Source organism: Citrobacter sp. MGH110, from assembly GCF_001037515.1.
In the GTDB taxonomy this organism is placed as follows: Bacteria; Pseudomonadota; Gammaproteobacteria; order Enterobacterales; family Enterobacteriaceae; genus Citrobacter; species Citrobacter portucalensis.
This window is the reverse complement of record NZ_KQ089830.1, coordinates 539,363-597,033: the sequence shown is the minus strand read 5'-3', so window position 1 is coordinate 597,033 and position 57,671 is coordinate 539,363. Positions and strand designations below refer to the sequence as shown.

Annotated in this window: 49 protein-coding genes (2 of these 49 running past the window's edge); 6 read left to right on the top strand and 43 right to left on the bottom strand. The window is 47.4% G+C overall.

The window, feature by feature from the left end; genetic code table 11:
* Positions 1–751: the 3' portion of an NAD-dependent epimerase gene (locus tag SK38_RS02725; RefSeq protein WP_048235074.1), read on the top strand. It extends 254 nt beyond the left edge of the window; 751 of the gene's 1,005 nt are visible here — the last part of the coding sequence; its start codon lies off the left edge, out of view; its stop codon occupies positions 749–751.
* A 58-nt stretch (positions 752–809) separates the two neighbouring features.
* Here the strand turns inward: SK38_RS02725 and ugd are convergent, their stop codons facing one another.
* The 38 genes from ugd to SK38_RS02535 form a co-directional block, all read right to left on the bottom strand.
* On the bottom strand, positions 810–1,976 hold the full coding sequence (gene ugd / locus SK38_RS02720; protein ID WP_048235072.1) for a UDP-glucose 6-dehydrogenase: 1,167 nt from the start codon (positions 1,974–1,976) through the stop codon (positions 810–812).
* Positions 1,977–2,174: 198 nt separating this feature from the next.
* Positions 2,175–3,581 carry an NADP-dependent phosphogluconate dehydrogenase gene (gene gndA / locus SK38_RS02715; RefSeq protein WP_048224404.1) on the bottom strand — a complete coding sequence of 469 codons (1,407 nt, stop codon included), beginning with the start codon at positions 3,579–3,581 and terminating at the stop codon, positions 2,175–2,177.
* A gap of 115 nt (positions 3,582–3,696) precedes the next feature.
* The gene (locus SK38_RS02710) at positions 3,697–4,095 is read right to left on the bottom strand and encodes a WbuC family cupin fold metalloprotein (RefSeq protein ID WP_048235069.1); all 399 of its coding nucleotides are present in this window, start codon (positions 4,093–4,095) and stop codon (positions 3,697–3,699) included.
* Positions 4,082–5,293, bottom strand: coding sequence for a glycosyltransferase family 4 protein (locus SK38_RS02705; RefSeq protein WP_048235067.1), 1,212 nt, complete (start codon positions 5,291–5,293; stop codon positions 4,082–4,084). The genes SK38_RS02710 and SK38_RS02705 overlap by 14 nt, the downstream gene beginning before the upstream one ends.
* A complete protein-coding gene (gene wecB / locus SK38_RS02700; RefSeq protein ID WP_048235066.1) occupies positions 5,293–6,423 on the bottom strand; it encodes a non-hydrolyzing UDP-N-acetylglucosamine 2-epimerase in 1,131 nt (376 codons plus the stop codon). Before wecB ends, SK38_RS02705 begins: the two co-directional genes overlap by 1 nt.
* Positions 6,423–7,526 carry a UDP-2-acetamido-2,6-beta-L-arabino-hexul-4-ose reductase gene (wbjC, locus tag SK38_RS02695; protein ID WP_048235064.1) on the bottom strand — a complete coding sequence of 368 codons (1,104 nt, stop codon included), beginning with the start codon at positions 7,524–7,526 and terminating at the stop codon, positions 6,423–6,425. Before wbjC ends, wecB begins: the two co-directional genes overlap by 1 nt.
* 1 nt (position 7,527) lies before the next feature.
* Positions 7,528–8,562, bottom strand: coding sequence for a UDP-N-acetylglucosamine 4,6-dehydratase/5-epimerase (gene fnlA, locus SK38_RS02690; protein ID WP_048235062.1), 1,035 nt, complete (start codon positions 8,560–8,562; stop codon positions 7,528–7,530).
* Positions 8,563–8,574: 12 nt separating this feature from the next.
* On the bottom strand, positions 8,575–9,363 hold the full coding sequence (locus SK38_RS02685) for an AglZ/HisF2 family acetamidino modification protein (protein WP_048235061.1): 789 nt from the start codon (positions 9,361–9,363) through the stop codon (positions 8,575–8,577).
* Between the two features lie 4 nt (positions 9,364–9,367).
* Complete coding sequence (gene hisH / locus SK38_RS02680; protein ID WP_048235059.1) at positions 9,368–9,982, bottom strand: imidazole glycerol phosphate synthase subunit HisH; 615 nt, start codon at positions 9,980–9,982, stop codon at positions 9,368–9,370.
* The gene (locus SK38_RS02675) at positions 9,979–11,121 is read right to left on the bottom strand and encodes an N-acetyl sugar amidotransferase (RefSeq protein WP_048235057.1); all 1,143 of its coding nucleotides are present in this window, start codon (positions 11,119–11,121) and stop codon (positions 9,979–9,981) included. Before SK38_RS02675 ends, hisH begins: the two co-directional genes overlap by 4 nt.
* Positions 11,102–12,331, bottom strand: coding sequence for a hypothetical protein (locus tag SK38_RS02670; RefSeq protein ID WP_048235055.1), 1,230 nt, complete (start codon positions 12,329–12,331; stop codon positions 11,102–11,104). The genes SK38_RS02675 and SK38_RS02670 overlap by 20 nt, the downstream gene beginning before the upstream one ends.
* 106 nt (positions 12,332–12,437) lie before the next feature.
* Entirely contained in the window at positions 12,438–13,643 is a 1,206-nt protein-coding gene (locus SK38_RS02665; RefSeq protein WP_048235053.1) for a hypothetical protein, read from the bottom strand.
* 165 nt (positions 13,644–13,808) lie between these two features.
* Positions 13,809–15,050, bottom strand: coding sequence for an MATE family efflux transporter (locus SK38_RS02660; protein ID WP_048235051.1), 1,242 nt, complete (start codon positions 15,048–15,050; stop codon positions 13,809–13,811).
* Between the two features lie 80 nt (positions 15,051–15,130).
* On the bottom strand, positions 15,131–16,291 hold the full coding sequence (gene neuC / locus SK38_RS02655) for a UDP-N-acetylglucosamine 2-epimerase (protein ID WP_048235049.1): 1,161 nt from the start codon (positions 16,289–16,291) through the stop codon (positions 15,131–15,133).
* Positions 16,288–17,553 (bottom strand): cytidylyltransferase domain-containing protein, encoded by a 1,266-nt coding sequence (locus tag SK38_RS02650; protein WP_048235047.1) that lies wholly within the window; start codon positions 17,551–17,553, stop codon positions 16,288–16,290. Before SK38_RS02650 ends, neuC begins: the two co-directional genes overlap by 4 nt.
* A 3-nt stretch (positions 17,554–17,556) precedes the next feature.
* Positions 17,557–18,597, bottom strand: coding sequence for an N-acetylneuraminate synthase (gene neuB, locus SK38_RS02645; protein WP_048235046.1), 1,041 nt, complete (start codon positions 18,595–18,597; stop codon positions 17,557–17,559).
* A gap of 5 nt (positions 18,598–18,602) precedes the next feature.
* The gene (locus SK38_RS02640) at positions 18,603–19,223 is read right to left on the bottom strand and encodes a NeuD/PglB/VioB family sugar acetyltransferase (protein WP_048236400.1); all 621 of its coding nucleotides are present in this window, start codon (positions 19,221–19,223) and stop codon (positions 18,603–18,605) included.
* A gap of 391 nt (positions 19,224–19,614) precedes the next feature.
* Complete coding sequence (galF, locus tag SK38_RS02635) at positions 19,615–20,508, bottom strand: UTP--glucose-1-phosphate uridylyltransferase GalF (protein WP_048235044.1); 894 nt, start codon at positions 20,506–20,508, stop codon at positions 19,615–19,617.
* 165 nt (positions 20,509–20,673) lie between these two features.
* Positions 20,674–22,068 (bottom strand): colanic acid biosynthesis protein WcaM, encoded by a 1,395-nt coding sequence (gene wcaM, locus SK38_RS02630; RefSeq protein WP_048235043.1) that lies wholly within the window; start codon positions 22,066–22,068, stop codon positions 20,674–20,676.
* Between the two features lie 11 nt (positions 22,069–22,079).
* Positions 22,080–23,300: a colanic acid biosynthesis glycosyltransferase WcaL gene (gene wcaL / locus SK38_RS02625; protein ID WP_048235041.1), complete on the bottom strand. Its 1,221-nt coding sequence runs from the start codon at positions 23,298–23,300 to the stop codon at positions 22,080–22,082.
* Positions 23,297–24,577, bottom strand: coding sequence for a colanic acid biosynthesis pyruvyl transferase WcaK (gene wcaK / locus SK38_RS02620; RefSeq protein ID WP_048235040.1), 1,281 nt, complete (start codon positions 24,575–24,577; stop codon positions 23,297–23,299). The genes wcaL and wcaK overlap by 4 nt, the downstream gene beginning before the upstream one ends.
* 23 nt (positions 24,578–24,600) lie before the next feature.
* Positions 24,601–26,079: a colanic acid undecaprenyl disphosphate flippase WzxC gene (gene wzxC / locus SK38_RS02615; RefSeq protein ID WP_048235037.1), complete on the bottom strand. Its 1,479-nt coding sequence runs from the start codon at positions 26,077–26,079 to the stop codon at positions 24,601–24,603.
* 1 nt (position 26,080) lies between these two features.
* Complete coding sequence (wcaJ, locus tag SK38_RS02610) at positions 26,081–27,475, bottom strand: undecaprenyl-phosphate glucose phosphotransferase (protein WP_048235036.1); 1,395 nt, start codon at positions 27,473–27,475, stop codon at positions 26,081–26,083.
* Between the two features lie 54 nt (positions 27,476–27,529).
* Positions 27,530–28,900 carry a colanic acid biosynthesis phosphomannomutase CpsG gene (cpsG, locus tag SK38_RS02605; RefSeq protein WP_048235033.1) on the bottom strand — a complete coding sequence of 457 codons (1,371 nt, stop codon included), beginning with the start codon at positions 28,898–28,900 and terminating at the stop codon, positions 27,530–27,532.
* Between the two features lie 135 nt (positions 28,901–29,035).
* Positions 29,036–30,472: a mannose-1-phosphate guanyltransferase gene (gene cpsB / locus SK38_RS02600; protein WP_048236398.1), complete on the bottom strand. Its 1,437-nt coding sequence runs from the start codon at positions 30,470–30,472 to the stop codon at positions 29,036–29,038.
* The gene (wcaI, locus tag SK38_RS02595) at positions 30,472–31,698 is read right to left on the bottom strand and encodes a colanic acid biosynthesis fucosyltransferase WcaI (protein WP_048235031.1); all 1,227 of its coding nucleotides are present in this window, start codon (positions 31,696–31,698) and stop codon (positions 30,472–30,474) included. Before wcaI ends, cpsB begins: the two co-directional genes overlap by 1 nt.
* Entirely contained in the window at positions 31,695–32,174 is a 480-nt protein-coding gene (locus SK38_RS02590) for a GDP-mannose mannosyl hydrolase (protein ID WP_048235028.1), read from the bottom strand. The genes wcaI and SK38_RS02590 overlap by 4 nt, the downstream gene beginning before the upstream one ends.
* A 2-nt stretch (positions 32,175–32,176) precedes the next feature.
* Positions 32,177–33,142, bottom strand: a complete 966-nt coding sequence (fcl, locus tag SK38_RS02585; RefSeq protein WP_048235026.1) for a GDP-L-fucose synthase — start codon at positions 33,140–33,142, stop codon at positions 32,177–32,179.
* Between the two features lie 2 nt (positions 33,143–33,144).
* A complete protein-coding gene (gene gmd, locus SK38_RS02580; protein WP_048235024.1) occupies positions 33,145–34,266 on the bottom strand; it encodes a GDP-mannose 4,6-dehydratase in 1,122 nt (373 codons plus the stop codon).
* Positions 34,267–34,290: 24 nt separating this feature from the next.
* Positions 34,291–34,845 (bottom strand): colanic acid biosynthesis acetyltransferase WcaF, encoded by a 555-nt coding sequence (gene wcaF, locus SK38_RS02575; protein ID WP_048235022.1) that lies wholly within the window; start codon positions 34,843–34,845, stop codon positions 34,291–34,293.
* 9 nt (positions 34,846–34,854) lie between these two features.
* A complete protein-coding gene (gene wcaE / locus SK38_RS02570) occupies positions 34,855–35,601 on the bottom strand; it encodes a colanic acid biosynthesis glycosyltransferase WcaE (RefSeq protein WP_048235020.1) in 747 nt (248 codons plus the stop codon).
* Between the two features lie 5 nt (positions 35,602–35,606).
* On the bottom strand, positions 35,607–36,824 hold the full coding sequence (wcaD, locus tag SK38_RS02565; RefSeq protein ID WP_020996654.1) for a colanic acid polymerase WcaD: 1,218 nt from the start codon (positions 36,822–36,824) through the stop codon (positions 35,607–35,609).
* Positions 36,799–38,016, bottom strand: a complete 1,218-nt coding sequence (wcaC, locus tag SK38_RS02560) for a colanic acid biosynthesis glycosyltransferase WcaC (protein ID WP_048235018.1) — start codon at positions 38,014–38,016, stop codon at positions 36,799–36,801. The genes wcaD and wcaC overlap by 26 nt, the downstream gene beginning before the upstream one ends.
* Entirely contained in the window at positions 38,013–38,501 is a 489-nt protein-coding gene (gene wcaB / locus SK38_RS02555; RefSeq protein WP_048236396.1) for a colanic acid biosynthesis acetyltransferase WcaB, read from the bottom strand. Before wcaB ends, wcaC begins: the two co-directional genes overlap by 4 nt.
* Positions 38,502–38,512: 11 nt before the next feature.
* Positions 38,513–39,355, bottom strand: coding sequence for a colanic acid biosynthesis glycosyltransferase WcaA (gene wcaA, locus SK38_RS02550; RefSeq protein WP_000206145.1), 843 nt, complete (start codon positions 39,353–39,355; stop codon positions 38,513–38,515).
* 72 nt (positions 39,356–39,427) lie between these two features.
* Positions 39,428–41,590, bottom strand: coding sequence for a tyrosine-protein kinase Wzc (gene wzc / locus SK38_RS02545; protein WP_048235017.1), 2,163 nt, complete (start codon positions 41,588–41,590; stop codon positions 39,428–39,430).
* On the bottom strand, positions 41,587–42,036 hold the full coding sequence (gene wzb / locus SK38_RS02540; RefSeq protein ID WP_032949610.1) for a low molecular weight protein-tyrosine-phosphatase Wzb: 450 nt from the start codon (positions 42,034–42,036) through the stop codon (positions 41,587–41,589). Before wzb ends, wzc begins: the two co-directional genes overlap by 4 nt.
* Positions 42,037–42,041: 5 nt before the next feature.
* On the bottom strand, positions 42,042–43,181 hold the full coding sequence (locus SK38_RS02535) for a polysaccharide export protein (RefSeq protein ID WP_048235015.1): 1,140 nt from the start codon (positions 43,179–43,181) through the stop codon (positions 42,042–42,044).
* 655 nt (positions 43,182–43,836) lie between these two features.
* On the opposite strand from SK38_RS02535, the gene SK38_RS02530 reads away from it, so the two are divergent.
* Positions 43,837–45,420, top strand: coding sequence for a TerC family protein (locus SK38_RS02530; protein WP_032943936.1), 1,584 nt, complete (start codon positions 43,837–43,839; stop codon positions 45,418–45,420).
* Positions 45,421–45,464: 44 nt separating this feature from the next.
* On the opposite strand, the gene asmA is transcribed toward SK38_RS02530, so the two are convergent.
* The 3 genes from asmA to udk all read right to left on the bottom strand — a co-directional run bounded on the left by asmA (position 45,465) and on the right by udk (position 48,659).
* The gene (gene asmA, locus SK38_RS02525; protein WP_048235014.1) at positions 45,465–47,318 is read right to left on the bottom strand and encodes an outer membrane assembly protein AsmA; all 1,854 of its coding nucleotides are present in this window, start codon (positions 47,316–47,318) and stop codon (positions 45,465–45,467) included.
* A gap of 26 nt (positions 47,319–47,344) precedes the next feature.
* Positions 47,345–47,926, bottom strand: coding sequence for a dCTP deaminase (dcd, locus tag SK38_RS02520; RefSeq protein WP_003834269.1), 582 nt, complete (start codon positions 47,924–47,926; stop codon positions 47,345–47,347).
* 91 nt (positions 47,927–48,017) lie between these two features.
* The gene (udk, locus tag SK38_RS02515; RefSeq protein WP_003036776.1) at positions 48,018–48,659 is read right to left on the bottom strand and encodes a uridine kinase; all 642 of its coding nucleotides are present in this window, start codon (positions 48,657–48,659) and stop codon (positions 48,018–48,020) included.
* 315 nt (positions 48,660–48,974) lie between these two features.
* Here udk and SK38_RS02510 point away from each other — a divergent pair, with 315 nt between their 5' ends.
* A complete protein-coding gene (locus SK38_RS02510) occupies positions 48,975–52,304 on the top strand; it encodes a diguanylate cyclase (protein WP_048236395.1) in 3,330 nt (1,109 codons plus the stop codon).
* On the opposite strand, the gene alkA is transcribed toward SK38_RS02510, so the two are convergent.
* Positions 52,272–53,141, bottom strand: coding sequence for a DNA-3-methyladenine glycosylase 2 (alkA, locus tag SK38_RS02505; RefSeq protein ID WP_048235012.1), 870 nt, complete (start codon positions 53,139–53,141; stop codon positions 52,272–52,274). The two genes, SK38_RS02510 and alkA, sit on opposite strands and share 33 nt — an antisense overlap.
* A gap of 136 nt (positions 53,142–53,277) precedes the next feature.
* On the opposite strand from alkA, the gene yegD reads away from it, so the two are divergent.
* On the top strand, positions 53,278–54,630 hold the full coding sequence (gene yegD / locus SK38_RS02500; RefSeq protein WP_020996657.1) for a molecular chaperone: 1,353 nt from the start codon (positions 53,278–53,280) through the stop codon (positions 54,628–54,630).
* A gap of 99 nt (positions 54,631–54,729) precedes the next feature.
* Here the strand turns inward: yegD and SK38_RS24860 are convergent, their stop codons facing one another.
* Positions 54,730–54,789, bottom strand: a complete 60-nt coding sequence (locus SK38_RS24860; protein WP_100280300.1) for a type I toxin-antitoxin system Ibs family toxin — start codon at positions 54,787–54,789, stop codon at positions 54,730–54,732.
* 279 nt (positions 54,790–55,068) lie between these two features.
* Here SK38_RS24860 and SK38_RS02495 point away from each other — a divergent pair, with 279 nt between their 5' ends.
* Positions 55,069–56,316: an MdtA/MuxA family multidrug efflux RND transporter periplasmic adaptor subunit gene (locus SK38_RS02495; protein WP_048235011.1), complete on the top strand. Its 1,248-nt coding sequence runs from the start codon at positions 55,069–55,071 to the stop codon at positions 56,314–56,316.
* Positions 56,316–57,671: the 5' end (the start) of an MdtB/MuxB family multidrug efflux RND transporter permease subunit gene (locus SK38_RS02490; protein WP_008785211.1), read on the top strand. It continues 1,767 nt past the right edge of the window; the window shows 1,356 of its 3,123 coding nt (coding positions 1–1,356); it begins with the start codon at positions 56,316–56,318; its stop codon lies off the right edge, out of view. The genes SK38_RS02495 and SK38_RS02490 overlap by 1 nt, the downstream gene beginning before the upstream one ends.

Genomic DNA, 57,671 nt, shown 5'->3' with positions numbered 1-57,671 from the left:
GGCTGGCGTACGATATTCACTCGAAAACCCGCATGCCTACGCAGACTCAAATCTCACAGGATTTCTGAACATACTGGAAGGGTGTCGCCATCATAAAATTCAGCATTTACTCTATGCCTCATCCAGTTCAGTTTACGGCCTGAATCGCAAAATGCCTTTCTCAACGGATGATTCCGTTGATCACCCCGTATCTCTGTATGCGGCAACCAAAAAAGCCAACGAACTGATGGCCCATACTTATTCCCATTTGTACGGATTGCCCACAACCGGGTTGCGTTTCTTCACCGTGTACGGTCCTTGGGGTCGTCCTGATATGGCGCTGTTTAAGTTCACCAAAGCGATGCTGGAAGGGAAAAGTATTGACGTCTATAACTATGGCAAAATGAAGCGTGACTTTACCTATATTGATGATATCGCAGAAGCAATCATTCGCCTGCAGGATGTCATTCCACACGCAGACACACAATGGACCGTTGAAACAGGCACGCCAGCAGCCAGCATTGCGCCCTATCGCGTTTACAATATCGGCAATAGTTCACCGGTTGAGCTAATGGACTATATCCAGGCTCTGGAAGATGCACTGAGTATTGAAGCGAAGAAAAATATGCTACCGCTACAGCCAGGTGATGTGCTGGAAACCAGCGCGGACACTAAAGCACTGTATGAGGTAATTGGTTTTAAACCTGAAACCACGGTAAAAGATGGGGTGAAGAACTTTGTTGACTGGTATCGTGATTTCTACAAAGTTTGATTACTGGCCTGATTAAAATAAAAAAGGCCTTATATAAGGCCTTTTTATGGAGACGAGATTAATCACTACCAAACAAATCGCGGGTATACACTTTATCGGCAACATCAGCTAATTCTGACGTCATGCGGTTAGAAATAATAATATCTGCTTCATTTTTGAACGCATTAAGATCACGCACAACTCGGGAATGGAAAAATTCATCCTCTTCCATGACCGGTTCATAGATAATAACGGGCACGCCCTTTGCCTTAATGCGCTTCATGATGCCCTGAATCGATGATGCCCGGAAATTATCGGAACCACTTTTCATGATCAAACGGTACACGCCAACTACCTTAGGCTTACGCGCAAGAATAGAATCTGCGATGAAGTCCTTACGCGTACGGTTCGCATCAACGATCGCGCCAATAATGTTATTCGGCACAGACGCGTAGTTCGCCAGTAATTGCTTAGTATCTTTCGGCAGACAGTAGCCACCATAGCCGAATGACGGGTTGTTGTAGTGATTGCCGATACGCGGATCCAGGCACACACCTTCAATAATCTGCCGTGAGTTCAAGCCAAGACTTTCTGCATAGCTATCCAGCTCGTTAAAGTAAGCCACACGTAACGCCAGATAGGTGTTAGCAAATAACTTGATGGCTTCGGCTTCAGTCGAGTCAGTAAACAACGTCGGAATGTCTTTTTTAACCGCTCCTTCCTGCAGCAGCGCGGCAAAACGCTCGGCACGTTCGGAACGTTCACCAATAACGATACGGGACGGATGCAGGTTGTCGTACAGTGCACGACCTTCACGCAGGAATTCTGGCGAAAAGAAAATATTGTCGATATCCAACTGTTCTTTAATGGAGTTCGTAAAGCCAACCGGAATCGTTGATTTAATTACCATCACCGCATTTGGGTTGATTTCGACTACATCGCGGATCACTGACTCGACGCTCGAGGTGTTAAAGTAGTTTGTTTTCGGATCGTAATCAGTCGGTGTCGCGATGATAACGTAGTCCGCGTCGCGGTATGCATCATACTTATCGGTCGTTGCACGGAAATTCAGCTGTTTTGTCGCTAGATATTCTTCGATCTCTCTATCAACGATCGGCGATTTTTTCTGATTCAGCATCTCGACCTTCGTCGGAACGATATCCAGAGCGACCACTTCATGGTGCTGGGCAATCAGAATACCGTTCGACAAACCAACATAACCTGTTCCTGAGATAGTTATCTTCATTCGCTGTGTAACTTCTTCCGGTTAAACATTTGAGGGTGAACACGCTGCCAACAACGTCGCGCATCGGCTCTGCATTGCACCAGTATATCGTGCTTTGCTACAACACCGGATATCAGACCTGACTGAATCCCATTTTTTGGCAATAAAAAAGCCCGGAGGAGCGCTCCGGGCCTGCATTTACAGTTAGACTAAATCAGATTAATCCAGCCATTCGGTGTGGAACACACCTTCTTTATCAGTGCGTTTATACGTGTGCGCACCGAAGTAGTCGCGCTGGGCCTGGATCAGGTTAGCCGGCAGTACCGCAGAACGGTAGCTATCGTAATAGGCTACCGCTGCAGAGAAGGTCGGTACCGGGATACCATTCTGCACAGCATAAGCCACTACATCACGCAGCGCTTGCTGATATTCGTCAGCGATATTTTTGAAGTACGGGGCCAGCAGCAGGTTCGCGATGCCTTTGTTTTCAGCATACGCGTCAGTAATTTTCTGCAGAAACTGCGCACGAATGATGCAGCCTGCGCGGAAGATCTTCGCGATTTCACCGTAGTTCAGATCCCAGTTATATTCGTCAGACGCGGCGCGGAGTTGAGAGAAGCCCTGCGCGTAAGAGACGATTTTACCCAGGTACAGCGCGCGACGAACTTTCTCAACAAACTCTGCTTTATCACCAGCCAGTTTAGCCTGCGGGCCAGACAGCACTTTAGATGCCGCAACGCGCTGGTCTTTCAGAGAAGAGATGTAGCGCGCGAATACAGACTCGGTGATCAACGACAGCGGTTCGCCCAGATCCAGAGAACTCTGGCTGGTCCATTTACCGGTACCTTTGTTCGCCGCTTCGTCCAGGATCACATCAACAAGGTATTTACCGTCTTCATCTTTTTTAGTGAAGATGTCTTTAGTGATGTCGATCAGGTAACTGCTCAGCTCGCCTTCATTCCACTCGGTGAAGGTAGTTGCCAGTTCTTCGTTAGACAGGTTCAGACCGCCTTTCAGCAGAGAATAGGCTTCAGCAATCAGCTGCATGTCGCCGTATTCGATGCCGTTGTGAACCATCTTCACGTAATGGCCTGCGCCGTCAGCGCCAATATAGGTCACGCACGGCTCGCCATCTTCCGCAACGGCTGCGATTTTGGTCAGGATCGGCGCAACCAGTTCATAGGCTTCTTTCTGACCACCAGGCATGATGGAAGGGCCTTTCAGAGCCCCCTCTTCACCGCCGGATACGCCAGTACCGATGAAGTTAAAACCTTCAGCGGACAGTTCACGGTTACGACGGATAGTGTCCTGGAAGAAGGTGTTACCACCATCAATGATGATGTCGCCTTTATCCAGATACGGCTTCAGGGAATCGATGGCAGCATCGGTGCCAGCGCCCGCTTTCACCATTAACAGGATACGACGTGGGGTTTCAAGAGACTCGACGAATTCTTTCACCGTGTAATAAGGAACCAGTTTCTTACCCGGGTTCTCGGCAACAACTTCTTCAGTTTTCTCGCGGGAGCGGTTGAAGATGGAGACGGTATAACCACGGCTTTCGATGTTGAGCGCCAGGTTGCGCCCCATCACTGCCATACCGACGACGCCGATCTGTTGCTTGGACATTACATACTCCTGTCAGGTGTGGTCACCGCGCAGCATGTGCGCGGCTTAAAATGTGGTATAGATGTTAACTCATGTTTAGCTTGGGCAGATAGCGGAAGATGCGTTCAAACAGGCATCACACGAACGATTTTGCAAAAGAAGGGTCGAATGGTCCTTCTTTCACTTCCATCATAAGCGCACGCGGAGACAGGCATTCAACACTGTGTATATCTCCTGGAGAAAACTCCACAATACTAATTCCTGTATTCTCTCCTGCAACAAATTGCTTTATAACTTCGCCATTTTTACTATGCAAACAAACCTGCAGTTGCCCCTGCAAAACAATGAACATTTCCCACTGATGAGGTAGTTCGTGGTAATGCGGTTCCACATAGCTGCCCTTGACTAATGCAATGAGTAACCGCTGTACCTTTTCTTGATGCGATTCATGCATCAAAAGATGGGAGCGCAAACGTTCTGATTGCTCGGCTTGATCGTATAATTCGTCAATTTGGTTATTATCAACTAACCGCATTGTATGCCTCCAGTCTCATTTCTATCGTCTGCGCTGCAGACTCAACAGAGAATTCCGCTTTCAACAACATATTTGCGCCTAAACCAAGTTGGCGGCGAACATTAACATCATTCAGCATTAACAGCGCAGATTGGCATAGTTTATCATCCTCACCATTGACATGTATTAATCCAGCGTTATTTTGATTGACGATATCAAGCAAATCATTTCCAGCATTAACGCTACCTAAAATAGGCAGAGACTGAACCATATAACCCAGCAACTTACCGGGAAAATTATGGGAAGAGTGTTTAGCGGAAAGAGAAAATAATCCTATATCCACTTCTGATAAAATGAATTTAAATTCATCCTGATTAACCGAGGCCAAATAGGTAAAATTCGTCAATGCCCACTCAGTAGCCAAGGAATTAATTAATTCAACTTCATCACCCTGGCCAATAAAAAGGAAATGGGCCTGCGGATATGCCGCCATGTTTCTCACAAGGCGCATCAAGTTTGCCATATCCTGTGCATGACCGATGTTTCCACCATAGAAGAAAATGATTTTATCTTCAAGGCCAAGTCGCTTACGCAGTGGTATATAATCCTTGGGTAAGACCGTTGGTGTTAGGGATGCCCAATTACGAAGAACTTCGCACGGATAGCCCTTATTTGTCATCCGAAAAACCTCAAGATTCTTATCAGACATAAGTCCAATACGATTAGCCTGACGATAAGATATTCTTTCAAAAAGACGAAAATAGCGTTCTATGGGGGAACCTGCATTAAGCATCCCTGCATCAATTACCCATTGGGGAAACATATCTCTTAAAATAAGATAGGCTGGACATTGGCAACGGGACTTTATTTTTTTAACTAAATACCCCCAGAATATAGAAGGTGAGTAATAAACCACCCCATCAAAGGTCTCTTTATTTACCCGATTTTTGATGGCTTTCCACGCGCGATAAGACAAAAGTGTTTCATTGATAGCTCGTCGAATTTTACTTACATCCTTGAGCGGTCCACTTTTAAAACGCCATGTTTTGACCCCCTGAAAGGTATCAAAAGAAATATCTTCTTGCATGCCCGTATCAGGAGTAATTACCGTAACATCGTGCCCACGATGAATAAATTCTTGAGCCAGGTCATGGAACATTTTTGCACCAACACGAGTACTGTTGGGAAGGTAATCATCTATGATTAAAGCAAGTTTCATCAATATTCTTTCCAGACAACTCTCTTAACATAATCCGTGTAAGAGTGAACAATTCTAACAACTTTATCCGACACATTCGGCATGCTGTAATCACTAACCTGACGTAAAAGACGGACTTTGCCACGCGGTTGTGTTGCCAGAATGTCCAGCGCCTGTAGTACGCGCTCACACTCCAAGCCCACCATCATGACGGATGCTTCTTCAAAGCCCTCCGGACGCTCGTGCGCTTCCCGAATGTTTATCGCAGGGAAATTCATGATGGATGACTCTTCAGTGATAGTGCCGCTATCTGAAAGCACAGCACGTGAGTTTTTCTGCAAGTGGTTATAATCATGAAAACCCAGTGGTTTCAGTAGGTTTATATTTGGATGAAATTCAATTCCTTGTTCATTGATTCGGTTACGTGTCCGTGGATGTGTGGAAACAATTACTGGAAGATTATATTTTTCAGCAATAGTGTTTAGAATGTTCGCAAGTTTTACGAGCTGTTTAGGAGAATCAACATTCTCTTCACGATGTGCACTGACAACAAAGAATTCACCAGACCGTAGATTCAAACGCGAGAGTACATCTGAATCATCAATTTGGGGCATATAATATGAAAGTACCTCAAACATGGGGCTACCAGTTTTTATGATCCGATCAGCTGGGATACCTTCAGCTAAGAGATATTCACGAGCAATATCACTGTAGGTCATATTGATATCAGCCGTATGGTCAACAATACGCCTGTTGGTTTCTTCAGGCACGCGTTGATCGAAACAACGGTTACCTGCTTCCATGTGAAAAATAGGCACTTTACGACGTTTGGCCGGAATGGCAGAAATACATGAATTAGTATCTCCCAACACCAGCATTGCTTCAGGTTTTTCGATTTCTAATACTTCATCTACCTTAATAATAACCTGGCCAATAGTTTCCGCCGCATTTTTACCGGCTGCATTTAAAAAATAATCAGGTTTTCGAACACCCAAGTCATTAAAAAATACTTCATTTAATTCGTAATCATAATTTTGACCAGTATGGACAAGAATATGATCGCAGTGTTCATCAAGCTTAGCAAGAACTCTGGACAAACGGATAATCTCAGGGCGGGTCCCAACAACAGACATAACTTTTAATTTTTTCATTATAGAGGTCTCGCAATAGTATCAGGCTCATCACGGTTGAAAATTTCATTTGCCCAGAGCATGACTATTAATTCATCATTTCCAATATTTGTAATGTCATGTGTCCAACCAGGGACTGTTTCAACAATCTTAAACTCATCAGATGAAACTTTCAGTTCATATCGCTCACCGGTAATCACATGTTCAAATTTAAAGCATGCCTGACCTCGAATGACCAAGAATTTCTCATTTTTACTGTGATGGTAGTGTCCGCCACGCGTAATACCTGGGTGAGCAGTAAAAAATGAAAACTGCCCCGCTGTAGGCGTTTTCAGCATCTCACAAAAGACTCCGCGAGCATCCCCATAAGAAGGTACCTTGTACGCAAACTTCTCTGCTGGTAGATAACTCAGCCATGTAGAATACAATGCACGGGTAAATCCCGTCCCGACAGCTTCTGTGATAAGGGTGGAACGGCTATTTTTGAAGCTATAAATTAATTCTGCAACTTCACCAACTGTAGTTGAATAAATTGGCGCAACAACTTTATATCCGCGTTCAACCGTCCCAGAGAGAAGAGCTATCGCATCAGTACAAACATCATCAATATAAACCAGATTGACTGGCGCTGATGCATCATTGATAGTAATGTCAATATCATTGGCAATGTTATGGCAAAAAGTCGCTACAAAAGAATTATAGTTTGGCTGGCACCATTTACCAAAAACGTTTGGATATCTGAAAATATAATATGGAGTACCACTAATAGCGGCATACTTTTCGATATGTCTTTCAGCTATAGCTTTGCTTAATCCATAAGCATTATTAAGTTCAGCTTGTATCGAAGAACTTAGCATAATTGGTGTATTCTTTTCAATAGAAAGGAGATACTCAACTATGTACTTAGTTAAATCACTATTTCCAGAAATAAATTCATCATCAGTCTTAGGTCTATTGATACCAGCTAAGTGATAAATAAAATCAGCATCCTGTAAACCGCGTTCAAGATCTTGATTTGTTGAATCTCGATCAATTCTGATGAGATTCTTATAACCGAGTTCCTCAAGCCTCAAACATAAATTACGACCAATAAAACCATTTGCACCAGTAATCAATATTCTCATATCATGAGTCCAGGTCATATTGTTCACCAGCACGAAGCGCTCGAATGAAGGCCAATTTGAGCAAGAGAGCTTTCATGCCTTCAATGTCCAACCTTTGAGTATTATGAGAGTTATAATCTTCAACCTCAGATATGCGGCTATCACCTTGTTCAACATACTTTCCATAATTAAGGTCACGAAGATCTGGTGGGACGCGGTAATAATCTCCCATATCTACAGCAGCGATCATTTCCTCTCGACTAAGCAGAGCTTCAAATAATTTCTCACCATGACGTGTACCAATAATATTTACTGGATGATTCGCAACATTTAGTAAATCCTTTAAAGCAATTGCTAATGTTTCGATAGTTGCAGCAGGAGCTTTTTGTACAAAGATATCGCCATTATTACCATGTTCGAATGCATAAAGAACTAAATCTACTGCATCCTCAAGAGTCATCATAAAACGGGTCATATTAGGGTCAGTAATTGTAAGTGGCTTTCCGGCTTTAATAAGATCAACAAATAATGGAATCACTGAACCGCGAGATGCCATAACATTCCCATAACGGGTACCACATATTACTGTTTTGTTGCGATCAACATTACGGGATTTCGCAACCATAACCTTTTCCATCATAGCTTTTGAAATACCCATTGCGTTGATCGGGTATACAGCTTTATCAGTACTTAGGCATACAACCCTTTTCACTTCATTCGCTATGGCTGCTTCAAGAACATTTTCCGTACCAAGGACATTAGTTTTAACAGCCTCCATAGGATGAAATTCACATGATGGAACCTGCTTAAGTGCTGCTGCATGATATATAAAATCAACACCACGAGTCGCATTCAAAATACTACGGTAATCTCTGACATCACCAATATAAAACTTCAACTTTTGATTATTATATTTTTTCCGCATATCATCTTGTTTCTTTTCATCGCGAGAAAAAATCCGAATTTCTTTTATATCTGTGGAAAGAAAACGATTCAATACAGCATTACCAAAAGACCCGGTACCACCAGTAATCAATAGTATTTTATCTTTAAACATCGTAAACCCTTATTAATAATTTTTTATTAAACCATTACAAATCATATCTTTCTGTTCAGGTGTAGGATAGCTTATCAATACCGCTCTATACTTCCCTTTAAATACAAAAAGACTACCAGCCGCTGCCCCAACGATGCCACATTGGTCAATCAATTCGGAAAGATGTTCATAACTACCCGCCCCACCGAGAAATGTAACAGGAACGTTTATTTGAGATTTGATAATCGAGGAATATGTCACATCATATCCCCCCATAACACCATCATTATCTATAAAATTGATGACAATTTCACCCGCCCCCAAAGCAGCCATTTCTTGTGCAAACGAGATAGGATCGATTTTATGCGTCTTGGTGTTATTCCTAGTCGAAAGCTCATATCCTTTTGAGAAAAGACCTTTTCGTTTGATAACATCCAGCACGACAACAACACTTTGTTTACCAACTGCTTCTGCTAACTCTCTGACAAGATTTGGATTTTCAACGGCAGCTGCACTTATTGATACCTTTTCAACACCAAGAGAGATAATTTTTGCAGCCTGTGCTGCACTGGTTACCCCACCTCCATAGCACAAAGGCATACGACATTCCGCTGCGAGTTTTTTTATTAAATCATAATTAGGCTCTAACCCCATGGACGTCGCATCAATATCAAGGACCATCAATTCATCAGCTTCTTTCTCATTGAAAATTTTGACGGCGTTAATTGGATCACCTACATACTTTGGGGATTTAAAATTAACTGTTTTGACTAAGCCAGAATCGTGGATAAGTAAACAGGGTATGATTCTTGGTCTAAGCATGTTATTAGATCTCTGCGAAATTTTTTAATAGTTTACAACCTGACGAATGGCTTTTCTCTGGATGACATTGAATACCATATATGTTGTTCCTACCAATAATACAATGAAAATCATGGCCATATTCGGCAGTTGCTAATACATCACCTGCATCATCACATTCGTAATAGAATGAGTGTAAAAAATAAAAGGAAGGTTCTTTTTCAAAATCTTTCAGCAATGATGCATTTACTTTCTTAATTAGATTATTCCACCCCATGTGCGGCATAGGGAGGTTTTTTGACAAGATATTGCTGCTGAATGCTCGAACTGTACCTGGAATCCATCCTAAACCAGGCATGCTCCCCTCCTCACTGGAGGTCGCAAGCATCTGCATACCTACACAAATACCAATAATTGGAATCTTTTCCTCAAAAATACGCTTTTCAATACTATCTCGTAAACCTGAGTTATTAAAAAGAGTCATGGCCTGGTCAAAAGCGCCAACTCCAGGTAGTATTAAATGCGTAGCACTTTTAATATCATCGACGGAACGAGCAACATCTGCATTAATGCCTAGTCGCTTATATACATTTAGGAATGCTTGTATATTTCCAATACCATAATCAATAATTTTGATCATCTGAAATACCGTTTTTCCAATCCAAGTGTACGTAGGATATTTGCACCTAAACCAATCAACCAACGTTTATTTTTATAATCTTTGTAGGTTTTTTTTGGCATAGTAAATAGCTCTTGTAACTCTTCAACACTAATACCAAGTTTATGAGCAACATACTCAAACTCTTGCTCAAGAAAATGTTCATCCATTTCTGGCTTTGAAAGCCTCTCAAGAGCTTGTTCTCGAGTCATCTGGCCTGTCATAATTAAGCTTGAGAAATGAGCTCTCCGTTTCTCGTAACCAAATCTACGTGGCAGCCAATAATCTTCATAGAAGCGAGTGAAACGGGACTCATGATGCTTATGCTGGAAGGGTTGCCAGCCAAATTTTTCACTAAGTTCATTTTCAGCATCCTTCTTATTGAAAGGAACTAAATTCAATGGGTGATGCACTTTCATACCAAGAATTTTCTGGTAAAAGAGCTTATAGACCAATATATCCACCAAGGGGAATGTATTTAATGGCCGTGTTCCAAACTGTCTGTGGATATCATTAAATAATAGAGTATCAATACCTAAATACCCTCCCCATTCTTCTGGTTCACGACAACACTCAGTAGAGAAATTTGAACCAGTAATAACATGTTTAATTTTATGTTGTCGAGCAAACTTATATAAAGATGAAAAGAACGAAGCGTCCTGAACTAAATCTTGATCTGGAATTCCTGATTTCAGGAAAGATAGTTGAAGATCCTTCATTTCCTCCCAGTTTACCACCTCTGTATAAAGATCTAACCCAAGTCCTTCAATAAGTTTTTCAATATTACCAACTGCCTGATCTGTATTCCAGCCAGCATCAACATGGAATAATAACGGGCGAAGCCCCATCTTTTCTTTTGCAATATATGCAGCATATGAGCTATCTAGTCCCCCTGAAAGGCCTATAATACAATCAAAATCATTACCTTTAGCATCTTCCTTTATTTGTGCAGCAAGTTTCTTAAGGTCATCTCCATTGACTACCCCAAAATTCCAATTTGGCAATATGTTATTCTTGAAATTATTGCAATAATCGCACTCTCCTCTTTCATCAAAGACTATATTAGGATCAGATGTATCCATAATACAGCTGCTACAAATTTTATAATTTTGACTCTTCATATTTACCCCAATTTAAAATAACTTTCGCAACAATTTCATCAACTTCATCTGAGTGTACTACATGTAGCCCATGAAATAAAACCGGTATTCCCTTTTCTTCATATTGATAAGCAAGAGTTGATGGATATGAAATTACTATATCTACATCAGGAAAAAATCTATCATCTGTAATAAAATTGAAGTTAAAATTTCTGACTTCTAAGGAGGCTCTTGCCTTAGGATGTTCTTTATAATAAATAGTACAGTTATTAATTTTTCTATTTATTTGAGAACAAATCCTCAGTTGCTCTTTCTCACACAATGAGTGTCCAATGAAAAGCAATGTTAGCTGACTAGATGTCACCTGAGACAGAGATAATTCAGGTTTGCTATATTCCACTTCTATAATTTCGGTTAAACTTGGATCTAATATTTTGTCAGAAAAAAACTTATATTCTAGTTCATCGAATACTACTATTTTACCTACATGCTTCAATTTATATGGTATTTGAAAAGCCAAGTAGGCATTTGAATCAAGTGCTTTTAAAGAACCATGCTGCACAAGAGTATATCGGTTCTTTTTTTTGCCAGATATAACATCAATCAGTACCGCCCAGCGATCATAGTGTTCGCTACTTACAATCTCTCCTTGTATCTTATTCAGTGCTATTGCTACAAGAAACCATGATGGGGCAGTGTATATTTGAAGGACCCATTTAAGGTGATTGACAGACTTAAAAAAATATAAAAACGTAGATATACTAAGTAACATGCTTTTGAAAATTTCATAATATGAAACAACTTCATATAATGAAATGACTGTATCATTATGCTTACTTTTACAAGACAATGGCGCTATAATATTTAATTCATTTTCATTTAATCTATTTTTCTTGAAATAAGTAATGACTTGTTCCGTCTCTATTTCTGAGAATGAAAAGTAGTAGATGCCATTTTTGTTAGTTAGGTGGCGTTTTTTTGTTTTTATTTTCCCACATACTGCGATTATAAATTTTAATATTGGATAAAGTATAAAACCACCCAATATAAAAAAAATCATAAGTAAAATATACACCGCCCACAACTTATAGATGGAATATACCCACTTGCTGATACGAGGCATCGCTGGCATTCTATTTTTCATGCCAGCAATTAATAGTTCATCAATGGAGATTTCATTTTCAGTTGCCAACATATAGCAGTGTAGATATTCTTTATAAGAAATATTCATTAAGACATGCCCATTGTTTATGGTAAAAATTACATTCTAATAAAAACTTTTATTACTTAGTTTTATACATGCTTGCAATCAATTTAAGAAACTAAGACGTAATATTTTAATTCGTCAATTTCTTTTTATCTCTATTTTCCTTGGCTAAATAGATCACTGATATAAATATCAACATTGCTGATGGAGTGAAATAACCTGAGCCTCTTAACAAAAAGTACATTATGCTCATTATTAAAACTGAACTAAAAAACTTTGTTTTTTTGTCATTATTTTTAAACCATATGCAGGCTAAGAAAATAGTATAAATAAAGAAAGCACACCCTAAAAATCCAAATTCGACAACTAATTTAGATATAAATAATCCGCCATCATATAAGTTTGAATCTGTATTACCACCTCTTAACTGTCCAATTATTGAAGCAAACATACCTCTTTCATTGGAATAGCCCATTTGTTGCAACCCATACCCAAGTCCATAACTATCTCGTAAAGCTAAATATGCCTGTTCATATCCAGATAATAAAGTTAATGTTGAGGTATTTGTTGATTCTTGACTGACATCTAGACGTTGTGAATAATAACTTAGTTCATCATTATTTAATAATCCAATGATAGATACGTATACCAAAGCTATGGCAACTGTTATGGCAAATAATGATTTTGCTCTCATGAAGTTTATAGCTATCGCAATAATAACCCCTACAATCAATGTTAGATTCTGGATAACTAGTGCAGTGAATAAAAGAGGAATCCCATAGAGTATGTTTGATTTTTTTTGAGAAATTTTATAACAATAAAAAATTGTAACTATAAGAGCATAATGAGAGGGCTCAGTAAAAAATAACATTTTCTTGCTAGTACCACTACTTGATAATATGAAAACGGAACAAGCCAGTCCCAAAATTATCAGCAACATAAATAGATGTGATACTATTTTTTCAAATTCCTGCTGAGTGATATTAGCAATTGCTATACTTGAAAAATAACATGCAGATAATATGTAGATTATAGATATTAATGACATGATACTTTTTAGATATGTATTATCACTATTCTGGAAAAGAATAGTACAGATCACCAAATGAAGTAATAGCACCAAGAACAATGTGACACTGAAGATTAAAAATGAGCGATCTATTTTAAATTTATTAAAGCCTGTTAGAAATACTAATAATAGTAGTATAGTTGATATCAATAAAACACCAATAAAGTTTGAGTCAACTCCATCGAACAACACCATTAATAGACCTGGAATCAGTACCATTCCATTCAAAAATAATGTAGCCAGTACTCTATTGGTATTCAATTGCATTGTGTGGTTCAACCTTTTCGTATCTATTGAATTTAATGAAGATCCATTGAGAGCAAGAATACTCATTCAAAACAATAAAATTTCAATCATACTTCATTATGCCTATCAAAACGAAGTAATAAATTAATAGCTAATATAATATTATAAAAACTGTTAGCACGTGTATTATCTGATTCTAGCCAAAAGTTTCATAAACATAGCTAGCTTTAAAAAAAGTAAAACTGTAAACGAAATAATCATTCCATAAGCAATATAATTAATGTCAGCAGCTTTTAGTGTTACATAAAGGGACGCCAAAAATAATAAAAATGTCAGACACTGACTCCATACTATCATCTTATCTTTTCGTAAAGCATAAAGACCTAAATGAGGGATAAGGCTTAAGCAATAGATGAACGTTGCTATAATTAATAACAGAAATAATGGAAGCAACTCAAAATACTCTTTCTTACCAATCCAATTAATAAGGATATAACCAGTAAAGAAGCAGCAAATACATAATAAAAATGACACAGCTATTAATTTTATTGCAAATAACTTCATCCCAATAATAAATTCAGCATATTCCTTTCGGTAACATAGTTTTGCTAACTTGGGAAAAGAAAAGGATATAAGGATAGTATCAAGGAAAGATTGTATTGCTGCAGTCATACTAATAAATAAAGTGTATGCACCAAGAGTCTTAAGTCCAGAGATGTGTTCAACGGTAAATCTATCAAATGTAAAAAATCCTCTAAGCGCTAAAGCCGCTATTAGCATCGGTGCGGAAAGGATAATGCCTTTCTTTATCCAGTGCCAGCTAATTGTTGATGAATGATAATTTTTATGTTTTATTAATATATAAGCAACACCAGTAACACTTGCGCAAAACGTTCCAAATAGCCATAGAGTGAAAACGGTAAGCAAAGTTCTTTGTGAAGGGAAAAATAGCATAATAGCTATCACTATCCAGCACCAAAGTCCTTGTCGGATAAACAAAACAAGACTAGCAAAAGCTTGACTTTCGAGAGTGATCAATATTCTATTAATTTCTTGAGCCACATGTTCAAAGAAGAGAATAGCAATGAACCAGTACTCACTTCCTTCTGGAAGGAGAGAATAGTATTTGATAATAAAAAAAATAGGAATGTAAAATATATATGATAAGACATAGAAAAATGATTGATTCTTCAAAATAAAAAAAAGATCATCAATTTTCGAATTTATTATTTCACGTGTACTATAAGTATAGAATTCAAACCCAATAGCAAAAATTGCGTAACCAACTGCAGCGCTAATAAGCCCATAAACCCCCAAATCAGATGATTGCAGCAGTTTAGCTAATAAAATTATAAACGCGAATTTACTCAGTAACGTAAAGCCCCGTATACCTATACTAGAGTAATATACAAAATGAGATTTTTTCATTTAACAATTCAAAATACTTAAACAGTATAGTTGATACAACATTAAAATTAGAGTTTTCTAAATAGATAGCTCCTTCGAATTTACAAATCATAAAATTCTTTGAAGCCTAACTTAGCAAGATCATTTGATATAAATTCTTTTATTATTTTTATAATTCTATCTTTAACGTTTTCCATAAAATATGGGTTTTTAGAATTTTCCAAGTTACTAATAAAACTATTTTCGGTTACCTTTAAAATTGCTTCACGGATATCTTCTCTTTGACAAAGAGTATCGACAACACTTTCTCCACGAATACGCCCTTTCTGACGATCGCCAATATTTATTGTTGGAACTTTAAGGCTAGGTATTTCAATTAAACCCGATGAGGAATTTCCAATTAAACCTATGGAATATTTATTTAGTGCAAGATATTCTTCAGGTGTTACTGATACCAGGTAACGACATCCATAGCGTTGGCAAAAAATATCTGTCATTTCTTTTATTTTGTGTGCACCTGTATCAGAATTAGAGCCAATAAAGATAAAATCGTATTCTTTTCTAAAATATTCTAGTGCACTTAAAAGCTCAGAGAATTGACTTTCAACAGATGAGTTTGACAATGTCTCTGGATGGAAAACCACAACAAAATATTTGCGATCCAGTTTACCTAATTTCTTCTCTAATTCATTTTTTTTTGGTAGGTCAAGTAAGAAACTATTTTCTGCACCTAATGCACCAACATTAAATACGAAATGAGGATCTTCACCAAGTTGAATAACTCTTTTTCGATATTCTTCTGTTGACACTAGATGCAGGCGGCTCATTTTCGTTATTGAATGTCGGATAAATTCATCATAGTTACCTAACGTCTTCTCACCGCCATGAAGATGAATAATAGGTAGGTTATGCATAGCAGCAGCTACTGCTACTGAGAATATTTCGTATCGGTCCCCTAATATAATGACAGCATCATATTTATTTTCCTGGAAATGCTCACCAAATTTTTGCTGGCATATTGACATAGATTTCAATATATCGGCATTAGTTTTATTATTTAGCTCTAAATCAATTAATTTTTCAATTATAAAACCATCTTTCTCGATGGTTTTATATGTATAACCATATTTTGAATCGCAATGCATTCCTGTGGCAATAATAGATAAATCAATATCATTATCATCTTTCAGACTTTTTAAAAGTCGTTTCATAATACCATATTCGGCTCTTGAGCCAGTAACATAGAGCAATTTTTTTTTCATTTCAAGACACTCGAAATATCATTTTCTAACTGTTTGTATGCTTGTAATGTGAAATGCAAACCATCATAAGTATATTCTTTATTCAGATTGCCAAATCCATCATAAAAAGATGGTGATAAAGGCGTCCAAATAACATTATCTAGTTTGCTAAAATATTCCATCATTGCTGAGTTTAATTTTTTTATGGTATTATTATTCCTATCTATTCTTCCAAGAACAGGCGGCACTGCAAGTAGGAATATAGTAACATTTGGGTTTATAGATTTAATTCTATCGATCAGTTTTTTTGTCCATGTTATAGTATATTCTGGATTCCAACCATCGATAACAATATCATTTGTTCCTGAAATTAATAATACATACTTACCAATATTTGTGAGTATGTCTTTTTCCATTATATATTTATAATATCTTTCGCTATCAATGCCAGCAATTCCTAGATTATTAACCTTCATTCCAGATATATTGTTAAGCTCCCAATAATCAAAAATTGAATGTCCAATCAGTGTAATCGGATAAGCTTTATTAAATAAATCCTTTTTATCAGAAATACGTTTGATTATGGCATTGTCTAGTATTATTCTTTTATTTCTTTTGGTTTGGATAAGAATTGCCATTTCAAAATCTAATTGATCATCTATATCAATAGAATCTTCTTTATTCATGATATAGGCAATACTGTCAGCACCAAAGAAATGTTTTTTCCTTAAATAATCAGATACGTAACCAATAAAAATTGCACCGTTTGGGCAATATTCTTTTTTATTTTGTCTACGATAGTTGCTGAAATCAGCGTCAAAGTTCTTCAATGATAATGAATCATCAATCGGTTTAATTAATGCTGAACTTTTATTACTTTCTACTACAGATACTAAAAATTTCGCATCATTATTATTTTCAAATTGTTTAACAGCGTTCTTGATATGCTTATAATTACGGAATGGAGATGTTGGTTGTAAAAGTACAAAATAATCATAACCCTTACATTTATCAAGCACATCTTGAATTACCATAAAGGAGGTAGCCGAATCTGATGCTAATTCCTCTGAACGCAATATTACTTCCGCACCATATTTCTCTGCAATGTTTTTATATTCTAACGAATCGGTTGAAACAATAACCTTATCAAATATATCTGAATTAATGGCTGCTTCGATAGTATAAGCAATTAAGGGACGATCCAATAGCATTAGTATATTTTTACTAGGCAATCCCTTAGAGCCAGACCGAGCAGGAATTATGGCAATTTTTTTTAATGACACAACTTAGACCTCTTGTTCACTAAATTCAGAGTGTTCAATTAGTTGATCCTCATCAAAATCCTTTTCAGCTATTTTCCCTAATACTTCATACCAATGCATTGGGCTAATTCCGTTTCCTGGTCGTTTTGTCGTGATATTTTCCGTTGTAAATACGTCACCTTTTTTTATTACACATTTAGCGACAATTGATTTACGGGCTACTATTTTATTTTTCCGTTCTGAATTCGTTACTAATTTATCATAGCTGCCAAGCGAGGCTTCTACTGCACGTATACCCTCGCATAGTAATTTAAGTTCTTCTGGTGTTACGGAAGCTTTATGATCTGGACCTTCAAAATTTTTATCCAGTGTAAAGTGTTTTTCAATAAAAGTGATACCGTAAGGCACGGATGCAATACCAGCAAAATAACCGGGTGAATGATCAGAAAATCCAACATTGTATTTACTGAAAATGTTCTTGAATCCAGAAATCGTATTCAAGTTTACATCTTCATAAGGCGTTGGATATTCTGTATTACAATGCAATATTGTTATATTTTTAGGAACAATGCCATTATCAGTAAAAACTTTTAATGCCAAATTGATCTCATCAACTGTTGCCATTCCTGTTGACAATACGATCTTTTTATCTTCGATTGGTAATCTGGCAATTTTTTCTAAATACGGTAAGTTCAATAATTCACCTGATGGAATCTTCCAAACCTTTTGATTTCTGGATGCAAGAAAATCGATCGAATCAAAATCAAATGGTGTTGAGAATACATCTAAGCCAAGTTCTTTTGCATATTCTTCCAGTTTCACAAATTCTTCATATGGTAACTCTAACTTACGAGTCATATCTAATTGAGATTCTTCATTACCTGTAACTTTAATTTGATATTCGGCCTTAGGGGCATACTTTGAGATAAGTTGATCAGCTTTAAATGTTTGGAATTTCACAGCATCAACCCCAGCTGATTTTGCTTCTTCAACCATTTTCTTAGCTAACTTGAAATCTCCGTTATGATTACACCCAATTTCAGCAACAATATAAATCTTCGACATAAAAATCACCTTGTTCTAATAAATTTTGTAGGGGCTCCAGCCACTACTACATTGTCAGGAATATCACGAATAACTACAGATCCAGAACCAATAATTGACGAATTACCTATTTTAAGTTGCCCATTAACAACGGTACAACTTCCTATAAAGGATTTATTCCCAACGGAAACATCGCCATTTAGAACAACATTAGTGGAGATATTTGTACAATATGATATATAATTCCCATGTTCTACTAATGCTCTCGTGTTTACTACTACACCATCTTCTAGTTCTGAATCACAGTTAATGATGGCCATTTTCCCTACATAAATACAGGTACCAAGCTTGGAACGCTCAGAAATTATAGATGTTCTATCAATTACATTGATTGTTGTAAGTTGCATCTCTTCTATTAACTTCATCCATAAGGCTCTGTAATCAGGATCACCGATCGCAATGAAGTAAACGTATTGGTTAGGTTTATCTATGACATTAAAAGTATCACCTAAAATAGGGTATCCTTGATGCTCACCTGTTTTAAACGTATCAATGAAACCTTTGATTTCGTATTTTTTATGATCCAAACTATCAATTACAGTCTTAGCAAAACCACCAGCGCCAATAATTATTAATTTTTGCTTCATATTCATACCATTTAATGATTTGGTAAGATAATTCCACCTTTGTTACTTATATTGTTGGTAACGATAATATATGGGCATTTCAAAAATGCACGCTACCGCCCCTGGCCTTACAGCTACCAGAGCACTACCTAACAATGCGCCAAAGATGTATCCAGCCCCGCCTGCTATAGCAAAGTAATCTTAAACTCAAACGCTAATTGTCTTACCAAATGCGACCAGAAACAAGAAAAAATCCAACAAAAAGCAGATTTAACTTGGTAGGTTAACTTGTTGTTATTGGTCATTTTTCATAAAAAAACGACAGTAACATTCCATTGCTTAATGGCATAGAAGCTGGGATGTTAACTGCCGCTATTTTTTCTGACTTACCGTCACAAAGACATGTAAATCTCTACTCGCTCAGTAGCTTCTCAATGCTCTTATGGAACTTCGCCCCTTCTTTAAGATTGCGCAGCCCGTACTTCACAAATGCCTGCATGTAGCCCATTTTTTTACCGCAGTCATAACTATCACCTGTCATCAGCATGGCATCAACAGACTGTTTTTTAGCTAACTCAGCAATTGCATCCGTCAGCTGGATACGCCCCCAGGCTCCAGGCTGTGTGTGCTCCAGTTCTGCCCAGATATCAGCAGAAAGCACGTAGCGCCCTACGGCCATCAGATCGGAATCAAGTGTTTGCGGCTGATCCGGTTTTTCGATGAACTCAACGATACGGCTGACTTTACCTTCGTTGTCCAAAGCCTCTTTGGTTTGAATAACAGAATATTCAGACAGATCGCCCTCCATACGCTTAGCCAGCACCTGACTGCGCCCGGTTTCATTAAAACGAGCAACCATAGCAGCGAGGTTGTAGCGCAGCGGATCCGCACTTGCGGTATCCAGAACAACGTCAGGTAATACCACGACAAACGGGTTATCACCAATAATAGGGCGAGCACAAAGAATGGAATGACCCAAGCCCAGCAACTGAGCCTGACGAACGTTCATGATAGTCACGCCCGGAGGACAGATAGACTGCACCTCGGCTAATAGCTGGCGCTTTACTCGCTGCTCAAGGAGTGATTCGAGTTCGTAAGAGGTGTCGAAGTGGTTCTCAACTGCGTTCTTAGACGCATGAGTCACCAGAACGATTTCTTTGATACCGGCAGCTACAATCTCGTCGACAATGTATTGAATCATCGGCTTGTCTACGATCGGCAGCATCTCTTTAGGGATTGCCTTCGTGGCAGGCAACATGTGCATCCCCAGACCTGCTACCGGAATAACTGCTTTCAAATTAATCATTAAGTCATTCACCTATTCAATTGTTGCTGAATTATAGCTTTTTAGCTTGTTTTAGCCAGTATGAATTACATTACTCCGATGCCGCGTATGTTACGCCGCTTAGCTGCGGAATGCAGTAATCTTAATCCCAGGCGGGTACAACTTTTGCCAGGAATGGTCGCAAAGTTACCTCCCCTGCCCCGGCAGTCGAAAATTCACCGCTTCGACATTCACCACCTGATGGTTTACCCGGTCAATGTCAACTGAACTTTGCCCGCTTTCGTTTACCGCATGGATATTCGCCAGTGATAGCAAGGTGTCCTGCTTAGCCATAAACTTACCGCGTACGTCCTTGCGCAGATCGAAGTGCATCTTGAGCGCGGGTCCTGTTGCGGATTGCTGCATCACTCTGATGTTACGTAAAAAAAGGTGCTGCGGTTGGTTGTGCAACTCAAGTGTGGCTCGCTTCATCTCCACGTTGGTGATGGCCACGAACGACGTTGCATTACCTGATGAGATCTGAATGCCGCGTAATTTATATTCAAGTTTCGTGTTATCCAGATGGATATTATTTAACTTAAAGTTCTGCGGGATGGATAAATATCGTCCTTTAATAACACCGTAGCCAATGAGCATACCTGCGCTATTTTCCATATTGATATTATCAATCACGAAATTATCGCAGCCATAAATAGCAACCGTTGCATTATCAATGCCTGCTTTCTTACTAAAATCTGGGGTAATATTTCGTGCGGTGATATTACGAATGATAAAATGTTTGCCGTTCTCTACATGGATTAACTGTCGACAGTCAGTGCCGGTGATATTCGCCACGACAAAGTTTTTTACCGCCAGTTCATCGGGATAGGTATTGTCATAGGTACTGCCCGCCAGCCCAATGCCGATGCCCCAGTTCACGTTGCCATTGGTACAGTTGATACGTTCAATGACATGGTCAGAAATGAGGATGTTGCTGTCGTTGATCGCCACATTCCACTCAATGGCATCTCCCTGTAGATCGCTAAAACGGCAGTTTGTAATCTTTACGCCATCCATCCGGTTATGAAAGCCCTGACGCAGGATCCCATAGTTGGCGCGCGTGACGGTAATATCATCGATAATCAGATTGCGCATCAGCCTCGGTGTTTTGCCGCCGATATAGACTTGTGTCACTGGGCCAAAACCACTCATGGCAATCCCTTTTATCACACAGTCTGAACCGCGCACATCGAGGGTAACATTCCTCAGGCTCCCCCCCTGCTCACCCACTACCTTACATCTATCCTGCAGAACAAAGCGACCACGGCCATTGCCGCTGATTCTGCCTTGCAGGTGTAGCGTTTTGCCAGGAGGAATAACGATAGCGGTATTGAGATCCTTACATTCCAGTCCATATGGTACGACTACCGTTTGTCCTTCTTTGAACGCCTGCCGGAAAGAAGCGACCCAATCCTTTGGGTTGTAATCCTGAATGTTAACACTGTCCGATGATTCAAGCGCCCGGACAACGGGAGAATGCAGTACGACAAGCGCAGAGCCTGCCGTCAGAAAAGTACGGCGTGAGAGTTTGTTCTCTGACATACGGCCTCGATTTACATCGTTTGCAGCAGACTGGCTAACTGTTTATTGATCGCTAACTGATTAAATTCAGTTTCAATTTTTTCGCGCGCACACTGCACAATCGGCTGTACCTGCTCACTGTCGAGCAGGCTAAATGCCGCTAAACGCTCTGCCAGGGCCTGCGCATCGTTTTCCGGTGCCAGCCAGCCAGACTTGCCCGACTCGACCAGCTCAGGGATCCCACTGTGAACAGTTGAAATCACCGGAATACCTACCGCCATCGCCTCCATCAGCGCCACCGGGATCCCCTCCATATCGCCGTCTCTTCCGGTAATCGACGGCAGTAAAAATACATCCGCCTGCTCAAGCATCTCCTTCACCTGATGGCTGGGCTTAAAGCCGGGCATCTCAATCACGTCATCGAGTTGATATTGCTCGATCAGTGTGCGTAAACGACGCTCCCAAGGGCCGATACCCAGAATGCGATAACGAAATGAAACGCCCTGCTCTTTTAACTGACGACAGGCTTCGATGGCGACGTGCAGTCCTTTTTTCTCGGTTAACCGGGCGACAGAGATAATTTCCAGCGCTGCAGCTGGTGCTTTCAGTTGGCGAGGGGTAAAACGCGTCATGTCGATACCCATACGCGAAACCGCGATTTTATGCGGCGGGCATCCCATGTTTTTTAAACGTCCGGCCCAGAGATTGCTGATGGGTAACATCAAATCTCCACGTTGAAACAGCTGCTGATACTCAGGGGTATAGCGGGTAAGCACATCCCGATGCGAAACATCGACGCCGTGAAATACCGTGGCGATTTTTCCGCGGATCATCCCAAGCTCTCGCAGCTTGGCGGCCGTTACGCCTGCTGGCCCAAAATGAGCAATAAAGACATCCGCTTCAAACGCCCGCGGATTCCCACCGCAAATGGCCGCCAAAATCAGATTGCGCGCTTCCTCGCCATAGCGTGCAACATTAAGCGCTTTCCAGGTCGCTGCGCGGGTGAGACCGTGCAGAGCCGCCGCCGCCCTATATTTCAGCTTCGCCAGTTTGCTTTCCGGTTCATTCAGCAACCAGCGCGTTTTTTCACCCAGCCGGTAGGTATTAAATGAGGCATGCGTATTTTCAAGATCGCCCTTCTGCAAAGCGACAATCTCCACGTCGTAGCCCATATCGATAAATGCGGTTATCTGATTGAGTACAAAGGTCTCAGAAGAGAGAGGAAATTTAAGCAGGAAAAAGCCAATCTTCATTTTTCCCCCTCAATACGCGTTAAAACCGACTGCACCATGCGTACCCCGCGTTCGCGTTCGCGTGTCACAGCGTCCCCAAGTCGTATGTTCAGATCAGGTAACTGTCCGAGGGTATCGGCGACCTTTCCTTCCAGGCTGCCATCGAGCAGATGGCGAATATCGACAGCCATCTCCGGCAACCCCAACTGTTGCATGATCCCTGCCGATTTATGCTCGTAGTTAATGGCGATGGCTGGCGTCATAAAATTCATCGAGATAATGGCCGAGTGCAACCGAGTGCCCACCGTCAGATCGCATGCCCCCAGAATCTTCCCCATCTCCAGATCGTTAAGTTCATCCATCACCACGTGATATCGGGCCGGGTCGTTAACATACTGGCGCAGGTTTAACGCCACCATGCGGTCATCTTTGTTGTAACTATCAATACCGGTGCAGGTTGACAGTGCAATCACCTGGTAACCTTCATCGAGGATGCGGTTCACCACCCCAGCAAAGGCTTGCTCATAGGCCTGCTGCGTTGTCCCCAGACGCTTATCAAAAGGAGCCAACTCACGCAATGTAATGGCAACGGTCTTCTGTTTAGCCGCCATGTCTAACCAGTGCTGTACCGCATAACCTGGCTCAAAACCCTCATGATGATTGTCGACAAGCCAGGCCGTATCCACGCCTGTTTCGACTTTATCCGTGGTAATTGCGCTGCGTTTCATCAGATCCAGACTGACAGATTCACGTAAAATCAATGCATTACAGTGGCCAAACACGTAGTTCGCCAGTTGATTAAACTGCTCATCCTGGAATGGCCCCACGCTGTGACCAATCATGTACAACGGTTTTTTCGCCATAAACGAACACAACGCATGTTCAAACTGCGGCACACCATACAGATCGACAAAGAACGATCCACCGACCTGGATGATGGCGTCATAGCGCGACAACAAACGAACAAAATCGGTAAAGCCCTGGGCGATAGCGATATTGCGCAGATTACCGGAGTCGGTAACACGCGAGAGCAGTACCTGGTGCTGATAGCGACGACGCAGCACCTTCTTCACGCGCCCCATAACACCCGCTGCGTTGTTGTGTTGCTTCATCTGCGAATACAGCGGATCGCCCATAACCGGGCGGTTCAGCAACCACGAAGAGCTCACCGGGTAACGGCTCATAACATCCACTTCAGTCTCAGGACGCAACGCGTTAATGGCATCCAGCAAACCGCGCAGGATCGCGCTATCCCCTCGGTTCCCGCAGGTATGGTTGCCCAAAATTAATAGTTTCATTATGACCTCTTAAAGCGTTGTTCTTATCCTGCACGGAGCAAGGTTTTCATTTTTTCACTACGACAGAGCTGGCGTTTTATTTCCACCACCAGCGGATGACGCGACAGCACTATCATTAGCGCAAACGCCAGCGCCCCTGCCGCTATCTGGCTCCCCAACAACACGCCCAACGACAGTTGGCCATGCAGCATTACGCCCAGCGCATAGCTCACCACAAGGGTTGGCAAGGAGAGATACAACGGCAGCCAAAGACTGAGCATGTACTGGCGGTAGCTGGGGCCAAGAACAGGTTTAATCATCACGAAATAGCTGAGGACTGTGTTAATCACCTGGACCAGCAAAAAGCCCAGCGTCACGCCAATCGCCCCCGCCAGATGCCCACCGATGAAAATGGCCGGAATAAACAGAAAGGTTTTGAACACATTGAATTTGAAGCTGATATCAACCCGCGCTTTCGCCATCAAAAGCGATCCTATTGGATTCCCCACCGAGCGCAGCAGCCCAACAATGCACAGCAGTTGCAGGATGGGGATAATGCCATTCCACTTCTCACCGAATACCAGCGGTACCACGTTATTCGACACCACCATCAGTCCCAATAGCGCCGGGAAGTTGATAATCCCAACCACCGACAGCAGCTTGTAAAAATTCACCCGTAGCTTTTCGCTGTCGTCCTGGATTTTGGCAAACGCCGGAAACAGCACGCGGGTGATAATCGGGTTCAGTTTGATCGGGGGGACAACCGCCACATTCCAGGCGAGATTGAATCCGCCCGCCACGCCAGCTCCCAACGTGCGGGCTAAAACCAGCGTGGAAAGGTTGGTATTGATGTAATTGATGATGCTGTCTGCCGTCAACCACGCACCAAAACGCAGATTCGACGAAACGGATGCCAGCGAAAAATGCAGCCCCGGACGGTAAATCCGGCGACCAAAATAGCCGAACAGCAGCGTACGTAGCGTACTGTTCACCAGATACCCTAGAATGGCCGTCAGCGCGAGCGGCCAGAAATGGGCACTGACTACGGTGAAGGTAAAACCGGCCAGCACCGAACTGGTTTCAATCATGCCAATTTTGTTGAAGGCCAGCTCTTTTTGCATCAGCGCGCGAAACTGCTGTCCGTGCGGTATCACCACAAACGCCAGTGATAAAGTTTTGATGAGCGGTGCCAGTTCTGGGTTATTGAGCACATGGGCAATCGTCTCGCTCAGCAGAAACATCGCCACGCATACCACGATACCCAGCCCAACGTTGAGCCAGTACAGCGTGGTCAGTTCAAGATAGCCTATCTCTTTGCGCTGAATAATTGAGTTGGCGATACCAAAGTCAGACAGCGTATCGGCCAGCGCGATGATCACCAGCGCCACGGTTAACAACCCGAACTGGTGGTTATCAATAATCCGCGCCAGGACGGTCATCTGGATAAGCCCCAGACCAATGATGATCACCGTGGCAATCGCCGACCACTTTGCGCCGTTCAGCGTTTTTTCTCGTAAGCTCATGTTAATACGCCGCTTTGTTGACAAAGCCTTTGAATACCGTCAGAAAAACAATTTTGATATCAAACCACACGCTCCACTCGCGAATGTACTCGAGATCAAATTCCACACGTTTTTCCATTTTTTCCAGCGTATCGGTTTCACCGCGCCAGCCGTTGATTTGCGCCCAGCCGGTAATACCCGGTTTCACCTTATGGCGTAACATGTACCCTTCGATCAGCTGGCGGTACTGTTCGTTATGCGCCACCGCATGCGGGCGTGGCCCGACGATAGACATGCCCCCGGTCAGCACGTTAATAAACTGCGGCAGTTCATCGAGCGACGTTCGGCGCAGGAAATTCCCCACAGGGGTAACGCGCGGATCGTTTTGCGTCGCCTGCGTCACCACCGCGTCGTTTTCCATCACTTTCATCGAACGAAACTTCCAGACTTTGATCGGTTTGCCGTCCATGCCATAGCGGGTCTGGCGGAAAATCACCGGTCCTTTGGAGGTCAGTTTTACCAGTAGCGCTATGCCACACAGCACCGGGGAAATAAGCAGCAGGATCAGTGAAGCCAGCACGATATCTTCCGCGCGCTTTAACAGACGATTAATCCCCGAGAGCGGCGTGTCATACAGCGGCACCACCGGAATGCCGTTCATTTCTTCAATTCGTGAATGCAAAATGTTGAAGGTAAAGACATCAGGAATAAGGATCACTGAACAGGTTGTATCGGCCAGCTCGCGCACCAGTTTTTTGACGCTGGCGCCATCGCTCATCGACATGGCGATATAAACGTTATGAATACGTGAGGCTTTGGCGTCATCCACCAGCTGTTGCAGATTACCGGCCCAGTCGCGGGAGTTTTTTCCAGGGATAGGATCGTGATAGACACCTGCTACTTCAAATCCCAGCCACGGTTCATGGCGAAAGCTGTCCAATAGCATTTGTCCCGCGGGCAGGTCCCCTGCCACCGCCACCCGGCGAGTGTTATACCCGCGATTACGCAACCATCCCGCGCCGTAGCGAATAAACGAACGGCTCAACACCAGGCCAACACTGGATAGCAGATACCACGCCAGCCAGACGGCGAGACGGTTATCAAAATCGTTATTAAAGGCGATCAGACCTGAGCAAAAAATCAGACTCAGCGTCCAGTTTTGCAGCAACAGCACCAGCTCAGTGGAAATTTTGACACCGCGCCAGGAGCGATAAAAATCCGTTATGCCACCGAGCATCTGAAAAACGACCAGCGTGATCAGCGCCACCAGCAGGTGCATGTACAGGAAAGGCAAACCGCTTAATTCGCAGATTACCCACAACCCGCCAAACATGATGGTGATATCTGAAAAGCGTTGCACCATCGAAATTAACGACGCATTGGTTTTGGCGCGTTCGCGCTTTTTTAGATGTGTCATCGTGGTTCCTGTTAGTCACCCTTTGCCCAGAATCGGGCAAAGGAAGCACCAGCATTACTGATTCAGTAACGCCAGAAGAGTGCGCGTTCGCGCTTCCATCAACGGAATATCTCCGCGCGATTCCACGTTCAGGCGCACCACCGGTTCGGTATTGGAAGAGCGTAAATTGAAGCGCCAGTCGACAAACGACATGCTGATACCGTCCGTTCTGTCCACCGACAGCGCCTCACGAGAAAAATGCTGCTCCACGCGCGCAATCGCTGCCGTCGGCTCTGCCAGCGTACTGTTTATTTCACCACTCGCCGGGTAGGCCACCATCCGGTCACGGACCAGTTCGCCCAGCGACTGTCCTTTCAGACACAGCAGTTCCGCCACCAGCAGCCACGGGATCATTCCGCTGTCGCAATAGGCAAAATCGCGGAAATAGTGGTGCGCGCTCATTTCGCCACCATAAATGGCATCTTCATGGCGCATCCGCTCTTTGATAAACGCGTGCCCGGTTTTAGACATCACCGGTTTACCGCCTGCCGCCGTCACCACATCCACGGTGTTCCAGGACAGGCGTGGGTCGTGGATAATTTTCGCCCCCGGATTCTTCTCCAGAAACGCTTCCGCCAGCAGACCGACAATGTAGTAGCCCTCAATGAACTGACCTTTTTCATCGAACAGGAAGCAGCGGTCAAAATCACCGTCGAAGGCAATCCCCATATCCGCGCCGTGTTCAATCACCGCGTTACGCGTGTCTGCCCGACACTCCGGCAGCAGAGGGTTGGGAATACCGTTGGGGAAGTTGCCATCCGGCGTGTTGTGAATTTTGATGAACTCGACCGGCACGCCCAGCGCCTTAAAACGGGCTTCAATGGCGTCAACCACCGGGCCTGCCGCGCCGTTGCCGGAATTGAGCACCAGCTTCATCGGTTTCAGGTTGGCGGGATTGATGTAACCCAGCAGGTGATCAATGTAGGCATCGCGGGTAGTAATGCGCTGGTAGCGGCCACGTTTTGTCTCATCAACCATCGGGAAGTCATTGGCTTCCGCCAGGCGCTGCACGTCGCGCAGACCGGTATCTCCGCTGATGGGCCGTGCCCCTTCCCGCACCAGCTTCATGCCGTTGTAATCCATCGGATTATGGCTGGCGGTCACTTCAATACCGCCGTCAATGCCCAGGTGGAAGGTGGCAAAATAAATCTCTTCGGTGCCCGACATACCAATATCCAGCACATCCACGCCTGCATCCTGTAGTCCTTTCGCCAGCGCCAGCTTCAGCGTCTCACTGGTCAGGCGCACATCGCCGCCGAGGACAATCGTTTTAGGCTTCAGGAACTCGCCATAAGCGCGACCAATCCGCCAAGCGATATCTTCATTCAGCTCTTCGCCCAGCCTGCCGCGAATATCGTAGGCTTTGAAACAGGTTAATTTCGTCATGATTTACCCTTCTTCAGGCAACAGGAGGCCCTGACTCTTAATGAGCCTTTTAATGAGTGTTAAATGCATTTCCCGGCGCGCTTCGCTTATCGGGCCTACGGTGTTGTAGGCTGGATAAGCGCAGCGCATCCGGCATCAGGTACGCCCGTATCTGTCCGCAAACCGCACCACATCATCCTCATCGAGATAAGATCCGGAACGCACTTCAATCAGATCGAGCGGAATTTTCCCCGGGTTCTCCAGACAATGGGTCGCCCCCAGCGGAATATAGACAGACTCGTTTTCAGCGAGCAGTTTGATGTCATCATTGATTGTCACCTTCGCGGTACCAGCCACCACAACCCAGTGTTCAGCCCGGTGATGATGCATCTGCACGGACAATCCCTCACCGGGTTTAACGGTAATCCGCTTCACCTGGTAACGGTCTCCGGCATCAATAGAGTCGTACTTGCCCCATGGACGGTAAACTTCACGGTGAATATGGTGCTCATGACGTCCGTCAGCTTTAATTTGCTCCACCACTTTTTTGACGTCCTGCACCGCGTTGCGATCGGCGATCAGCACCGCATCTTTGGTCTGCACCACCACCAGATCCTTCACCCCGACGGTCGTCACCAGGCCAGACTCGGCATACACGTAGCTATTTTCCGTTTTATGGCTAATGACGTCACCATGATGCACATTACCTTCAGCGGTATGGGCGCTGATTTCCCACAGCGATGACCAGGAGCCAACATCGCTCCAGCCTGCGTTCATGGGCATCACCACCGCATCGGCCGTACGTTCCATTACCGCATAGTCCACAGACTCTTCCGGGCAGGCGAGAAACGCCTGTTCATCAACGCGGATAAAATCGAGATCGGGATCAACCGTACTCATGGCGTTTTCGCAGGCCTCAAGAATGTCGGAGCGATATTTTTTCAGTTCTTCCAGATAGCGCCCGGCCCGGAACAGAAACATGCCGCTGTTCCAGTAGTAGTCGCCGCTCGCCACGTAAGCCTGCGCGGTTTCCAGATTGGGCTTTTCAACAAACTGCGCCACCTCAAAAGCCACGGCGTCGGTATTGGTCGGCGAAACCTCGCCGCGACGTATATAGCCGTAGCCGGTCTCCGGCTGGTCCGGCACGATACCAAACGTCACCAGCTTACCCGCGCTGGCATACGGCATTGCATTGTGAACCGCCTCGCGAAATGCCTCTTCATCGGCAATCATGTGATCGGCCGCCAATACCAACAGCAGCGGATCTTCCCCCGGACTTTGACGTTTTGCCGCCAGCGCGGCCAGCGCTATCGCCGGTGCAGTATTGCGCCCGGCGGGTTCGAGAATAATATTCTCAGTCAGCTTGTGCAGTTGTCGTAGCTGTTCCGCCACGATGAAACGGTGTTGTTCATTACAGATAACCACCGGACTTTCGCACTCCACGCCGTTCAGACGACAAATCGTTGTCTGCAGCATAGTGAGATCGCCTTTCAGGCACAGGAACTGCTTTGGATACAACACGCGGGACAGAGGCCATAAACGGCTACCCGAGCCACCGGCCATTACCACCGGAAAGAGTTTGCTTTGACTCATCATGTACCCCGAATATCTGCAATAAATTGGCTCAGCACGTTTTCTTTATCCAGCGTGCGTTCGGCATAATCACGTGCCACCGTGTTCACTTTTGGCATCATCAGCGTCTGTTGAATGCCACTAACCAGCGCGTTTACCGACTCTGGTTCCACGCACACCGCAATACCCGGATGCGTGTCACACAGCTGACCCAACTCGGTTTCAGGCTCGGCGGTAATAACCGCATTACCACCAACGGCGAGGATATTGGTCAGTTTGGAGGGCAGTACGGCATCCGCCGCACCGCGTTTTTGTACCACCAGATGACAGTCCGCCATCTTGAGCAACGCCGGCAGGGCGTCATAAGATTGCAGCGGAAAGAACATCACATTGTTCAGGCCGCGTTCGCTGGCCATACTCTCCAGCCGCGCTTTACCCCCGCCCTGCCCGACAATCACAAACAGCCAGGGCCGCTCGCTCAACAGGTCCGCTGCGTCGATCACACTCTCCAGCCCTTGCTTTTCACCAATATTGCCAGAGTAGAGAATGATCTTTTTACCATCAGGCAAGCCCAGCTGCTGGCGCAACGCCAGAGCCTCGGCGGCGTTCACGTCGCGAAAACGCGCTACTTCTGACCAGTTCGGAAAGAAAATGACCTTCTGTGCATCAACGCCCTTTTCCTGTGCTTTATTCATCATTGAGCGAGAAATGGTCGAAATATGATCCATATTCAACAGCCCACTGAGCTCAAAGGCGCTGGCCAGTTTTGCCACCGCGCCACGCTTGCCTTTTCCCGCCATGCCAAGCCCCAGCATGGCATCGACTTCGTAATCCTGAATATGCAGCAGCGTGCGCGCCCCGGACAGCTTCGCCAGCAGGCGCATTCCCGGCGTACAAAACAGCGTCGGCACTACCCCAATGATGCGATCCGGCTTCCAGCGGCGCTGCGCCAGCAGCGGGAAGAAACTGCTCAGGGCGAAACTGCCTAAATGCAGCAAGCGCTTGAGCGTAGAGGGCTGTTCAGGCACATACAGCGGGCAACGCCAGACGATGGCATCGCCTTCTTCACGACGATAGCGCCAGGATGAATAGCGACCGTTGACCTTCCACTGCGGATAATAAGGCGGCGCGGTGATCACCCGTACGTCATGCCCCTGTTGCGCCATCCACTCCACCATTTCACCGGTGTATTTACCGATACCGGTCAACTCCGGCGAATAGTTGATGCCATACACAAGGATCTTCATAGCCCGGGTACTCCGGCCTGACTCTTCTCACAGAAGTAAGCCCGGCTGTTGTCGTGCACGTGGTCACTGGCCAGAATCTCTTCAATTGCCAGCCAGCGGTACGCGTCATGTTGAACGTCAGGCAGTTGCAGGTCGTTTTCCGACACCCGCAGACGAAATCCCAGCACGATGTAATGCGTTGAGAAATCTTCCCCGGAAAAGTTGTCGTCATAGAAGTGCTGCCAGACCCCGTAAAACTCTGCAGCGGACAGCGGTAAACGTAACCCCAGCTCAGCTTCAGTAAGCCGCTCAAAAGCCGCGCACAGCGGTTCATCTTTTTGCACCCGACCGCCGGGCACGAACCAGTACCCCTGCGCCGGACGGTTGAGGCGCTTGCCAAGCAGAAATTCGCCCTGGGCGTTTTCCACGATCAAATCGATGGAAATCAGCGGAGTTGAACGTACAACAGTGGCAAAATCCTCATGACGTAAAAACATGCTTACCCCCGGTAACGCTGCTGGTTTTCAAGGAACCACTGATATGTACTGGCAAGCCCCGCTTCCAGAGATATCTCGTGATACCAGCCCAACTGATGCAGACGCGTAACATCGAGCAATTTGCGCGGCGTGCCGTCCGGTTTGCTGGCGTCAAACACCACGCGCCCCTTGTAACCCACAACCTGTGCGATGGTCTGGGCCAGTTCACGGATGGTGCAGTCCACACCGGTGCCCACGTTGATATGCGACAGCATTGGTTGGGTATATTCCTGCAACACTTCCTGAGCCAGCTCCATCACGTGGATACTGGCCGCCGCCATATCGTCGACATGCAGAAATTCACGCATTGGCGCCCCACTTCCCCACACCACCACATCCGGCGTATTTTGCTCGCGAGCCTCATGAAAGCGACGCAGCAGCGCCGGGATCACATGCGAATTACTCGGATGAAAGTTGTCATGCGGTCCGTACAGATTGGTCGGCATCACCGAGCGATAATCACGGCCATACTGTCGGTTATACGATTCACATAGCTTGATACCGGCAATTTTGGCTATCGCATACGGCTCATTGGTCGGTTCAAGTGTCCCCTGCAACAGTTCACTTTCGGCGATTGGCTGGGTAGCTTGCTTGGGATAAATACAGGATGACCCGAGGAACAACAGTTTATTCACGTTATGCAGATGCGCTGCATGAATAATGTTGCTCTCAATCATCATATTTTCATAAATAAAATCAGCAGGATAAGTATTGTTCGCCACAATCCCCCCCACTTTTGCCGCCGCCAGATAAACCTGGTCAATACGTTCAGCGGCAAAGAACGCCTGCACCGCACCGGCGTCCAGCAGATTAAGCTGGTCGCGAGTACGCAGCACCAGTTCTACGTTATCTCGCTGCGCCAGTTGTCTGACGATGGCGGCCCCCACCATCCCGCGATGGCCCGCCACAAAAATACGTTGTGTCTTCATCCTCAGTACTCCAGCGCGATAGCGACCTCGTAACCGTGCGACTTGAGCAGGGAATGTTTCTTCGCCGCATCAAGATCGTTGGCAACCATTTCCGAGATCATCTGGCGCAGCGTGATTTCCGGTTTCCAGCCCAGTTTTTCATGTGCTTTGGCCGGATCGCCCAGCAGCGTTTCCACCTCAGCCGGACGGAAGTAGCGCGGGTCAACGGCAATCATGACATCCCCGGGTTTCACCCCCGGCGCATCGTGTCCGGTCACAGAAACCACGATGCCTTTCTCATTCACGCCCTCGCCTTCAAAGCGCAATTTAATCCCCAACTGAGCGGCCGCCATTTCCACGAACTGGCGCACGGAATACTGCACGCCGGTGGCAATCACGAAATCTTCCGGCTTATCCTGCTGCAGCATCATCCACTGCATCCTGACGTAATCTTTGGCATGCCCCCAGTCGCGCAGTGAATCCATGTTGCCCAGGTACAGGCAAGACTCCAGCCCCTGAGCGATGTTGGCGATCGCCCGGGTAATTTTGCGAGTGACAAAGGTTTCGCCGCGGCGCGGAGATTCGTGGTTGAACAGAATGCCGTTACAGGCATACATCCCGTAAGACTCGCGGTAGTTGACGGTGATCCAGTAGGCGTACAGCTTGGCAACGGCATACGGTGAACGCGGATAGAACGGCGTGCTCTCTTTCTGTGGGATTTCCTGTACCAGACCGTACAGCTCAGAGGTGGACGCCTGATAAAAACGGGTCTTTTTCTCCAGACCAAGGAAGCGGATCGCCTCCAGCAAACGCAAGGTGCCGATCGCATCAACGTCTGCGGTGTATTCCGGTGAGTCAAACGACACCGCGACGTGACTCATGGCACCCAGGTTATAGACCTCATCCGGTTGGACCTCTTTTAAAATACGGGTCAGGTTGGATGAATCCGTCAAATCACCATAGTGCAGATGAAATTTGGGATTGCCTGAATGCGGATCCTGGTAGATGTGGTCCACACGTTCGGTGTTGAATGATGAAGCGCGACGCTTAATACCGTGTACTTCGTACCCTTTTTCCAGCAGGAGTTCTGCCAGGTAAGAACCATCCTGCCCGGTTACGCCAGTAATGAGAGCGACTTTTGACATGTTATAACCTCTTCAGTGATCCCCTCAGGGAGTAACTTTCTCGACGCGTTCGCGCGTGACTACTGCGGGATTTCCCCGACAAATGACATTTGCTGGCAGCGATTTAAATACGCTGCTTCGTGCTCCAACGACGGTGCCATCGCCAATCGTCACGCCAGGCGCGACAAAGACATCTGTCGCGAGCCAGCATTTAGCGCCAACCACAATCGGCGTGGCGTTAATATCAAAATGTTGACTGGCATAATCATGACTCCCGGTGCATAAATAACTTTTTTGCGAAATAACTGCATGGGCGCCAATCGTAATATCACCTAACGTATATAAAACCGCGTCGTCACCCACCCAGGCATAATCTCCCAGGGTTAATTTCCACGGATAAGTAATTTTTACTGAAGGCCGAATGACTACGTTTTTTCCTATTTTTGCACCAAACATTCGTAATAAAAACGCACGCCAGCGATACATGACCTGCGGTGACCAGCGAAATAATGTTGCTTGCACCGCCCACCATAATTGCACTTTAATAGCACCACCACCGCGAAAACCTCCAGGCACTTTAAATCCGCTTAAGTCCTGCATAATATGCCCTTACGTTTTCCCATATAAGGTTTTTGTTTTAGCGGTTGTGCGCAGACGTAAATACTCTGACAAACCGGTCCAAAAACCTGGCATGTGTAATATCTGGCGCTGTACTTTTTTGGCATCCCGACACAATTCCAGATTATTCGTCGTTGACACTCCGCCCATAGAAAACTCCGATACCAACCCGTTCAACTTTTTAAAAGCGTAACCGGACTTGTATAATTGGGCTGCCAACGCGTAATCAGACGATATTTTATATTGCAAATCATAATGCCAGACATTCAGTCCTGAGAGCGGAAAGAATATCGCCTGATGACTGGCGGGCAGGCTGTGATAAATATACCAACCCGGTTTTGCCCGGCGCTTAATTTTGTTGCCATTGCCGAAATCCAGCAACGCATCGCCAATGACCATGGTTTGGTCGCTCTGCATTTTTAGCTGGCGGATAAAATGTGCCGCGTCCGCATGCAAAATATCCCCGGAGTTGAGGAACAGCGCGAACCGTCCGCGCGCCATCGCGATGCCTTTGTTCATCGCATCATAGATGCCGTTATCCGGCTCGCTGACAAACCGTAACCGGTGTTCCCCACTAAGCCCTTCAAGAAACGCCGACGTACCATCCGAGGAGCCGCCATCAACAACAATCCACTCAAAACTGATATCACCCGCTTGCGCCAGATGTGCCAGCGATGCGTGAGTTTTGACGATCCCTTCCAGATTGCGAAAGGCGACGGTAATGATACTGAGCAGCATGTGAGTTACCTCGCGATATTCAGCGCCTTGCGCAATATAAACGGACACACAATTAAAAATGCGTATTCCGGACTAAATACTGAACCTGTAAAAAACAGTGACAACGGTGTAAAAAGATAAAGCTGCACCCGATAATTCTGATTATCGCCAAACGCATTGATCATCATTTTCATGACCTTCCCCATGTACCACAGGGCTAATATCACCGCGAACCATGAAAAATAAATAATCAGCAGATACAAACCATTGTCTATTGTTTTACCGACATCTGCACCGTTAAAAATTCCGAATGACGCAACGTATTCATAAAGTGAGCCAAATCTCACTACGCCATCAACATTCAGTAATGAATAACCGACCATCACCAATGGTCCTACGATACGATAATACGATGACGAACCTTCAGTTCCTAAATCACCAAGCCGCGTTGCGATGTACGGAAAAGCAAATATCACCCCAACTAAAAACACGCTTAATGAGATTATCGCCAGCGGTAGCTTCTTTTTTATCGCATCCTTATTCAGGTACTGGAACGCCCACTCCAGGAGATAAAACAAAATAAACGTCATCACCCCTGAAAACGATCCTGATAATATTATCCCTGCCAGAATCATAGCATCGGACTTAGGTGTTTTGATACCAAACTGTTTGATGCTGAGCCAAATTGAGATTAACGCCAGAGCGAAGAATGCCGGTTCGAAATAGAGCGCAGTGGTACGTTTCCCACCAAACTTAATAAAGTTCAGAACATAGCTGTTACTGTAAATAAGATATTTCGAAATAACTTCCATTAAACTGCTGCCGCCGCTGAGAATTATCTGTGCCATTTCAACCGCAGCTAACCCCACCACCAGCCCCACCACCAGCCAGAAAAAACGCAAAATCTTAATGTAGTTATGCGGTGAAATGGTTTTGAAGCGAATACTCCACACCATGCCAATAATCACCACGGTATAAACAAACAGCATCGCTGACGTTACGTACTTACTGGCATCCAGTGATTGACCGAACAGGTAGTTAAACGCCGTCAGCCCGCCCCCCACCCCCAGCGCAATCATTAATTTTTTGATATTGATGCGCTCGACAAACAGCAACAGCAGAACGGGCAAGAAGGTGACGATAGTTATCGGGAAGCTCTCGCCAAGCTGGGCAAGTTTGACGTTAACCAGCAGATAAAGCAGCGGTAGCACCAGATAGCTACAGATTCTGATAGAACGAGACATATTCCTCCAGCATCTGTTGCCCACTGTATGCCACCCGACTGCGCTGACTGAACGCGGTAAGGGACGTGTCAAATACCGCCTGCGCAATGTCTGATTTTTTCAGCTGCACCAGATGCAATACGTCCGCTTCGCTGAACGTTTTGCCGCCTGATTTAGCCAGCACTTCCTGCGCGGCATCGCTGTGCGTGGCAATTACCGGTACGCCGATGGAAAGCGCTTCGCACAGAATCAGCGGGTAGTTATCGACACGGGAGCTGAACACCAGTCCATCCATCTGGTTAAGCGCACTCATCAACGTGCGCTTATCGCTCTCAAAACCGTGGTTGATGACGTTATCTCCCGCAAATGGCGAAAATTTGCCGAAGGTATGCAGCTCAATTTTGTCCCCAAGCGCGCTAATCGCTCGCACCAGTTGTTGACTGGTTTTGCCGTCATAGCGCAGGTCATGAGCCACCACGGCAATTTTCGGCCGACCGCTCTCCGCAGGCATCGCGGGTAGTTCGGCAAGAATGGCTTCGGTTGCCACATCAATGCCATTATTGATAACGCGGCAGCATCCCACGCCATACAGGCTGTTGAATGCGTCGGCCACATGTTGACTGGGCGAGATAAACTGGCAGCCCAGCGCCAGCATGGCACGGAACATCTGCCGCTTACCGGGCAACTGCTGATGGGCTTTATCGACTTTTACCGGCGGATAGTTGCTGAGCGTTGGGCATTTCTGACAGCCCGTTCTCCAGCCTTCGCAGCCATCGGTAAAGGCACAGCGCCCGGTCACGCTCCAGTGATCGTGCAGGGTCCAGACGAAGGTGATATCCGGTTTATGCGCCTTCACTTTTTGACAAAAGGCCACCACCTCTTCCAGGTTCAACCAGTAGCTGTGCAACACATGAAAATGCAGTACCAGTGGGCCGCTGGTGCGGGTAACTTCACGGTATAACTTGTTGAGATTGCCAAACATGTCGCGGTTCGCGAAACGAAACAGCGCAATGTTCGCCGCCGACGTCAGGCGCGGCGTATATTTGATAACCTGCGGGTAATTCGCATGACTGGCGCTTTTTTTACCACCTTTGCCATAGCCATAGACAAATCGCGACGACAACCCTTTCTCCAGCGCGCGAAGATGCAAATCTAACGCCACGCCTGCCGCCCCACCTTCTGCGAGTCGCACATTAAACTGTAATATCTTCATTTTATTACCTTCACCCGTGCCTTCTCGCCCACCACCAGCGTATTCTCCGGAACGCTATCCACCACAACGCTCCCGGCGCCAATCGTCACGTTATCGCCAATAGCAACGTCGCCGAGCAGAGTGACATTGGCCCCCAACTCAACGCCGTTACCGATGACCGGACAAGATGGATCGTTGGCACCAAGATTGCCGATAGTGACGCCGTGGCGTAGGGTAAAATCGTCCCCTGCCACCACGTGTTTATTGATCACTACGCCATAGCCATGATGGATGGTGAAACGGCGGCCGATAGATGCTGCGGCCTGAATTTCATAGCCAAACAGGCATTCAGTGATAAGGCGATACATCACCAGCACCGGGGCAGCCCACAGGTTGTTTATGATGTTTTTTTTACGCCAGACGGAGCAAAAATGGGCAATCCGATAGGCCGCCACCATGCAGCAGGGGCGCAGACTCCAGCCGTTCGCGCGTAAATCTTCCAGCATAATTAGCATAATTAGCGTCCTCGCAGTCCGTCGGCCAGACGCTTACTGTTACGAACAGAAAGCAGCGTCAGCAGCGTGCGCCAGTTCATCCGTTTGTTGCGGATCTGATAGAGGGTAAACAGCTGATATTTCTTGCTGGCCCGGTCAAATTTGCCTTTGTGCTTGCGGTAAAACTGAAAGTAACCGGAGAATTTATTCGGCGATGAGGTAATACGCATCTCGCCGTGATTCACATGCAGGATCTGCGTCGCCTCTTTGACCTTCCACGGTTTGCCATACGCCACCACCATGCGCAGGAAGATGTCGTAATCCTGCGCCGCTTTCAGCGTGGTATCGAACAGGCATGCTTTAAACCGCCATGCCCAGGTAAATACCTGATTACCAATGATGTTGCGTTTATAAAACCTGCGGCGTGAATATACGGACTTCGGATAGAGCGGCAGACTGGTCGGCTGCGAATACACTTCGCCCTCACAGACATAGTCATTGGCATACAGAAACGCCCGTGTGACCAGTTGATGCCGGTACTGCAGGAACACGCTCAGGCGGTTCGGCGTCCATTCATCATCATCATCAATCCCCGTAATGTATTGCCCGTTGGCCTGCATAATGGCCTGATTACGCACCGCGCAGGCCCCGGAGTTGGTGGAATTATGCGTATACGACACGCGCGGATCGTTGAGTTCCTCAACAAACTGCTGCAACTGCTCATATGAGGAAGAGCAATCATCCACAATGATCATCTCCCAGTGAGGATAGTCCTGGCGCAACACCGATTTAATCGCCCGAATGGCCAGCTGCTGGCGGTTCCAGGTTGGCATATAAATTGAAATTAGCGGGTTTTCTGTCGTCATTTTCGTTTCCGGATAGATACGCTTTTGTAGGCCGGATAAGGCGTTTTCGCCGCATCCGGCAGGGTTGGTGATTTATTTCGCATCCGACGTGTATTCGTATTCGTAGTAGCCGTAATCCTGATACCCGCTGGCACGACGGAAGATCGAGTTGAGGATCACCCCTTTCACTTGGATGCCATTTTGCTCGAAGCGACTCAGGCTGGTTTCCACCTCTTTCAGCGTGTTGACCGCATAACGCGCCACCATCAGCGTGGTGCCGACATGACGGCCAACAATCGCCGCGTCGGTCACCGCCAGAATTGGTGGGGTGTCAATCAGCACCAGGTCATAGTGCGAGCTGGCCCAGGCAATCAGTTCGCCGAAACGCTCGCTCATCAACAGCTCGGAAGGATTGGGAGGGACTTGACCGCGAGGGATCAGATCAAAATGCGGAATCGATGTCGGTTTGGCGCTGGATGAGATATCCCCCTTACCAATCAGGATCTCAGACAGGCCGTTGACGTTATTGGTCCCCAGCAGTTCGTGGGTATAGCCTTTGCGCATGTCGCAATCGATCAACAGCACGCGTTTGTTGGTCTGGCTGATGACTGCCGCCAGGTTGGCGCAGACAAACGTTTTACCAATCGATGGGCTGACGCCGGTCAGCATCAATACGTTGTTACGCGCCTGCATCATGGCAAAGTGCAGACTGGTACGCAGGCTGCGGACCGCTTCTATGGCGAGATCCGTTGGATTCCCCACGGCCAACAGCTGGCTTTGCTTGTAGCGTTTCACACCTTTAATGGTCTGAACGTTATCACGCGCTTTTTGCCATTCAGATAGCGGAATACTGGCATACACGCTGATACTATGCTCTTCCAGCGCCTGGGGGCTTTCAATACCGCGATTAAACAGAGAACGCAGCAGTACGCCCACCACAGAAAGCATCAAACCAAGAATGATACTGCCGAGAATAATCAGCGCCGTTTTCGGCTTCAGCACGCCAGGCTGGGCAATCGCGGGATCGACAATGCGCACATCGCCAACCGTACTGGCCTCGGTAATCTTCAGTTCCTGTTGCTTGTTCAGCAACTGCATATAGACCTGCTGACCGGACTCCACATCACGCGTCAGACGAACAATTTCCTGCTGCGTTTTCGGCATCGCCGTTACGCGCCCGTTCAGCTTACTTTTCTCATCTTCCAGCGCCTGGCGTTTTTCCAGCAGCGTGCGGTACGCCGGATGCGCTTTGGTGAACAGCTTGGAAATCTCCGCTTCTTTGAAGGTCAGTTCATTCAACTGCGCATCGATATTCACCATCGAATCCAGCACCGCTTTGGCTTCCAGCGGCAAATCCACGGAGTCTTTATCCTGACGAAAGGCGTTCAGCTTGTTTTCAGCAACGTCCAGCCGATTACGCACCTCAGGCAGTTGCTTTGCCAGAAACGCCAGACTTTTGGCGGCCTCTTCAGATTTACGTTCCACGTTTTGTTGCAGATAGTTGCGGGTAATACTGTCGAGGATCTGGCGGATTTGCTCGCGGTCTTCGCCGGTAAAGGTCAGGCTCAATACGCCGGTGTCTTTGCCTGTTTCCGCCACCATCAGATTATTTTGCAGGGTGTTTATCATGCCCAGCGTGGAGAATTTGCTGACGGTAAATTGGCTCTCCGGGCTGGCATGAATCGCCTCAACCAACATCGTCACGCCATCGTGTTCCAACACTTTGCCGACTTGCCCCCGGGCGCTAAAACCCCCGTCACTCACCAGTTGATAGCTTTTGTCATTCAGCACATTGAGCGTGAAGGTCTGTTCATTCATTGCCTTTGGCAACGTGAAGGTGGTCACATTAACCGTTTCGTTCTGGCGGCCCATCAGCCGGTCCCAGCCCGCGCCAAAAATAGGGAATGTATCTTTGGTAACGGCGATATCGAGGTTAAGATCGTCTACCGTTTTCCCTAATACCAGACGCGACTGGATGAGCTGAATTTCCGCTTCCGAGGCCGGCGGTTTGTTCGACAACGCTGAGCCAATATCCTGCACCAGTGAATTTCCGGTATTTTGCTCAATTTGCACCAGCGCGTCCGCACTGTAGATGGGTGTGGCGAACAGCGTGTAGACCGCGGCACACAATGCAAAGCCCGCGGTAATGCCAAGAACCCACCAGCGGGCTTCCACTACCGTTGCGACCAGACGACCAATATCGATTTCATCATTGCCCGTTACCGGCGCAGCAGACTGTTTAACTTTTTCTGTCATTGTTTTCCCTGCTCTGCGTTCAGTGCCTGAGCCCATTGGCGGGCAGACCGTTCAAGTAATGCGTACACCGCGTCAAACGCATCACGGCTTTTACGATACGGATCGGGAATTTCGCGCTCGCTGTCCCAGTGCCCAAAAAGCATCACTTTGCCGCGCATCTCCGGCACCATTTCACACAAGGCAGAGATATGGCGCTTTTCCATGGTCAGGATCAGGTCATACTCCCGGCACATTCGTCCCGAGATCTGCCGGGCACAATGATTATCCAGTGACAGGTTGTGCGCCTGCGCCACGCTAATAGCACAGGGATCCGCGCCTTTCCCCACCAGCGCCCCAAGACCGGCTGAAGAGACCGTTAACGCCGGATGAAATTGCCTTAATAAGCGCTCTGCCGTCGGGGAACGACAAATGTTCCCCACACAGACAACTAAGATTTTGTTAAACATGATGATTACCAGTTGTGAAGGTCGCTGGCCGTGTCCGTCATATAGCGAACACCGCTAATAGTCGGCAGCAACTGATTGATCAAACGGTTCCAGCGAGCAACCGGTGCGGTAGTGACGTACACCACATCGTATGGCTGGAGTCGGAATGATGTTGCCATCACCAGCGACGTCGCATCGGACATATCAAGCTGATAGATATTGGCGATCTTGCCGTTGTTCCCGCCCTCACCTTTCAATGGTCGAATAACGAAAATGCCGCTGGCATTGGAGGTGGTCAGGTCAATACCTTCGGCATTGCCCAGCGCTTCGGTAAGCGTCATGCCGCTGAAGTCCATTTTGAGGGTGCTCTGTTTTTTCACTTCCCCCATTACGAAGACTTTCAGATCGTCATTACGCGGAACAAACAGAATGTCGCCAGGATAGAGCAGACGGTTCTGGCTCAGGTCGCCATTTTGCATCAGCGCTTGCAGTGAAATGCGTTGCTCCTGCCCTTTATGAGTCAGCACAACGTTGCGCCAGTCTGCTGCCTCGGTGAGACCGCCAGCGGCGTTAATGGCATCGAGAACGGTAAGCGGCACGTTGGTGATAGCCTGCTGGCCGGATTTGTTCACCTGCCCGGAGACATAGGCCTTCTGCGAGCGGAAAGCGGCGATATTAACGTCCACCTGCGGGTCAGCAATGTACTTCGCTAAGCGCCCGGTAATATCACTACGAATCTCTGCCAACGTTTTCCCTACCACGCTGACTTTGCCGATGTAGGGGTAAAACATGGTGCCATCAGGCTGCACCCAGTTGCCGGTATCGCTTGAGCTACGGTACTGCCCGGCCGGCGTGGTGAGTTCGGGATGGTCCCAGACGGTCACATTCAGGACATCCCCCGGGCCGACCCGGTACTGATATCCGGAAATCTCCTGGTCCAGCGACATATTTGGCTGGGCAACATTTGGTCGAGGACGTAATTGTTCGACCAGCCGTGGCGTGAGTGGATAAACATTCACCATGCGATCGATATCAAAATCAGCGTCATGCTGTTTAATCACATCTTTGCCCATCGTAGACATATTGCTGCCCGGAAGCACGGTACAACCGTTTATCAAGATCACCGATACCAATACTGGCATCAATTTAAGTTTGGATTTCATCATTGATTATTTATCACTTTGGCAGAGTATTTATCACATGCAATCTAAATAGCGACTTCGCCTGTACGTATTTACCTTGCCGTTAATTGAAATGAAATTTAACTGGCATCAGTCCTAAAAAAAATGAATTCATCTGCGGTCTCTTGACAGAATAATTTAGGCTTGTTTCAGGCGACCAGACACGCTACCGCCCCTGGCTTCACTAGCTACCAATGCACTGATTAATTTAAATTTTTATCTTCTCCTTTATTTTCATCACATTTACAGCGTTAACGCATCGGGAATGGCGCCACTGATTGATGAGGAAATATTTATCTTTTGATTATTACCGCAAGAATTGTTGCAGCTATGCGAATATCAGGCAAGATAACAAACCGCCGATACCTGGCTTTTAAGATTAATATTAAGCGTCGGATTTATATATTTTTAGGATTTTATTGATATTGACAATATTGATATAAAAATATCCCACCTGCGATATTTCCTAAATATGTTTAGATTAATAAAATCATTTCCTGTAGTTACATTAAGGCTATTATCCTGCATCAGTTCTGATATAACCGACAGAGAAATCCCTTCTCGCCATTGCATTTTTCGCCAGTTTTACCCATGATCGAATTGTGACAATTGTCATACAACTATGGGTATAGCATTTACTATGGAATGGATTGCCGATCCGTCAATCTGGGCCGGACTGGTCACGTTAATCGTGATCGAACTTGTTCTTGGCATTGATAATCTTGTTTTTATTGCCATCCTCGCGGAGAAACTACCTCCTGCCCAGCGGGATAAGGCGCGTATTACCGGGCTATTGCTGGCGATGGTTATGCGCCTGCTGCTGCTGGCATCAATATCCTGGCTGGTAACGCTGACCACGCCGCTGTTCAGCATTCGCGATCTCAGCTTCAGCGCCCGCGATCTGATCATGCTGTTCGGTGGTTTCTTCCTGCTGTTTAAAGCCACTATGGAGCTCAACGAACGGCTGGAAGGGAAAGACAGCGATAACCCCACCCAGCGTAAAGGCGCTAAGTTCTGGGGTGTGGTCGCGCAGATCGTGGTGCTGGACGCCATCTTCTCTCTGGATTCCGTCATTACCGCTGTTGGCATGGTCGATCACCTGGCGGTGATGATGGCGGCAGTCATTATTGCCATCAGCCTGATGTTGCTGGCCAGCAAGTCGCTGACGCGCTTTGTTAATAGCCATCCAACTATTGTTATTCTTTGTCTGAGCTTCCTGCTGATGATTGGTTTCAGTCTGGTGGCCGAAGGGTTTGGTTTCCATATCCCGAAAGGTTACCTGTACGCGGCCATCGGCTTCTCGGTCATGATCGAAGCATTGAACCAGTTGGCTATCTTTAACCGTCGTCGCTTCCTCTCAGCCAACCATACTCTGCGCCAGCGCACCGCCGAGGCGGTAATGCGGCTGCTGAGCGGGCAAAAAGAAGATGCTGAACTGGATGCCGAAACCGCGGCGATGTTGGCGGATCATCATGAAGGTCAGATTTTTGCGCCTCAGGAGCGGCGGATGATTGAACGTGTGCTGAACTTCAATCAGCGTACCGTCAGCAGTATCATGACCTCGCGCCATGATATTGAACATATCGACCTCAATGCGCCCGAAGCAGAAATCCGCGCCTTACTGGAAAAAAACCAGCATACGCGTCTGGTGGTCACTGGCGAAGACGAGCAGGAGGAACTGTTGGGCGTGGTGCATGTCATCGATTTACTGCAACAGTCTCTGCGCGGCGAACCGCTCGACCTGCGCGTCTTGATTCGCCAGCCGCTGGTGTTCCCGGAGACCTTGCCGCTGCTTCCGGCGCTTGAGCAGTTCCGTAATGCCCGGACGCATTTCGCGTTTGTAGCCGATGAATTTGGTTCCGTCGAAGGGATTGTGACGCTGAGTGATGTGATGGAAACCATCGCCGGCAATCTGCCAAACGAGGTAGAGGAAATCGACGCCCGCCATGATATTCAGAAAAACGCCGATGGTTCGTGGACCGCTAACGGACATATGCCACTGGAAGACCTGGTGCAGTACGTGCCTATCCCGTTAGACGATAAGCGTGAGTATCACACCATTGCCGGACTGTTAATGGAGTATTTGCAGCGCATCCCGAAAACCGGGGAGGAAGTCCAGGTTGGCGACTATCGGCTAAAAACCCTGCAGGTGGAAAATCATCGCGTGCAAAAGGTCCAGCTGATACCGCTACACAGTGAAGAAGAGATGGATTACGAGGTGTAAGTCACGAGCCGGATGGGGCATTAGCCACCATCCGGCAATATGAATCAGAGCTTATCCAGCAACTTTTTAACATCTTTGCCGTTGCGGGAATCTTTATTGCGATCTGCCCAGTCATTCAGACGACGTTTTGCTTCATCCTGCAGATGCTTACGCAAAAGCTGATCAACTTGCAGACTGTAGTTCAGTGATTGCCACTGGCCATAGACCCTGAGAGGAACCGGGGTGGCCTTCAGGAAACTAATCAACTTACTTTCGCCATCCCAACCGCCCAGCACGCGAATGTTAAACAGCGTGTCGCAATTCTGCTTCACCAGATCTAACGTTCCTTTGCCGGTTAGCGCCAACATCGCGGACTCCCCTGCCATGTTATCCAGCGTCACCTCACCGTTATCCAGCGTCATATCGGTTACAAAATGATCCAACCGGGTCACGTTATCGAGGTTTTGCTGAGATTTAACATCCCCACCGCTGCGTTCTACAGCCTGTTGAATCATCTGCTGGAAGTTCATCCCTTCCATTCGCGTATCGTTCATTTCGACATGGGCCTGCCCTTGCCAGCTATGGCGAAACGCCTGGGCATCAATATCTGAGCCGGAAAAATCTCCTGCCAGCGACAGCTTGCCGGTGAGTGCGATGGGGTAATCAAAGGCCTTCAAAATAGTGCCAATTTCCACACCTTCCAGGCGCGGATGAAAGACCGCTCGCGGTTCTCCCTTTCTGGCATCCAGCGTGCCGGGCAGTGAGATCAGCCCGCCATCACTTTTTCCCTGCAACTGCGCAATGTTCAGTAAGCCGAACCGGTTGTCTATTTTTGCCGAGACATTCTCAAACGCCATTTTCCGCCACAGTACTTTGTCAGCCTGCAAAGCGATGTCTGCCGAAAAACCCTTGAGTCCCTGATACGAAACGGCATCAACCTGGGAAGCAATGACGGGGCGCGCCAGCGTTGACTGACTCTGACCTTGCTGAACGTCACCTTTTGCTGTCGCCGCTGCGTCATGCTGTACGAGCAGGTTATCCAGATTGAGCTGACCAAATTTCAGGTCGACGGCCCATTCCGGTTTTTCCAACAAGGATACGTGCGCTTGCCCGGAGAACGAAGAGTCATTGGCGGTCAAATTTATCTGGCTGAACGAAAGCTGTTTTTTCTCTTCCAGCCATTGCGCCTGAAGATGTCCCTGACCGTTGATCCCCTGCGGCGGCAAATCGGCCCCCTGCAATTGCCAGCTTAACTGCTCGATATTCGCAGATAAGTTGTGCGGATAATCGGAGGCATCGACCGTACCGTTAAAGGATAACGCGAGATCGCGCTGATCGCGGTTCACACGCCCGGAAAAATCAAACGTGCCGCGGTGCTGGCTATCTTGTTCCATCTCCAGACGAATATCACGAACGGTAACTTGTTCATCGTCTTCATGCTGGAATACCAGAACACTGTCGGCAACGCGCAAACGGGCGATATCAAACGACCATCCTTTGTCTTCCGCCAGATCGGGCAACATATTGTCTTTTGGGGCAACAGGTGCATCTTTGCCGCGTACCGCCTCAGTTTGCGGGGTCAGTTGAATCACTGCGCCTTTGAGCATCACCTGCTTCACGCTGAGCTGGTGGCTCAACAGCGGCCACAACGCGACGTCGAGACGCATATTGTCGGCACGAACCAGAGGTTCGCTGGCACCTTCAGCCGTTAACACCACTCGCCCTGAGAGGATACTCAGTTGCGGCCATACGTGCCAACGCAGGGGGCCATCCAACTGCAGCTGATACCCACTACGTGCGGCAACCTGCTTGACCATATACGCGCGGAAATCATTCGGATTCACCAACAGTACTAACGCAGAAAAGCCAGCCACCAGCACGACCAGAAGAATCATCAGCGTCGTCAGAAATCGTCTCATGCTATCCCCAATGGACTGAAAAACACTCAGTCTTTATCGATCCGGCTGGCTACGGCGCCCTGCTGGTCGCGATACTTCGCATCCTGACGACGGTTGTATGGTCGCGCTGCCGGACCGGAAAGCGGTTCGAAACTTAGCGCGCCAATCGGCATGCCCGGACGCAGAGCCAGCGGTAATTTTCCGGAGTTGTAAAACTCCAGTACAATACAGCCAGACCAGCCCGGATCGATACGGTGTGCGGTGACGTGTACCATCAGTCCCAGACGCGCCAGAGATGAACGGCCATCTAACCAACCGACGAGATCGGAAGGCAACGTCACGGATTCGAATGTTACTGCCAGCGCAAGCTCACCCGGATGCAAGAAGAATGCCTCGCCGTCCTTGAGGACGATTTCATCACTCATCACGCGATCCAGCGCGGCGCTGACTTCATCTTTCGGTCCGCTCAAATCGATATACGCCGCCGTATGACCGCGGAACGTACGGAATTTGTTGCCAAGACGCACATCTACCGTGGCGCCATTGATTCGCTCGACAGGAGGGCGTGGAGTGATCGACAGGCGACCTTCATCCAACCAGGCTTCAATATCTCGGTCACATAAACGCATGGCACTTTCTCCTTTCGTGCTTCAAACCCTTAATGCCAGGTGCGTTAAGGGTGAACCAGGTTATCACTGAACGGTACACAATTCGCTGAACTTATTCAAAGAACTGACTGATTTTAGCCTTCAGAATATCGATGGCGATGCGGTTTTTACCCCCGCGCGGCACAATGATGTCGGCGTATTGCTTTGAAGGCTCAATAAATTGCAGGAACATTGGACGGACGGTTTTCTGGTATTGCGCCATCACCGAATCCATTGAACGACCACGTTCATTCACATCGCGCTTAATACGGCGCATCAGACAAATATCCAGCGGCGTATCAACAAAAATAGAAAAGTTCATCTCATCGCGCAAACGCGCATCCGTCAGCAGCAAAATGCCTTCCAGGATAATGACTTTCTTCGGTTCGATATGAATAGTGTCTTGCGTACGCGTGTGCTCAACATAGCTATAAACCGGCAGCTCAATGGCAGAGCCGCGTTTCAGCGTTTGCAGATGTTGAAACAGCAGGCTGTGGTCCATCGCGTTCGGATGGTCGTAGTTGGTTTTTACACGTTCTTCCATCGACAGATGGCTTTGATCTTTGTAATAGCTGTCTTCGGGAATAACGCCAATATGTTCGTCACCGACTTGTTCACGCAATTCGCGATAAAGAGTACTGGCAATAAGGCTCTTGCCGGAAGCCGATGCGCCGGCAATGCCGATAATGACGCACTGATGGGACTGATCAGTCATAAATTTAGCGACCTGATTAACCTGGATGTAAGGAAGGGCGGCGCCGAAACGCCAAACGCGGCAATTATAGGGATTTCAGCGGCGCGATGCCACCCCAGGCTGCACCAATGCTGTCCCTGTCGCAAATTAAAATGGTCAGATTTAGAACAGCCGCTATATTTATTCACCTGCCTTAGGAATTAATAGCTTGGGAGTGTTAATTTATGAGCAGCTGGCGTATAAATTGTAAATTGTTTGTACTAGCATAATCCCAGATTAAATGTGATGCGTCCGGCATCTCTGCTGGGCGACAACGGCTATTTGGGTAGAGTGGTAATGAGTAAACAATCCCAACATGTTTTAGTTACCTTACCCCATCCTCTACTGCGCCTGGCCAGTTTAGGTCTGGTGGCTTTCATCTTTACGTTGTTTTCGCTGGAACTATCACGTTACGGCGCACAGCTTGCCCCTCTGTGGTTTCCAACCTCTATCATGATGGTGGCTTTTTACCGTCACGCGGGAAAGATGTGGCCAGGGATCGCGCTGGCTTGCTCATTCGGTAGCATCGGCGCCTCTTTACTTTTTTTCCCCGGACAGTCGCTTAATTTCTCCTATACGGTCATTAACATTATTGAGGCTGTTGTTGGCGCAATGTTATTGCGTAAACTGCTGCCCTGGTACAATCCCTTACAAAATTTGAATGACTGGGCGCGCCTGGCATTTGGTAGCGCGGTTGTTCCGCCACTGTTGGGCGGCATTTTGATGTGGTTGTTGCTGCCGAAGGACACGTCGTTAAATACCTTTCTCATTTGGGTACTGTCAGAATCCATTGGCGCACTGGCGTTGGTGCCGTTAGGTTTACTGTTTAAACCACATTACCTGTTGCGCCATCGCGACCCGCGATTATTGCTTGAGACCCTGATTACCCTGCTGGTGACCTTAACGCTCAGTTGGCTGTCCATGATGTACATTCCATGGCCATTTACCTGCGTTATTGTCCTGCTGATGTGGAGCGCTGTCCGTCTGCCGCGTATGGAGGCGTTTTTAATATTCCTCAGCACCGTGATGATGGTTTCGCTGATGCTGGCTGCCGACCCTTCGCTACTTTACACCCCGAAACCGAACATGATGACGGACATCCCCTGGTTGCCGTTTTTGATGATCCTGTTGCCCGCTAATATGATGACCATGGTGATGTACGCGTTTCGAGCCGAACGCAAGCACATTTCAGAAAGCGAGTCACGCTTTCGCAACGCCATGGAATATTCCGCGATTGGCATGGCGTTAGTCGGTACCGAGGGGCAATGGTTACAGGCCAATAAAGCCTTGTGTCAGTTTCTGGGCTATAGCCAGGAGGAGTTACGTTCACTGACCTTCCAGCAATTAACCTGGCCGGAAGATTTGAACAACGACATTGAACAGTTGAACATGCTGGCACGCGGAGAGATTAATAGCTACTCCATGGAAAAACGCTATTACACCCGTTCGGGCGACGTCGTCTGGGCGTTGCTGGCCGTTTCGTTGGTGCGTCATAGCGACAATACCCCTCTCTATTTTATCGCGCAGGTTGAGGACATTAACGACCTGAAGCATACCGAGTGGATTAACAAACGGTTGATGGAGCGCATTACCCTCGCCAATGAAGCCGGGGGGATTGGGATCTGGGAATGGGAACTCCAGCCTGACGTGATCAGCTGGGATAAACGGATGTTCGATCTCTACGAAGTTCCTGCGCATATCAAGCCCAGTTGGCAAGTCTGGTATGAGTGCGTGGTACCCGAAGATCGTGAGTACGCCGAAAATGTAATTCGTGATTCACTGGCCGCACGGGCTCCGTTTAAGCTTGAGTTTCGTATCGCGGTAAAAGATGGCATACGCCATATCCGCTCGTTGGCCAACCGGGTACTGAATAAAGACGGTGAAGTTGAACGCTTACTTGGTATCAATATGGATATGACCGAAGTCAAGCAGCTTAACGAAGCGCTGTATCAGGAAAAAGAGCGCCTTCACATTACGCTGGATTCAATCGGCGAAGCGGTGATTTGTATTGATGTCGATATGAACGTGACCTTTATGAATCCGGTTGCTGAGAAAATGAGCGGCTGGCAGCAGGACAGTGCCATCGGCATTCCGCTATTGACGGTACTACATATTACTTTTGGCGAGAACGGTCCGCTGATGGAAAATATCTACAGTGCTGACATGTCGCGTACGGCAATCGAACAGGAAGTGGTCCTGCATTGTCGTAACGGCAACAGTTATGACATTCAGTACAGCATCACGCCCCTCAGCACCCTTGATGGTGGCAGCATTGGCTCGGTGTTGGTTATTCAGGACGTTACCGAGTCGCGGAAGATGCTCCGCCAGCTTAGCTACAGCGCCTCGCATGATGACCTGACCCAGTTGGCAAACCGGGTCAGCTTCGAAAACCATCTAAAACAATTGCTGCATTCGGTACACGACACGCACCAGCGTCATGTGCTGGTTTTTATCGACCTGGATCGTTTTAAAGCGGTGAACGACAGCGCGGGTCATGCCGCTGGAGATGCCCTGCTGCGTGAACTCTCAGCGCTTATGCTCAGCATGTTGCGATCCAGCGATATGCTGGCACGCCTGGGCGGCGACGAGTTTGGTCTGTTGCTACCGGATTGTAATATCGAAAGCGCCCGCTTTATCTCAGGTCGCGTCATCAGCGCCATTAATGATTACCACTTCATGTGGGAAGGCCGCTTACACCGTATTGGCGCCAGCGCAGGGATTACGCTCATTGATGAGAAAAACCATGTCGCGACCGATGTGATGTCTCAGGCCGATATCGCCTGCTACGCTGCGAAAAACAGCGGCCGTGGGCGAGTCTGTGTCTATGAACCTCAGCAAAGCCAGGCCCATGCCGCGCGTAGTCAACTGACATTGGATGAACAAAGACACACCATTATGCACAACCCAATGCTGATGATCGCCAGAGGTGTGGCTTCCCCGCGTATACCGGAGACGTTTAGCTTCTGGATTATTTCGCTTCGCTTAGGCACCGCTGAGGGTGAAGTCATTGAGGAGCAAGCCTTCCGCGCCGGGCTGGTCGATCCCGCGTTAAGCAAGGCGCTTGACCGTCGGGTATTTAGCGAGTTCTTCCAGAACTCTGCCCAAGCAGTAGCCAGTAAGGGCCTCAGTATTGCCCTGCCCCTTTCCGCCGTCGGCCTGCTCAACACAGAACTTATCGATGAGCTGCTGGAGCACTTGCAACGCAGTCCACTACCGCCGCGATTGCTGCATCTGACCGTTCCGGCAAGCGTCTTCAAAACCAACCCAACGCAGGCTATATCCGCCCTGCATCGACTGCGTCAGTACGGTTGTCGAATTGTATTAAGTCAGGTTGGTCGCGATTTAGAGCTCTTTGACAACCTGAAATATCGCATTGTCGATTACCTGTTGCTCGACAGCGAGCTAAGTGCCAGCGCTCCCGGCAACCTGATCGACGAAATGTGGGTGTCCATTATCCAGGGTCATGCCCAGCGCCTGGACATAAAAACTATCGCCGGTCCGGTGCAGTTGCCACTCATCATGGATACGCTTTCTGGCATCGGTGTTGATATGATTTATGGCGATATTATTGCCGATGCCCAACCGCTGGATCTGCTACTGAATACCAGTAATTTCGCCATCAACTGACGGTTGCCAGCCATCCGTATACCAAATATGTAACAGCGCATAGGAGCGCCAGGGTTTCCAGCGCTCTGCATACCGTCGGATCTGGGCCGGTGTCATGCCGGGAAAACGCTGCTTAATCAGATAGTCATCCGGCAGAAAAACATCTTTCGCCTGCCAACCACGTAGCGCGAAATAGTTGGCGGTCCAGCGCCCTATCCCGGGAAACGTTTGTAGCTGCTTAACGCCTTGTTCGATATCGGCAGGGGCTGTTGTCGCGAGCGTTCCTTCAAGGGTTGCATGAGCCAGGTGAATCAACGCTTCGGCGCGTTTGAGCGGCATTCCTAACGCTTTCAGGTGCAGCGGTTCGGCATTGGCAAGCGCTTCCGGCGTAGGAAAACACACATACTCGGGCGCATCCTCCAGCGCTTCCCCGTAAGCATGCGCCACTTTCGCCGTCAGTTTCGCCGCCATAGCCACGCTGACTAACTGCCCTAAAATCGCTCGTACTCCTTGTTCAAAAGCATCGACACTGCCCGGCAAACGCAGTCCCGGACGCGCTGCACCGAGGCTGCCCAGCGCGGCGATAATTTGCTGCGGGCAACAGCCAAGATCGAACAAGCGCGTTATTTTTGCCAGACACTCGGAGGCGACCGGCTGTAACCCTGTGCTCAACGTCACGTGTAGCACGTTGGCGTGCAGATCCGGGACAACGCGCACCAGACCACGATGCCCCCCTACGCACAGGCTTCTGACATAGCTCAGTTCCTCTACGGTTTCGACACCTTCAACCGCACGGGCGGCAAGAAATCCCAGCATCCAGGGCCAGTCATAAGGTGGTTGCCAGCTCAGCGTGAACATTCAGTTTTCCTTTTTACGCAAACCTACAGCATAAACGGTATTCAATCAGTACGCCTTGCTTTCATATTCCAGTTGTCGGGGCGTCAACTATTCGTTAAAGTCACGCCCCTTCTTCACTGGCATGGGGATTTTTACGGTGTTTATTGGTTTTGACTACGGTACGGCAAACTGTTCAGTGGCCGTTATGCGTGATGGGCAGCCCCACCTGCTCAAAATGGAAAATAACAGCACGCTGCTACCCTCAATGCTGTGCGCACCAACGCGCGAAGCGGTTAGCGAGTGGCTGTATCGCCATCATGACATCCCAACTACGGACGATGAAACGCAGGCGCTGCTTCGCCGTGCGATGCGCTACAACCGCGAAGAAGACATCGACGTTAACGCCAACAGCGTACAGTTCGGTCTGGCATCGCTGGGTCAGTATATTGAAGACCCGGAAGAGGTGTACTTCGTTAAATCGCCAAAATCATTTTTGGGCGCCAGCGGTCTGAAGCCGCAACAGGTTGCGCTGTTTGAAGATCTGGTCTGTGCAATGATGCTGCACATTCGCAACCAGGCGCAAAGCCAGCTGCCGGAAGCTATCACTCAGGCCGTGATTGGTCGGCCCATCAACTTCCAGGGATTAGGTGGCGATGACGCCAACACCCAGGCGCAGGGTATTCTTGAACGTGCGGCCAAACGCGCCGGTTTTCAGGATGTCGTCTTCCAGTACGAGCCGGTAGCGGCGGGACTGGATTACGAAGCGACGCTGCAGGAAGAAAAACGCGTGTTGGTGGTGGATATTGGCGGGGGTACGACCGACTGTTCACTGCTGCTGATGGGGCCGCAATGGCATCAGCGTGCCGATCGCGAAAACAGCCTGCTGGGACACAGTGGCTGCCGCGTAGGCGGGAACGATCTGGATATCGCGCTGGCGTTTAAACACCTGATGCCACTGCTAGGTATGGGCGGTGAGACAGAAAAAGGTATCGCCTTACCGATTCTCCCGTGGTGGAACGCGGTCGCAATCAACGACGTTCCCGCGCAAAGTGATTTCTATAGCAGCGCCAACGGTCGATTGCTCAACGATCTTGTCCGCGACGCGAGAGAAGCCGATAAAGTCGCTCTGCTGCTTAAAGTCTGGCGCGAGCGTCTGAGCTATCGCCTGGTGCGCAGTGCAGAAGAGAGCAAAATCGCACTTTCCGACCAGACTATTGTAACGGCGGCGATACCGTTTATCAGCGACACGCTGGCAACCGATATCAGTCAACACGGACTTGAAGCTGCGCTCAATCAGCCCCTGGCGCGTATTCTGGAGCAGGTCCAGTTGGCGCTGGACAACGCACAGGAAAAACCGGACGTGATTTATCTGACCGGCGGCAGCGCGCGTTCGCCGCTGATTAAAAAAGCCCTCGCCCAGCAGCTTCCCGGGATCCCTATCGCGGGTGGCGATGACTTCGGTTCTGTCACCGCCGGACTGGCCCGCTGGGCTGACGTTGTTTTCCGCTAAGCCGCTCGCACGCTGAAAAGTGTGCGTATTGACATCATCCTTGCTGTGGCTTATTTTCAGGAGTGAGGGTTAGGGAGGGTTTCCCCTCCCCCTGGTGTCTTAGTAAGCCGCGAAGCTAATGACTAAGAGTATCACCAGTATGATGACCTGCTTCATCATAACCCTTTCCTTATTTTGGCCCCTTCCTCGGGAGGGGCTTTCCCGTTCCAGCGTCCTGCTGAAATCTCTGGCTTTCCTCCTTTTTGCCTTGTCAGCACTCTATCGCACAATTGCGTATTCGCTATCTTCACCACCGATTGTTGCGTAACGCCTCGCAAAGCCGCGTCAGCATTCAGACGAATCCCGACAGTGTTTCATAATTCCTCCATTTTTCTCCCTTGTTCGCTGGCTAAACTAGTATCATTCCGCGAATCGTTTCAGGATGAGAAACTCATAACAATGAAAGGCAGTAATAAATCCCGCTGGGTGATAGCAATCGTGATCGTCGTGGCCGCCGTCGCCGCCATCTGGTTCTGGCAAAGCCGTAGCGCATCCCAGGGAACCGCACCGGGCGCAACCAAACCCGCGCAGCACACTGCGGGGTCAGGACGGCGTGGAATGCGCTCCGGACCGTTGGCTCCCGTGCAGGCTGCCACCGCCACCGAGGAAGCCGTGCCACGTTACCTGACAGGGCTGGGGACCGTTACTGCCGCAAATACCGCCACGGTGCGTAGTCGGGTGGATGGTCAACTCATCGCCTTACACTTTGAGGAAGGACAACAGGTAAAAGCCGGCGACCTGCTGGCAGAGATAGATCCCAGCCAGTTCAAAGTTGCTCTGGCTCAGGCGCAGGGACAACTGGCAAAAGATAAAGCCACGCTGGCGAATGCCCGTCGCGATCTTGCCCGCTATCAACAGTTGGTTAAAACCAATCTGGTCTCCCGCCAGGAGCTGGATGCCCAGCAGGCGCTGGTCAACGAGACGTTAGGCACAATAAAAGCGGATGAAGCCAGTGTCGCCAGCGCTCAGTTGCAGCTCGACTGGAGCCGGATAACCGCGCCTGTCGATGGTCGTGTCGGCCTGAAGCAGGTCGATGTCGGTAACCAAATTTCCAGTGGCGATACCACCGGAATCGTCGTCATTACGCAAACGCATCCCATCGACCTGATATTTACGTTGCCTGAAAACGACATTGCTACCGTATTGCAGGCACAAAAATCGGGGAGCCAGCTGAAGGTCGAAGCCTGGGACCGAACCAATTCGCAAAAGCTCAGCGAAGGCGTCCTGCTCAGTCTCGACAATCAGATTGATGCCACCACCGGAACAATCAAAGTTAAGGCTCGTTTTAACAATCAGGATGATGCTTTATTCCCTAACCAGTTCGTTAACGCCCGCATGCTGGTCGACACACAACAAAATGCCGTTGTGATCCCAACTGCCGCTCTGCAAATGGGTAACGAAGGCCACTTTGTCTGGGTACTGAATAGCGACAATAAAGTGAGCAAACACCTGGTTAAACCGGGTATTCAGGATAGCCAAAAAGTGGTGATTGCCGCCGGGCTTTCTGCGGGCGATCGGGTCGTGACCGACGGGATTGACCGTCTGACGGAAGGCGCAAAAGTCGAAGTCGTTGAGGCGCACGACGCCTCTGTTCAGGACGAGAAAACAGCGCCACGCGGATACGGCAAAAAAGGAGCTAACTCCTGATGCAGGTGTTACCTCCGGACAACACAGGCGGACCATCGCGCCTGTTTATTCTGCGCCCCGTCGCCACCACGCTGCTGATGGTCGCGATTTTGCTTGCCGGTATTATCGGTTATCGCTTCCTGCCAATCGCTGCCTTACCTGAAGTGGATTACCCCACGATTCAGGTCGTTACGCTCTACCCCGGCGCCAGCCCGGACGTCATGACCTCGGCGGTAACCGCGCCGCTTGAACGCCAGTTTGGACAGATGTCTGGCTTAAAACAGATGTCATCACAAAGCTCCGGTGGCGCATCGGTCGTTACGTTACAGTTTCAACTGACGCTCCCGTTGGATGTTGCCGAGCAGGAAGTTCAGGCCGCGATTAACGCCGCCACCAATTTATTACCCAGCGATCTCCCTAACCCTCCGGTCTACAGCAAGGTAAACCCGGCAGATCCACCGATCATGACGCTGGCGGTCACATCCAGCGCCATGCCGATGACGCAGGTGGAAGATATGGTCGAAACCCGCGTCGCGCAGAAAATCTCTCAGGTATCCGGCGTGGGCCTGGTAACACTTTCCGGTGGGCAACGTCCGGCGGTCCGCGTGAAGCTTAACGCTCAGGCCATTGCCGCACTCGGTCTGACCAGCGAAACCATCCGTACGGCCATTACCGGTGCCAACGTCAATTCGGCAAAAGGGAGTCTTGATGGTCCAACGCGTGCCGTTACCCTTTCAGCCAACGACCAGATGCAGTCCGCGGATGAATATCGTCAGCTCATTGTTGCCTATAAAAACGGGGCACCGGTTCGTCTGGGCGATGTCGCCACCGTCGAACAAGGTGCCGAAAACAGCTGGCTGGGCGCATGGGCCAATAAGCAACAAGCTATAGTGATGAATGTTCAGCGTCAGCCTGGCGCAAACATCATCTCCACGGCAGACAGTATCCGCCAGATGCTGCCGCAGCTCACCGAGAGCCTGCCCAAATCGGTTAAGGTCAGCGTACTTTCCGATCGTACAACCAATATTCGTGCGTCCGTAGCGGATACCCAATTTGAATTGATGCTGGCGATTGCGCTGGTAGTCATGATTATCTACCTGTTTTTGCGCAATATTCCGGCAACCATTATTCCTGCGGTCGCCGTACCGTTATCGTTAATCGGTACTTTCGCGGTGATGGTATTTCTTGATTTCTCCATCAACAACCTGACCCTCATGGCGCTAACCATTGCGACAGGTTTTGTGGTAGATGACGCTATCGTGGTTATCGAGAATATTTCACGCTATATCGAAAAAGGCGAAAAACCGCTGACTGCTGCCCTGAAGGGCGCGGGCGAGATTGGTTTTACCATCATCTCTCTGACATTTTCACTGATC

Excerpts from the sequence above, each read along its gene's own strand:
- ugd (WP_048235072.1), bottom strand. The coding sequence starts at position 1,976 with ATGAAGATAACTATCTCAGGAACAGGTTATGTTGGTTTGTCGAACGGT.
- gndA (WP_048224404.1), bottom strand. The coding sequence starts at position 3,581 with ATGTCCAAGCAACAGATCGGCGTCGTCGGTATGGCAGTGATGGGGCGC.
- SK38_RS02710 (WP_048235069.1), bottom strand. The coding sequence starts at position 4,095 with ATGCGGTTAGTTGATAATAACCAAATTGACGAATTATACGATCAAGCC.
- SK38_RS02705 (WP_048235067.1), bottom strand. The coding sequence starts at position 5,293 with ATGAAACTTGCTTTAATCATAGATGATTACCTTCCCAACAGTACTCGT.
- wecB (WP_048235066.1), bottom strand. The coding sequence starts at position 6,423 with ATGAAAAAATTAAAAGTTATGTCTGTTGTTGGGACCCGCCCTGAGATT.
- wbjC (WP_048235064.1), bottom strand. The coding sequence starts at position 7,526 with ATGAGAATATTGATTACTGGTGCAAATGGTTTTATTGGTCGTAATTTA.
- fnlA (WP_048235062.1), bottom strand. The coding sequence starts at position 8,562 with ATGTTTAAAGATAAAATACTATTGATTACTGGTGGTACCGGGTCTTTT.
- SK38_RS02685 (WP_048235061.1), bottom strand. The coding sequence starts at position 9,363 with ATGCTTAGACCAAGAATCATACCCTGTTTACTTATCCACGATTCTGGC.
- hisH (WP_048235059.1), bottom strand. The coding sequence starts at position 9,982 with ATGATCAAAATTATTGATTATGGTATTGGAAATATACAAGCATTCCTA.
- SK38_RS02675 (WP_048235057.1), bottom strand. The coding sequence starts at position 11,121 with ATGAAGAGTCAAAATTATAAAATTTGTAGCAGCTGTATTATGGATACA.
- SK38_RS02670 (WP_048235055.1), bottom strand. The coding sequence starts at position 12,331 with ATGAATATTTCTTATAAAGAATATCTACACTGCTATATGTTGGCAACT.
- SK38_RS02665 (WP_048235053.1), bottom strand. The coding sequence starts at position 13,643 with ATGCAATTGAATACCAATAGAGTACTGGCTACATTATTTTTGAATGGA.
- SK38_RS02660 (WP_048235051.1), bottom strand. The coding sequence starts at position 15,050 with ATGAAAAAATCTCATTTTGTATATTACTCTAGTATAGGTATACGGGGC.
- neuC (WP_048235049.1), bottom strand. The coding sequence starts at position 16,291 with ATGAAAAAAAAATTGCTCTATGTTACTGGCTCAAGAGCCGAATATGGT.
- neuB (WP_048235046.1), bottom strand. The coding sequence starts at position 18,597 with ATGTCGAAGATTTATATTGTTGCTGAAATTGGGTGTAATCATAACGGA.
- SK38_RS02640 (WP_048236400.1), bottom strand. The coding sequence starts at position 19,223 with ATGAAGCAAAAATTAATAATTATTGGCGCTGGTGGTTTTGCTAAGACT.
- galF (WP_048235044.1), bottom strand. The coding sequence starts at position 20,508 with ATGATTAATTTGAAAGCAGTTATTCCGGTAGCAGGTCTGGGGATGCAC.
- wcaM (WP_048235043.1), bottom strand. The coding sequence starts at position 22,068 with ATGTCAGAGAACAAACTCTCACGCCGTACTTTTCTGACGGCAGGCTCT.
- wcaL (WP_048235041.1), bottom strand. The coding sequence starts at position 23,300 with ATGAAGATTGGCTTTTTCCTGCTTAAATTTCCTCTCTCTTCTGAGACC.
- wcaK (WP_048235040.1), bottom strand. The coding sequence starts at position 24,577 with ATGAAACTATTAATTTTGGGCAACCATACCTGCGGGAACCGAGGGGAT.
- wzxC (WP_048235037.1), bottom strand. The coding sequence starts at position 26,079 with ATGAGCTTACGAGAAAAAACGCTGAACGGCGCAAAGTGGTCGGCGATT.
- wcaJ (WP_048235036.1), bottom strand. The coding sequence starts at position 27,475 with ATGACACATCTAAAAAAGCGCGAACGCGCCAAAACCAATGCGTCGTTA.
- cpsG (WP_048235033.1), bottom strand. The coding sequence starts at position 28,900 with ATGACGAAATTAACCTGTTTCAAAGCCTACGATATTCGCGGCAGGCTG.
- cpsB (WP_048236398.1), bottom strand. The coding sequence starts at position 30,472 with ATGAGTCAAAGCAAACTCTTTCCGGTGGTAATGGCCGGTGGCTCGGGT.
- wcaI (WP_048235031.1), bottom strand. The coding sequence starts at position 31,698 with ATGAAGATCCTTGTGTATGGCATCAACTATTCGCCGGAGTTGACCGGT.
- SK38_RS02590 (WP_048235028.1), bottom strand. The coding sequence starts at position 32,174 with ATGTTTTTACGTCATGAGGATTTTGCCACTGTTGTACGTTCAACTCCG.
- fcl (WP_048235026.1), bottom strand. The coding sequence starts at position 33,142 with ATGAAGACACAACGTATTTTTGTGGCGGGCCATCGCGGGATGGTGGGG.
- gmd (WP_048235024.1), bottom strand. The coding sequence starts at position 34,266 with ATGTCAAAAGTCGCTCTCATTACTGGCGTAACCGGGCAGGATGGTTCT.
- wcaF (WP_048235022.1), bottom strand. The coding sequence starts at position 34,845 with ATGCAGGACTTAAGCGGATTTAAAGTGCCTGGAGGTTTTCGCGGTGGT.
- wcaE (WP_048235020.1), bottom strand. The coding sequence starts at position 35,601 with ATGCTGCTCAGTATCATTACCGTCGCCTTTCGCAATCTGGAAGGGATC.
- wcaD (WP_020996654.1), bottom strand. The coding sequence starts at position 36,824 with ATGTCTCGTTCTATCAGAATCTGTAGCTATCTGGTGCTACCGCTGCTT.
- wcaC (WP_048235018.1), bottom strand. The coding sequence starts at position 38,016 with ATGAAGATATTACAGTTTAATGTGCGACTCGCAGAAGGTGGGGCGGCA.
- wcaB (WP_048236396.1), bottom strand. The coding sequence starts at position 38,501 with ATGCTGGAAGATTTACGCGCGAACGGCTGGAGTCTGCGCCCCTGCTGC.
- wcaA (WP_000206145.1), bottom strand. The coding sequence starts at position 39,355 with ATGACGACAGAAAACCCGCTAATTTCAATTTATATGCCAACCTGGAAC.
- wzc (WP_048235017.1), bottom strand. The coding sequence starts at position 41,590 with ATGACAGAAAAAGTTAAACAGTCTGCTGCGCCGGTAACGGGCAATGAT.
- wzb (WP_032949610.1), bottom strand. The coding sequence starts at position 42,036 with ATGTTTAACAAAATCTTAGTTGTCTGTGTGGGGAACATTTGTCGTTCC.
- SK38_RS02535 (WP_048235015.1), bottom strand. The coding sequence starts at position 43,181 with ATGATGAAATCCAAACTTAAATTGATGCCAGTATTGGTATCGGTGATC.
- SK38_RS02530 (WP_032943936.1), top strand. The coding sequence starts at position 43,837 with ATGGAATGGATTGCCGATCCGTCAATCTGGGCCGGACTGGTCACGTTA.
- asmA (WP_048235014.1), bottom strand. The coding sequence starts at position 47,318 with ATGAGACGATTTCTGACGACGCTGATGATTCTTCTGGTCGTGCTGGTG.
- dcd (WP_003834269.1), bottom strand. The coding sequence starts at position 47,926 with ATGCGTTTATGTGACCGAGATATTGAAGCCTGGTTGGATGAAGGTCGC.
- udk (WP_003036776.1), bottom strand. The coding sequence starts at position 48,659 with ATGACTGATCAGTCCCATCAGTGCGTCATTATCGGCATTGCCGGCGCA.
- SK38_RS02510 (WP_048236395.1), top strand. The coding sequence starts at position 48,975 with ATGAGTAAACAATCCCAACATGTTTTAGTTACCTTACCCCATCCTCTA.
- alkA (WP_048235012.1), bottom strand. The coding sequence starts at position 53,141 with ATGTTCACGCTGAGCTGGCAACCACCTTATGACTGGCCCTGGATGCTG.
- SK38_RS02495 (WP_048235011.1), top strand. The coding sequence starts at position 55,069 with ATGAAAGGCAGTAATAAATCCCGCTGGGTGATAGCAATCGTGATCGTC.